The following is a 57,671-nucleotide window of genomic DNA, read 5'->3' as shown; positions in this document are numbered from 1 at the left end:
CGATCAGCTCAATTTCTTTGATACCCGGAATGCCAGTGGACGGTGAAATCTGAATCACCTGTTCAATTACAATACGCGCAGACTCTAAAAACGGATTAATTACTTCTGCTTTCATGAAAGTGTTGTCCCCCCTTTACCGGGCTTTAAGACTATATCAAAAGTCCCAAGCAATATTGATTCATTATACTTTATATATCGGCACAATTCACCAAAAATTAAGTGTCTTGTCGATTGAAATCCCAAGATAGTTTTTGCTTAACATTGCCCTACCGGGAGTAATCTCCTATAATTTAATCAAATGCCAACATTGAGCGTAAGATAAATAGATAATCGGCACTCACAATCGGTTGACCTAAGGGAGGTAGTCCATGAACATCAGCCAGCTGGAGACGCTGATCACGATCTCCAAAACAATGAGTTTTCGCAAAGCGGGAGAACTGCTTAACCTGACCCAACCCGCAGTCTCAGCACAAATCAAAAGCCTCGAAGAGGAGTTCAAAACGCAATTGGTTGACCGGAACCAGCCGGTAACGCTAACCGACAGAGGGACTGTCTTTCTCGAACATGCGGTACAAATTGTGAATATTGTCGATGAGCTTAAGCAGCGCCTTGCGGATCTTGATGACAATCCTCAAGGGCATATTATTCTGGGTACCACTACATCTATCGCTATTCAAATTTTACCGCGTATCCTTTCCTATTTTCAGGACCAGTTCCCTCACATCAAAACATCCATCTCATCGATGTCTTCATCCCAGATTTATCAGCAAGTGGAGAGCGGAATTGTAGATGTAGGGATAGGTTATTTGATCGGGCGCAGTCCCACTATGACCACCTCAACTCTGTATTACGACACGTTTGAGCTAGTAGTTTCTCCGCGGCATCCTCTCGCAATGGTTAAATCAGCCGGAATTGAAGCTTTGGGGAGAACCCCTCTAATCCTGCTATCACCTGATACGGTAGGCCGTAGATTTGCGGACGAGGTGTTTGCCAAACACGGCATCCAGCCGCAGGTTATCATGGAACTGACCAGCAGTGAGGAAGTGAAACGAATGGTAGAGCTGGATCTTGGCGCCGCCATCATCTCCAAATTATCGGTTACCGCTGAAGTCCGGGCAGGCTCCCTCAAAATCGTTCCCATCATGGAGCTTGAGGTTACTCATCCTGTAGGTGTCATTACGAAGTCTGGCAAATACGTCAACTCTGCTATGCGACAATTCCTGAGCGATCTTAAAGGCATGCCAGAAACACAGTTTATCGGTTCAGAGTAACAATAGATCATTAGGCCCAAAGGAGATGTTTATCCATGAAATTCGATCTGCATACACATCATTTCCGCTGCGGTCATGCAGACGGAAATATTCGGGATTATATTGAGGCCGGAATCGCTGTTGGACTGGACGCTATAGGTATTTCTGACCATACTCCGTATTTTGGAAGCCCGTCTGAGCAAGCTTTCCCCCTCATTGCCATGGGCAAATCAGAACTTACCCATTACGTAGATGAAGTGCTCTCTTTAAAAAAGGAGTATGAAGGCACTATCGATGTTCTGTTAGGCATCGAATCTGATTATTTTGCCGAGTATGCCGAAGTTTACCGGAAGATTCTCTCTGCTTATCCTTTTGATTATGTAATTGGCTCGGTACATAATGTTAAGGGGATCAGCATTTTTAACAAAAACCGCTGGAAAAACCTGACGCCTCAGGAACAGATCGCTGATAAAACTGAATATTACCGGATGATCGCAGAATCGGCTCGCAGTGGTATGTTTCAAATTCTCGGCCACATTGACGCTATGAAGGGCAATTACCCTCCTTTTTCAGACATTCCTACCCCCGGACCGATTGATGAGTGTCTCCGTGTTATCGGAGAATGTGGTGTTTCCATTGAGATTAATACATCTGGTGGCACTAAGCTATGTGGGGGCTGGTATCCTTCTGATGCCATTCTGGAGCGGGCGCTCTTTTGGGGAGTGGAAGTCACCTTCGGCTCTGATGCCCATAAGCCTTCACGAGTGGCAGATGACTGGGAATTGGTAGCATCACGCTTAAAGGAAATTGGCTATACCGAATGGGTATATTACAAACAACGCCAGAAGATAAACGTTCCGTTATAATACGGAGCTGTATAGACAAAAAAATGGACCCGAATCAACGGGTCCCAAAGTATATATATTTTTAAAAGGGGGTCATGGGTTTAGTATAGCCTAGGCCTGTTAGAGTTTGATAACGACATTATTTCATTTGTGTAACAATGTGAATACTTTCATTACATCAACTAGAGAACCCGCCCGCGGCAAGATTCGTTCCAGGGTCATTCCATTCTTCACCATCACCCGTTCCGACCTGAAGTTATCCCCCCGGCAGCGCCCCTCCACCTTCTTCACTCCAAGCTCTTGAACACTGTAATTCAGTAATAATCCGACCGCTTCAGTCGCAAAACCGTGTCCCCAGCACGCCGGGTCCAGTATATAGCCTAGTATTGCCGACCCATCACGGCGATTCCAATTCTGTAAAGAGACGGTTCCGATCAGCTCCCGCTGCCCCTTTATATAGATGCCTGTATGCAATGCACCAGGATCGAAGCAGGATAACATCTGCTGTACAAGTTTGTCCAGGTAGGCTTGCGTCCCAGCTCCACTGCGCATCACAATATGCGGCTGTACTTCCGGGCGGGAGAGCAGTGCTCGCAATAGATAGGTATCCTCGCGCAGCATTGGCCTCAGTTCAACCGCTATTCCTTGCTGTGGCTGGAACCATTCTACTCCGTAGGTACTCATCCTCTTGCTCCTTCCTGTAGCTTACTATCCATTATTTTATGCCTGCCGCAAAGTAATTACCGTCAATTCCGGCCTACATAGCAAGCGAAAGGGCAAATAAGTCTCGCCGAAACCTCTGTTCACATAAACAGGCATCGCCTTATGCTCCGTATAATACAGTCCTGCTATGTATTTAAGTGCTCCGTTTGGAGTGTACATTGGACCGGCAATGGGCAAGCGAATTTGTCCGCCATGACTGTGTCCTGATAGCTGCAGGTTAAATGGATAAGCCTCCGCTGTATCGGCATAATCCGGCTCATGCATCATCAGCAGTGTGAACGTTCCCGCCGGAACACCAGACAATGCAGCTTCTGGGTCTGGCATCCCTTTAAGCAGATCATCCAGTCCGGTAACAGCCATAACTTCTCCGCCGCGCTTAAGCAGATACGATTCGTTCCTTAGCACCTTAAAGCCCGCTGATTGCAGCATTCCGGTGACACTTGCGGTATTCTTGTAGTCATGGTTGCCCAGAATGGCAAATTTCCCTAAAGGAGCCGTTAACTCTGCAAGAATTGACACCGAATCTAGAAGATCCTCAGGGTTACTGTCTACAATATCACCGGTGAAGCAAATCAGATCCGGCTCAGCCTCTTTAATATGAGCAACCAGCTTAGCCAGATCATGGGCACCTTTGTTGAAGCCAAGATGAGTGTCACTGAAATGAACTACCTTGATTCCGGCAAATGCGGAGGGAAGCTCGCGCAGTGGCAATTCCATCCTTGTGACATCGAGCCAGCGTGGTTCTCCCTGCCAGGCATATCCGCTTGTGAACAAGCCGGCGCCAATCACGGTGACTGCTCCTCGGGCCAAGAACTGGCGACGCGTGATTTTGGGTTTATCACCTTTTCCAGGAGTACCGGAAGAATAAAGACTGCTGTTCGTAACTAATTGGGTATCGTTATTGGGAGAAGCCCCCGGGTTTCTTTTATTCATAGGGATTTCTCCTTTCTTATTTCAACTCCGTATCGAGTTTAACCTCGATTTCTGCCTCTACCGCTTCTTCCGAGTGTGGTCCCAGAATTTTACGAAATAAACCCAGCATGGACAACGCATAGGCAACAGTAATAAAACTAAAGCTAATCTGCATGATCACTACGAGCCGCGAAGTATTGTCTATCGGGGCAATATCGCCGTACCCAACCGTTGCAAAGGTAGCTACGCTAAAGTACAGAAATGTGATGAGCTGGCTAAGCAAATCTTCTCCTAACCCTTTTCCCTGAAACGAGGATTGTCCAAATAGCTTATATATAGATGTGTATACAATAGTAAAAAAAATAATGCAGGTGAAGGCAGCCACACTGATCCGGACCAGCGTCTGCTGCAGCTTAACTTCCTTACTGTTGGATTCCTTAATTTCATTAAAAATAAAAATAATATAAAACAAGACTGAGACCAGGCAGAAGATTAAGATCAGACCCCGCATGCCTCCGCTACCCGGCAAGAGAGTACCCAAATCAATCCAGTTCAGCAAATCCTCCACCGAAAAAAGTATATAGATCAGTATCGGAACCACCAACACTCCCTTGCCCAGCCACTTATACTTCATCCGGTAAGATAAAAATACCAGCAGTATCATTACTGATACATTCAGGGTCCACATCCACCAAGCCATGGCCTCCACATCCCTGTTCTTATTCTATGCTTCCTCCACGACGATCCGACACCCAGATTCTACATTCCTCTTCAGGCGTTTCGCTGTATGCTCGAGCAAGACCTTTTGCTGCAATTGCTGATTTGAGCACCTTGCGCAACATGAACGATACCTCGAAGGTCTCAGTAAATGGAAAAGGGTCCAGCATCAGTGTGGTATGATCCTTCCATTCAGCTGTAATCCGCCGCCCTGATGTAAAGCTGAAATCCTCGGTGCCGGAGAAACCATCTACCCACCACGGATGCTCCTCAGATTTCGGACTTCCCGGCTCATTTAATGCCATATATAAAGACAGGTCATCACTAAATTGCAGAAGCCTGGCATCATAATACAGCTCGTCTTCACCCAATGGTCTTGATTGTTCGAGATCAAGGCGGATATGGGCCCTGCGCTCTTCTTCCTGCTCCTGATATACCGTTAACTCTGGGTAATCCTCACCCGACATCTCAATCAGACGCTCGAAATGTAGACTACATAACAATGCTCCATATGGCGTATCCGCTTCAATCTCATCTAATCCTCGACGATAGAAAGTCAGCTTCGGCACAACCGGAAAATCGATAAAGCTGTAAGGTGCCTGCTCCGCATCGTTCCAGAAGGGGGTAGCATCCAGATCGATCCAGCCCCGGTCATGATTGCTCACCGCTCGCAGCACTTCATCCCTGCGGCCCTCTGCCGGCACATGCTCTACCTTGAACTTCACTGCAAGCTGCCCGGACAGCAGCCCGTGATCATGCTGCTTCACCATTATGAACGCTTTTGTCTGCTCCCGACAAATCACTGTAATTCCTCCCTGGATGTTACTTTGCCCGAATCTTACAATAACTATGGAGATTATATCATATTTGGGTCTTGTAATTCTTCTATGAGGAGCTCATGGTTTAATGTGAATTATAATGTTTATATATTCCAAGCAAAGAAAAAAACAAGATTTTTCTAGGAGATTCTTATCCATGGTAGGAGAAAAAATGAAGAAAAACACATCATCCGACACCAAGCATTCTTGCAGTAGAACAGGCTAGCAAAATCGCTGCCCTTTCAACTTTCTCCACTCTGGAATTTGATTACGGCTACACTCTTGAAACACGGGTACACGAAAAATTCGTTCATAATGAAAACTTTAAAGATATGGATCAAATTGAAAAGATAATCAGCGCTTTAGAAGAAGATCCTGCAAATAAACAGCTGCAACGTGAACTGGATTTACTGTTAGTAAAGTGAATATTGGTATATATGTAGCCTCCGCATAAACATATGCGGGGGGCGTCTTTTTGTTACGTCTACCCATGCGCAAAAAGAGCTTAGCCAACTGGTCGGCTAAGCTCTTGTTACGTAAATATAATTTCCGATCCTAATAATTAAACGCCCAACCAGCGCTTAAACATATGTTTCGTGGTCTGCTTGTTAATTTCAGCGATTGAGGTAGTCAATGGAATGCCCTTTGGACAGGCGCTTACACAGTTTTGCGAATTGCCACAGCCATCGATACCGCCATCCTCCATCAATGCTTCCAGCCGCTCATCAGCATTCATTTCTCCTGTTGGATGTGCATTGAACAGCCGCACCTGGGAAATAGCTGCCGGTCCGATGAAATTAGTCTTCTCGTTGACATTCGGACAAGCCTCCAGACAGACACCGCAGGTCATACATTTGGATAGTTCATAGGCCCACTGCCGTTTCTTCTCCGGCATCCGTGGTCCCGGTCCCAGATCATATGTGCCATCGATTGGAATCCAGGCTTTCACTTGTTTAAGCGCATTGAACATCCGGCTGCGATCAATAACGAGATCACGTACCACAGGGAAAGTCTTCATCGGCTCAATATGGACAGGCTGTTCGAGATTATCTATAAGAGCCGCACAGGCTTGACGGGGTTTACCATTAATCACCATGGAGCAGGCACCGCATACTTCCTCCAGACAGTTGGAATCCCAGCATACCGGTACCGTATGGTCGCCTTTGGCATTAACCGGATTACGCTGGATTTCCATTAAAGCGCTGATCACATTCATTCCCGGACGGTAAGCTAGATCAAATTCCTCCGCATACGGCGAGCCTTGCGGATCGTCCTGGCGGGTGATGATAAATTTTACGATTTTGGGAGTTGCAGCTGTTTCCGCCATATCAGTTACCTCCTAGTAAGGTGTGGTAAGAATTCTTATATTTTTCAAAAATTGCGTTGCACGGTAAACCTTAATCTTTCGAATAATCACGAATCCGTGGTGGAATCAATGAGACATCAACGGCCTCGTATGAAATTTGCGGACCCTCCGCACTCCAGGTAGCTTTAGTAGTCTTGAGGAATTCTGCGTCATTGCGCTCCGGGAACTCAGGCTTGTAATGAGCACCGCGGCTCTCGTTCCGTAATAGCGCACCTAGTGTCATCGCCTCGGACAATTCCAGCATGTTCCACAACTGACGGGTAAAGGCCACACCCTGATTGTTCCAGCGCGACGTATCGTTCATGTTAATGCCGCGGTAGCGTTCCTTAAGTTCTTTGATCTTACCGATAGTTGCCTCAAGCTTGACGTTGTTGCGCACCACGGTCATGTTAGCCGTCATCCACTCGCCCAGCTCCTTGTGGATCACGTAAGCATTCTCCGTACCGGCCATGGACAGCAGAGACTCGTATTTATCAACCTGCTTCTTATGAAAGCTGTCGAACACGGTAGAGGAGATATCCTGCACCGATTTCTTCAGACCTTTAATGTATTCTACGGCCTTCGGCCCGGAAATCATGCCACCATAAATGGCCGATACCAAGGAGTTGGCGCCGAGGCGGTTCGCCCCATGATATTGATATTCACACTCCCCGGCTGCGAAGAGGCCCGGGATGTTCGTCATCTGATTATAGTCCACCCACATGCCACCCATGGAATAATGAACGGCCGGGAAGATTTTCATCGGTATTTTACGGGGATCATCGCCCATAAATTTCTCATAGATCTCAATAATTCCGCCCAGCTTGACGTCAAGCTCCTTCGGGTCTTTGTGGGAAAGATCCAGATACACCATGTTCTCCCCGTTAATGCCTAATCCTTGTTCCACACAGACATTAAAAATCTCACGGGTAGCAATATCGCGCGGCACCAAGTTGCCGTAAGCCGGATATTTCTCTTCTAGGAAATACCATGGTTTGCCATCTTTATAGGTCCAAATACGTCCGCCTTCGCCGCGTGCCGATTCGGACATCAGCCGTAGCTTATCATCGCCAGGAATAGCCGTCGGATGAATCTGAATGAATTCTCCATTGGCGTAATGCACACCCTGTTGGTAGGCAGCGCTTGCTGCTGTACCTGTGTTGATAACGGAGTTGGTCGTTTTGCCAAAAATAATACCAGGTCCGCCGCTGGCCAGAATAACAGCATCTGCGGGAAATGTCTCGATCTCCATCGTCTTCAAATTCTGGGCGCTTATGCCGCGGCAGGCCCCTTCATCATCGATGATTAAGGCCAGGAACTCCCAATTCTCGCTTTTGGTCACGAGACCTTCGGATTCCCAGCGCCGTACCTGCTCATCAAGCGCATAAAGCAACTGCTGGCCGGTCGTCGCCCCGGCAAATGCCGTACGGTGGCGCTTCGTTCCGCCGAACCGGCGGAAGTCGAGCAGCCCTTCCGGCGTCCGGTTAAACATAACACCCATCCGGTCCATCAGATGGATGATCCCTGGCGCAGCTTCACACATCGCCTTCACCGGCGGCTGATTGGCCAGAAAGTCACCACCATAGACGGTGTCATCAAAATGCTCCCAAGGCGAGTCACCCTCGCCTTTGGTGTTAACGGCCCCGTTGATGCCACCTTGCGCACAGACCGAATGTGATCTTTTGACAGGGACTAACGAGAATAAATGAACATGCGCACCGGACTCTGCCGCTTTGATGGTAGCCATCAGACCGGCCAGGCCGCCGCCCACGATAATAATATCGGCTGTTGCCATGATAGTTCACTCCCTAAAGGTATCGTCAGCATAAGCTGCAACGAGAAGCTTCGTACCAAACTCGCTTCAAAAGCTCATGCTTATATTGCGGTGCTCAATGACTGTACAATGGATGCTGCGGATGCCACAGATTGGAATTCACTGTCACGGAAAGTGACCAGCGAGACAATAAACATTAAAGTAACAAGCACGAAAAGGCCAAGGCACAGAATGGAGGAAGCTTTCTGCGACCGCGGTCCCACTGTAATCCCCCAACTGATCAGGAATGACCAGAGACCATTAGAGAAGTGGAAGGAAGCCGATACTATACCGATGACATAGAACGCCAACAGCAAGGGCTGGGTAACAATATTATGCATAACGCCGCCTAGCTCTTCATGCTTCACATTGCCAAGCGTCACCTGGAACCGGGTTTCAAATACATGCCAGACGATAAAGATAAATGTAATAACTCCTGTATACCGTTGTAACGTATAACGCCAATTGCGCTCCAGGTTATACCGATTAAGGTTCGGCTTCGATTGATAGGCAATATACAGCCCATAAACCCCATGGTACAACAAGGGAAGCCATATACCGAACAATTCCAGGAAGAAGACAAGCGGCAGGCTGTTCAGCCACAACACACTGTCATTGAAACCGGAAGCGCCCCCCTCTACTGCCGAGAAATTCGTCAGCATATGCTCAAGGAAGAATCCCCCAAGCGGGATAACGCCAAGCAAGGAATGAATCTTTCTGGAATAAAATCCTCTCATACTGCGGTGTCCCCTTTCCAATTAAAACAGCGTTTTCATTATTGAGCATACACTGCCGGGGCTACAGTTGAAATAGCTAACTTCAGCTATTTTTAGATGGCTGGGTGTCCATTTTAACCGCTATTCCATGTTTTCCCGGACTTTGCTTTATTATTCACAATATGTGAATATCTTGTGTCACTTTTCATGTTACTCCTTTTTTGCTTATAAGGGAATTGCAATATAATTATTAATCGTTATACAATAAACGCATAAGAATAAATTTTATGTGATAATAATTCTCATTTACTTAGGGAAAAACGTCATTTAATACCCAGTTCCCTATATGTATCAAGAATAATCATCAGGCTTAGCTATGATCTCCATCACGTATTTAATGTTCAAAATACTGCAGAATACGATTAACCATCCAACAATGTATTTAAGCGAACGCTTTCAAAGTAGTTTTGTTCGAAGGAGGAATCTAATATGTTTGACGATTTGGATATTTTTGCAGCGGTTGTTGAGCATTCCAGTCTCAATCGGGCATCTCGCCAACTCAACCTGTCCCAGCCTGCCCTATCTCGCAAAATCTCCAAGCTGGAAGAACGGCTAGGCGTTGCTCTCTTCACCCGTCACGGCAAACGCCTGGAGCTAACCGAAGTTGGACGACTCACCTATACTTATGCGCTGGAACAACGGCAGCAGCGCTCCAAGTTTCTGGAGGCGCTTTCCATATTTAAGGAGGGTGAGCCGCTGCTTGTAACCCTTGGAGCCAGCCTCACTACCCTTCAGACCACTCTGCCGCCACTTGTGAACGCCTACATGGAGAAATTCCCTTTGGCTGAGCTGAAGCTAATCACTGGCAGAACGCATGAGATCGTCTCTTCGGTCAGCGAAGGGAAGTCCGATGTCGGAATTATCGCTTCCTCCATACAGGAGCCGGGACTGCGCTGCATCCCGCTGTTCGAAGACCAGCTGCGGCTGGTTGTCTCCGAGCACCATCCTTTGACACAGTTCCCAAAGCTGACTATGGAGCATCTCTCACACCTGCCGATGATTCTCTTCTCCAAAGGCACCTGGTACCGCCGTCTGACGGACGACCTGTTCCAGCGCTGCAATATCGATCCCGATGTGCGCCTCGAAATTGATTCTTTCGAAGCCATTGTCCGCCTGCTGCCTACGATCAAGGCTGCAGCGCTGCTGCCAAAGTCTTATTTGCGCCCCGAGCTGCTTAATGGTGGTGGGCTTGTCTCCTTGCATATTAAGGAGCTGGAGCAGACTCAGCGAACCACCTGCCTCATCTTCCGTGACGATGGTGGGTTAAGTACGGCAGCCCGCAGTCTCGTTCAGGTCACGGAAGAGGTGTTTCTGCCGGAACGGGAGTAAGGTTGTGCTACGCTCCATTACGAAATAAAAAAACCTCGCGTCCTTCATCGTAGAAGAACGCGAGGTTTTTGCCATAACACTAATCCAGATTCACTGCCTCATCTTCAAATCGTGCAATGCTCTCATTAGAGCCGATGACTACCATAATATCGCCATTATGCAAATAATCAAGTGCAGTTGGAGCGACAATCATTCCACTATCCCTATTGAGTGCAATAATGCTGCAGCCATATTTGGCTCGTGTATTGAGCTCCGCCAGGCTTTTCCCATCCATACAGGCAGGCACGGTCAGCTCAACAATTTTGAAGTCCTTGGAGATTTCAATATAATCCAGCAGATGAGGTCTGACCAATTGATGCGCCACACGAACCCCCATATCTCTTTCTGGAAAAATAACTCTATCCACACCCAGCTTGGACAATGCCCGCCCATGGAGTATCGTAATCGCCTTGGCGACTACTTTCTTCACGCCCAGTTCTTTGAGCGTAATGGCTGCCAGAATGCTGCGCTCCATATTGTCGCCGATGGCTACAATCCCACAGTCAAAGTTTCGTACACCCAGTGAGCGCATCGTTTCTTCATCCGTAGCATCCGCCATTACAGCATGTGTCAGATGATCGCTCATTTCCTCCACCCGATCCTCCTGGTGGTCAATGCCCAGCACCTCATAGCCCATTTCCATCAGCTCAAGCGCGAGACTAGAACCGAAACGGCCCAGTCCAATGACTACAAATTGCTGTGCTTTCATTTTTCGGTTAACTCCTTATCCAATAATGATTTTACCTTCAGGGTATTTATACAATGGTTTACCCTGTTTTGGCCCAAGTGCATATGCCAATGTCAATAAGCCAAGCCGTCCGGCAAACATCGTCAGACAAATCAGAATTTTACCGATAAGCGACAGCTCAGGTGTGAGTCCCATACTAAGCCCCACCGTTGCAAAGGCTGAAGTCGTCTCGAATAAGATCATGAGAAAATTGCGGTCCTCTGTGGTGGAAAGTACCATCGACACAGAGACGATCAGCAGCAAGGCAAGCAACGTTACGGTCAACGCCTTAAAGATACGCTCCTGTGCCAGCCGATAGCGGAACAATACAATATCTTCACGTCCACGCAGCATGGCGATAACAGCACCAATCATAATGGTAAAGGTAGTTGTTTTGATACCGCCGCCGGTCGAACCTGGCGAAGCACCAATAAACATAAGAATAACCATAAAGAACTGTGAAGCCTGACGCAGGCCAGCAATGTCCACCGTATTGGCCCCTGCGGTACGGGGAGTGACCGATTGGAAGAAGGACGCTAATATTTTGCTACCAAAATTCAATGGGCCGAGCGTTTGCGGATTGGTGAATTCGAATATAAATATAACCAATGTACCTATAAGGATAAGGGCCGCAGTCATAGATAATACAACCTTACTATGCAGGGAGAGTCTACGCTTTTCGCGATACTCTACTAGATCTACCATAACGATAAACCCAATCCCTCCAGTAATGATCAGGAACATCACGACTATATTCACGAGCGGGTCTGAGACATACCCAGTCAAGCTGCGATAATCGCCAAAGATATCAAAACCGGCATTATTGAACATGGAAACCGCATGGAACATCCCGAAAAAAACAGCTCTCCCGAGCGGCATATCAAAGGCCCAGCGGAACGACAGCAATGCTGCAGCAGTCCCCTCAATGACCAATGAATAAATCAGCACCCGCCGAATTAGCCTGACGATCCCCTCCATCGTGTTCTGGTTCATGGCTTCCTGCAGAATAAGTCTGTCCCGCAGTGAAATTCTGCGTTTCAACACCAAGGCAAATAAGGTTGCCATCGTCATAAAACCTAACCCGCCGATTTGAATGAGCACCATAATGACAATTTTACCGAAGATGGTAAACGATGTTCCCGTGTCCATCACCACTAATCCTGTTACACAGGTGGCCGAGGTTGAGGTAAACAGCGCATCAATAAAGGGTATGGATTGACCCGATGTACTGGAAATCGGCAGCATTAATAGTAAGGCACCGAGCAGAATAATAGAAGCAAAACCGAGCACTAGAATCTGGGGTGGGGAGAGCTTAAGAAACCTGAATTCAGAAATCTTGGGAAACTGTGAAGCCAAACTTCTCACCCTCTGACTATAATCATTTTTCCAATAAGCAATTGCATACAAATTATAAACGTTATTACCTGACTTCACAAAGACATTATTTAAGATTATTTGTTTATAAAAATGTATTATAAAGAGAATGCACAAAAAAAGCATAAGAACAGCCTGTTCCACGTAAAAGGATAATACAACAATTTTTGTAACTGCCAAGGCACTAGTATTATAATGGAGCATAACATTGCCAGTTCAGATCAATTCAAGGAGGCGTTTCATGAATTCCGTCGGCCAGCCCTTACAGCAGCGTGCTCTCTCCAGAGGGCTTCTGCTCTTTGGCATCATCGGTCTCATTGTATTTATTATGTTTCAAGTCTATCCATCCTTGCTGGCCAGCTCTGCAGAGGACAATACCACGGTAATCAGCAAGGCTGAGGCCCGTGAGAAGGCAGTGACGTTCGCAACACAAAAGCTCGGCTACACGGAGTCAGCTAATGAGAATTGGCAGGTTGTCTACAAGACAGACTCCTCCTTCTACGGCTACATGTCCCGGGAAAAACTTCTCGATGATTACACGAAGAATAAACTGGATCAACGTTATCCGTTTGACGTCTATCAAGCAGCGCTTTATTCTTCAGAAGCGAAGGACAGCAGCCTGTCCGTAGACCTCAATATGTATACAGGTGAGATAGTGGCCTTCGCACGTGGAACCGAAGTTGACTCCGGACAGGCAGCCGGAAGGGCTACAACAGCTGTTAAGGCCAGCAGCGATACTTCGCTGACTCTGGAGCAAAAGGAGAAGCTCGCCATACCGTGGCTAGAGGAGTGGGGAGTCAATCCGGCACAACTGCAGATTGAACCGAATGCGGAAGACTACGGACTGGTCTATACGGACAAATCCGTAAAGGTAGGGGAAGCACTGCTGCATTATGATTTCATGTTCTCCGAGGGGGACGTTTCATCCTTAAAGGCAGGTTTCTCTGCCCCCAGCTGGCATATTTCTTATGTGGAAGACCAGACTTCTCTTGCTACCAAGCTTACCCTGTTCGGGTACGGCATACCTACGCTAGCGCTAGGTCTTCTAGCGCTCATCTATAGCATATTGAGAAGAGGGAAGACCTCATTCACTCGTGGCATATTCTTAAGCTCGGCCCACTTTGTGATCATGATGGTCAGCACCTATAATATGCTGCCCGAAACCACCGGAGATAGTGTTGAAGCGCGGATCACCGCTGTCGTCATGTTTATCATTTACGCTCTATACAGTCTGCTGATGTCTTCACTGCTCTACTTCTCCTTGGTTGGCGGCAATGGACTGTGGCGTCAAGAGGAAGGTCTGAATCCATGGCCCCGCGCCAAAGAACCAGGTTACGCTAAATATGTGCTGGATAGCATCCGGGTTGGCTATGTCTGGGCGTTCATACTACTTGGAGTACAGACGATTATGTTCATCATTTTGTCTTACACTCTGAATAACTGGTCTACCACAGACGCCAGCCAGTCTCCCTACAATATGAGATATGCTTGGCTGCTGCCAATCGTGGCTTGGCTTGCCGGTCTGTCCGAGGAGGCCATCTATCGTTTGTTCGGCATTCGAATGCTCAAAAAAATCGTGCGCAGCACCTTAGCCGCCTCCCTGATTACCACACTCATCTGGGCGTTCGGCCATACGTTATACCCGATTTATCCTGTCAGCTCCCGCCCCATCGAGCTAACCGTAATCGGGTTATTATTCAGTTATATTTTTCTTCGTTATGGCTTTATAGCCGTTATGTTCAGCCATGTCGTGTTTGACAGCATCCTGATGGGCGCTACGCTGATCTTCATGAAAGAAAGTGTTAATATCGGTGCCGGAGTCTTCGCGATCGTCATGCCATTCCTAGTTGGCTACATCGTGTACCTGTTTAACCGTTCGCAGAAGCCGCCGGAAACCGAATTCGGATAACCGTTCCTTCCCCAAGTGAACTATGGATACACACGCCATACTCATTCCCGTATTGAAGCTTGATCCGTTGGTCGACATTTCGGATACCATAACCGATACCTTTATCCGTCGGATCAAGCACCCCTTCAATAATTTCATCCTTCATGCCTAACCCGTTGTCTTCCACTTCGAAGCAGATGATATCCACTTCACGGTAAGCGCGAATCGTAATCTTAATTTCATCGTCATACCAGGCATGCTCCAAGGCATTCTCCACAAAGGGCTGCAATATAAATTTCACAGTATCGTACACCAGCACCTGGGGATCATTCTCATAGGCTACGATAATGCGGTCTGCATTTTTGATCCGCTGAATATCGAGGTAGGATTCAGCAATCTGCAGCTCCTGTTCAATCGGAATAATCATTTCTCCTCGATGCAGGGTCAACCGGTAAAAACGGGCCAGCGCACGTATGACTTCATGCAGCTTATCAATTTCTCCCAGCTTCGCCATGCGGCTGATAGAGGAGAAAGTATTATACAGAAAGTGCGGATTCATCTGAGCATGAAGCATCTGCAGCTCCGTCTCTTTTTTCTCAAGATTGCTGATATAAACCTCATCAATCAACCTCTGGATCGTAGAGGCCATATCGTTAAAAGCACTGCCGATCTCCGTGAACTCATCCTTGCCTTGAACAAGCATACGCTTATGGAAATTCCCCTCTTTAAATGATTTCAGGGAAGTAATCAGCTTTTGGAAACGCCGCGAGAAATATTGGGACATCAGCAGGCTGATCAGGGACAGCACAATCAGGATCGTTACACAGAACCATATCGTTACAGTGCGAACCTGTTCGGAATTTTCCTGCAGCGTTGAATAAGGTACCCAAGCAACAATGCTTGCCGGCATATTGGCAATGGGTTGTTTAATTTGCATATAAGAGCCAGGTTGTTTGATACTGCCTGAAGAGGACCCTGCGAGCCTGGCCGGATCAGCCTCATTGCTCGCACTTGAGAAGACCAGTTGGTTCTGGTCATCCACAATGAATAATATGCTGTCGTCGCCCAGTTGGCCGGAATCCACATCAGAGAATATATATTTCATATTCGCTGAGATTTTAATCAGACCGTTTAACTGCAGCGTATCGTAGTTGATCAGCGGCCGTATGAAAGAAATACGCCCAGTAGCCATATCATTATCCACCTGCCGCCATACAGAAGAGCCATAATGAAGATTAAGCGATTTGTACCAGGACTGACCCTGAATTCGGGAGGAACGGAACAATGAATACTGGCGGCCACCACTGTTGTTTTCGATATCGTTATAATAGAATTCACTGACATTCGGGTTGTCCGCATAGAGGGAAAGCTTCACTTCCTGACTAGGCAAGTTAGCAGCATTCTCCAGCCTCGGCAGAATGTACTGGGACATGATGCTGTATTTCTCCCAGCCAGAATGATAACCTGTCAAATAACGTGAAAGGGTCTGGTCCGCATAGAGTTCATCGGAGCTGCGGATAATATCCTTTAGCCGGTAATCCACATTGTTGCCCATCTGCTTGATCGCAACCTCCAGATTGCTCCTTGTATGCGCCTCTATGGAATGTACTGAAGAGAAATAGGCATAGCTTCCTATTCCAATAATCGGAATAAACACTAGAAAAATATACGAAATCAATAACTTGTAGCCTAATGGAATGTAAAAGGAAGAAAAGTGTCTCTGCATTAAGATCAACTCTGCTTTCTGTAGTCGGCTGCGGTAATGTTGAAGTGCTCACGAAATTGTCGGCTGAAATAGGCGATATTCTTATAGCCAACCCTATCGGCAACTTCGTAGATCTTGTACTGATGCTGATCCAGCAGCATGATCGCTTTTTGCATACGAATTCTCGAGAGGTACTCATTGAAGCTTTCTCCGGTATACTCCTTAAACAGAACACCCAGATGATTGGGGGAATAGGCAAAGTGATTTGCTACCATACGCAGCGTGATATTTTCTGCAAGTCTATCCTGAATAAATGTTTCGATATGCTCCATAAAGCCACGGTTCTTATGCTGCTTCTTCATGTAAAGGGTCTCAGAAATCTGAAACAACGTATTGCGGAGCCAGCGCTTGATGTCCTCCACCGTTTCCAGATGTTGAATGACATCCATTTGCTGAATGCCCCAGCCGAGCAGACTTTCATAGGTCTCATTCAGTGTACCGAGAAAGGCTTCAAGCCTAGTGGCGATATGAATGGAGAAATGGTACACCTTAACCGAGTGCTCAAACTGTGCAGCCACCTCGAACAGTTCGTCGATACAATCGCAAATATGAATCAATCTATAGTTGGCCATCGCCCCGAACATGGCTTCGAGCACGCTGCTCAAATCCTTGATGCTTTTGGTCATCTCCGGCTTGCTCATCACGGTTGGAATGACCCTGTTCTTGCCCATAAACATTTTACCGTTCATACAGGACTTGGCCTGGGAAAAAGATATCGACAGCTCTTCCAAGGAAGCCACACCTGCCCCGTAACTGACGGTTATGGTGAAAGAGGTCTGCTCCCGGACAGCCTGCACCAACTTCTGCAGCCGCTCCTCCAGTAATTCAGAATGCGCTGAATACACCAGCCCCATTTGTGAACGGTTCAGCCTGCACCATTTCCCGCAAGCGGCTTCTTCGATATAGTTACCGATATAATCAAACAGCTTGTCCAGTTCAGCGTATACCGCTTCCGCATCTTCCCTTAACCGCAGCAGGACATCATCTGCCTCAATCAGCACGGCACAGACGCTTGAGAATACAAGATCCAGCGGATACCGGGCCAGAAAAGCGCTCAGGGTCTTCCGATCTAGGCTCCCCTCCAGCAAATGCTGCAAGACGTCGTTCTTAATAAAATCAAATGAAGAGATGACATTATGGTCCTCCGTCCTCTTCACACGATCATTCTCCAGCTCAGCTACAGCCGTGCGGAGAACGGCTACAATCTCCTCATCATCAACCGGCTTCAGAATATACGCATGAGCTTTTAAATCAAGAGCCTGCTTGGCGTAATGGAAATCCTGATAGCCGCTGATAAATATCGTTTTGAGACCAGGGTTCTGCTCCAGCGCTTTCCGTGAAAGCTCAATACCAGAAATAACCGGCATCTTAATGTCGGTTATCAGCAAATCTATTTCATGATTCTCAATGAACTCAAGCGCGGCAAGCGGTTTATTCTCACTGCAGACTACCTCTATGCCAAGTTCATTCCAGGGGATTAGACAGCGAAGTCCCTCCAGATCATACGTTTCATCATCCACTATGACAGCTCTAAACATCGGTATCAGCACTCCTTCATGAGGAAAGAGGGTACGATTGATTTCGTAGCCCTCTTTTTTTGCCCGACTTACGCTCAAGACTAGCCTTTGAGTTTTTTTAGATTATTTCGCCATACAGCGGTCTTCCATTTCAGCACCTTGTCATAGCCTATATGGACAGCCTCTTTATCCGCTTCCTCAATTAGCCGTTCTACTTCCTCATCACTTTGGGCGAAAATAACTTTTGGCACAACCTGTGCATACTGCTCTTTCAACCTTTGCAGGATAATCCCTTCCTCAGAACCGGGAGCCGGATCAAGATTCGAGAATTCTGTAATATTCTTTGAGGTTTTGAATGTAAAGTTCACTTGAGCATTCGTCGTCCAATCCTGAGCTTGGGAGGGTAGAAGCTTCTCACGCTGTGCTTTGACAGCATCGATGTAAGAAGTATTGCCATACCAGTTGAATTCCCCAATCTTCAAGAGATCATATTTCTTGAGATCACGATTGATATAAGCAGCATTGGGGATTGGAACACCTTTCTCAACTTCATCATAAAAGAGTCCTGGCGGTCCGAAGAATAGCACCCGCTGCCCTTCCGGGCTTGTAGCCCAGTTCATATAGGAGAATATCGCCTCAGGATCTTTGGCATTGGTTGTGATTACGTTTACATTCCACCCCAATGTACTATACCCTGTTGTAAAGACTTTGGTCTTGTCTACACCAGCCTTATGCACGGGCCAGATGACCTCGTAGCCATCTGCCGGATCTTTGGCTGACAACTGATTATTCGCTTCACGTCCAATCCCTTCGACAACGGCGTCATACGCGCCGAATACGGCAATTTTGCCGGTCTTCAGCTTCTCCAGAATCTGGTCCCGCGTCTGGGTAAGCAAATCCGGAGAAGTTAACTCTTCGCGAAACAACCGACTGGCATATAGAGCGGATTCCTTAAAGGCCGGATCTTTGTATATCGAAGTTAGTTCGAAACCGGTTGGGACGCCAAAGATCTGGCCCGAGCCCGGTGAAATAAAGCCCGGCATACGATCGTTTGCTGCCCCGCTGTACAGCAGGCCCATCATCTGCACATCTGCACCATCACGGGTTTCCCCAAAGTCGATGGGCACCAGCTCAGGGAAGTTCTCTTTTACCTGTTTGAGGTAAAGCTCCAGATCATCCCATGTCAGAAGCTTAGGAGAACCGAGTGCCTTATACGTCTTCTTCTCTACCAGATAACCGGCATTTCCGTTGCCACTATCTCCGTTAATATACCAGTTTGGAATCTGGTACAGCTTGCCGTCCTCGCTGCGCAGCATATTTATGGTTTCTTCGCCTACAGTTTGGATGAATTCAGGATATTTTTCAAGATAGGGATCAATAGCTACCAGCTTACCCGCCTTTTGCAGCCGCTCCACGTCTTTGCCACGGTCCATGACGAGCACATCGGGCAGTTCATTGGAGACGATCATCGCATTCAGCTTCTGGGCAGCAGCACCGTTGGATTGTAGCGGAATTAGCGTAACCCCTAAATGGTCGGTTATCCATTGGCTCTGCGGTCTCCCTTCCCAAGTCGGTGCCGTATACCAGTCATAGTTGACAAAAGTAGTGAAACTGACCGGTTTAACCTTTGCTGCCACACCTTCTAAGGACACGTTCTGACCTACATCCGCATCCGCAGTCGCAGCCTTCGCTACACTTCGGAAGTTAGCCAACGCATCTGAACTTTCTTCCGGCGTATAGGCTGCATTATTGCTTCCCTTCACACAAGCTGAAAGCAGACTTGTGGCGAGCACGCCAGTGAACAGCAATTGCCCTATCTTGTTTGACTGCATACCTTGACTCCTCTCACATTACACTATATGTGTCATAAGTGGATGATAGTTTATCTACCGTCAAGGATAACCGATTCTTATTCCTTAAGCGAGCCTACTAATAAACGGATAATGTCCACAACGAATAACCGTACTCCGTACCGCGCTGTGTACCATTCACCTTTACGTATCGTGCACTCACCGGAGTGAAAGCGAGGTCATCAATCCCGCCATTGCCGTCCGTCGTCGAGTACGCGATTGTCCAATTGCTGCCGTCTACAGAGGTTTCGACTGTATACGCTTTGGCGTACGCTCCCTCCCAATTCAGCACGACACGTCTGACGTTTTGGCTGGCACCAAGATCCACCTGAATAAACTGGGGATCGCTGAATGCTGACTCCCATCTAGTTCCGTCATCACCATCCACCGCATTCGTTGCTGGCGTTTTGGCATTCTCTGAGGCTGTGACAATTTTATTCAGTGCCAAGTCCACCAGATTAACGGCAGGCTCTGCAACCACCTGCTGAATGGAGGCATTAGGGTACCCGGTTGCTGATATCGCAATATCATATGTTTTTGCGGTAGCAAACAAGGCAGAATTTAGTGTAAGTTGACCTGCAGTCAACGTATATTGTGCCGCGTTTACAGTCGTACCCTCTACCTTAATCGTACTAATTGCACTTCTCCAAGCCGCATTGTCTGGGAAAGTAAGATCGATCGGCTGACCGACAACATTTTGGGTCGAATCTGCCACCAGAGTAGGTGCTACAAGTGGAGCCGTTCCGTCACCATATACTTCGAGCTCCCACAACGAATAACCATAAGGTGTACCACGCAGCGTGCCGTTTACTTTCACGAAACGTGCACTTACCGGTGTGAAGCTGAGGTTATCCACACCACCGTCACCAGTGGTAGTCGAATACGCTGGAGCCCAATTACTGCCATCCACGGAGGTTTCAACCGTATACGCTTTTGCGTACGCCCCCTCCCAGTTCAGAATGACGCGATTGATGCTTTGGTTCGATCCCAAATCCACCTGAATAAACTGGGGATCACTGAACTCCGATTCCCATCGGGTTCCTTTATCGCCATCCACCGCGTTTGTTGCTGGCGTTTTGGCATTTACTGAAGCCGTTACCGTCTTATTCAACGCCAGGTTAGTGCCTGTTTCTTCGTTTCCGCCCTCATCCTCACCTGTTGTCGTCTTCGTTGGGTCCACCTTCATAAGCTTTTTGGGAGCCACTACTGCTGAACCGGTTACACCCGCTGCATTTCGGAAGGTGACCGTTATTGGCGCGTCGGTAGGGTTCCATATGAGTGCGTGATAGGCTGAACCATTCTTATATACAGTCGCACTGTATCCATCTGTAGCCCAGATGTCTGTGCTGCGCTGACCCAAAGTTGCCATGTTGTGCACGAACCAGTAGGTATTGAACAATTCATTCTGCTGTACTGCTGACGGATTCCATTTATTCAAAACAGCCTGGGGATCGCTGAGCGCCTGAATTGGCCACACGATATGATACCAATCCTGCTCGGGTCCACCATTATCTGTCACGAAGCCGTTATACAATGCAGCGACCTTCGCCTTGTCAAAACCGTAGCTCGTTAAATACTCTGAGGTTGGCAGCCAATGGATACCGTATACATACACTGGGTTGCCATTAAAAAAGGTTCCAAAGAAGTTCGAGCTTCCGTATACCTGCCCTACGGACTTATGCGTATAGCCCGGCAGCCAGTTGTCCTGGTCGTAGTTGAACCAATACTGCTGAACCGCTCTAAGTTCAGTTGTGAAGCCCATGATAGACGTATCCCGGAAGGCTTTATTGCCAGTCAGTGTGCTCCACATATATTGGCCGACCCAGCCGAACAGCGATTCTCCCGCTGCTTCCTGATTATTGCCGCTGTCATTATCGGCATAACCACCAGCCCATGAATGACCTTCATAGGAGTCAAAGTTACGCAGGAATGGATATTGTGGATCTGTCTTCGACGGATTAGCATAGTCTCTGACCAGCTGATCGACCATTCCGCTGTATTTATTCTTGAAATCAGCATCGTAGGTAGCCAGAACCGCAGAAGCAAATACATAGTAGCCGTACGTAAAGTGATGATCCGTAATGCCGGAGTTTGCGCCAAATTCACTATTTTTGTAAATTAACGTTCCCCAGTCGGAGTTATAGTCGAAATAATAATTGGCTTCTCCTGGTGTGTAGGTATACCAATCTGTAAGGATCGTCTTCATGCGGGACAGGAACAGCGTTTTATAATTCTCACTACCGATCTGATCTGCGATCAGTACGCCCATAGCTAGCGGATGCAGCTTCTTGCCCTGCCAGTATGCATCAGCCTGCATTAGATTGGTCGCGGTATCTGTATCCAGCAGCGCCAAATAATCAAGCAGAGTTTGACGGGAATAGGAGGAATCACCCGGTTCAGTGAACTGAGGCACTACACCATAGAACTTGTCGACAGTAGTGAACGAGTTGCCCTCTGTCACTTTCATTGTGCCGCGAATGGACGGGAACGAAATCGTAGTCAGCGGAGAAGTCGTAACCTTCCACTGATGCGGCAGTTGCGCCATAAGCGTCGTATTCGGGAAGCCCGTGCGTTTAAGCTCTGTCGTTACATTAAAGTTAGTTGTGACATCCGAGGTGGTGTCATTAAAGGTATAAGCCACCTTCGTATCTGTGACAAAGGCATAACCATGCTGATAGAAATAACTCAGATTAGCGGCGGACGGAATGGCGGCCACTGACAAATAATTTTGTCCTCCACCTAACTGAATCTTGAGCTTGGAACCGACTTTCTTGAAGGTCGTGCCAGCTGGAGCAAACAGACCGTAGGTTCTCGTCACCATGGAAGGTGTAGGCGCACCGTTCGAGTTCGTAACTTCGATACCGATATGGTCTGCGGTAACTGTAGAACCGTCAGCTGTCAGAATAGCTTGATTACTGTCATTAAAGAATCTGGCCGTGGCTGGTAAATACACCTCGGGGCTGGCCGGATCGCTGAACTGCGAATAGAGATAAGGTGAGCCTTTGACAAAAGTCGTCTTCAGCTTCTCTGTCGCTCCGTCGCTTAATACAGCAGTGGCCGACCAGTCTCCGTAAGCGGTAATTCGGTTCGACATGTTAGAGGTATTAATATTGCTTGCCATCAGGAACAGGTCCGGACTTCCTCCCGCCTCCTGTGCCTTGCCGTCGGCACTTAAATAACCGGCGCCTGGATTCAGCACACCCAGTCCCTGCTTGGTATATTTCGATTTGAGCGGCAGCGTAATAATACCGTTGCCTAATTTATTAATCATGATCGATTGCCACCAGTCATTGGATGGCAGCGGCGCATTCAGCGAATCTGATTTATAGAGTGGATATTTAGGCTGGGGAATGGACGGATCATTCGCCGCATAGCTGCCTTGACCTACAGCTACCGTAGTACGTACAGGAAGTGCAGGAATCGTATAAGTCGGCTTCGAATCGCCTGTTACATAATCATAGGCCTGAAATTCAAAGATAGAATAGCCGAAGGAAGTCGCTCTACTGATGCCGTTCATCCGTAAATAACGGCCAGTGGCGTAAACAGGCAGATTCAACGTACCTCCGTCACCGTGAAGTTCCCGGTAAATGGTGGTCCAGGCTGTGCCGTTATTCGAAACTTGAATATCATAGGTTCGGCCGGCAGCAGCCTCCCAATTGATAATGACCCGACCCAGCGTCCGTACACTGCCAAGGTCAATACTGATCCACTCATTATCTGTTGGATTAGAAGACCAGCGTGTCGTCAGGCTACCGTCGACGACGAGCTGCGGCAAGGTGGAGCCGACCGGGAGATAATCGGATTGCTCATAGGACGAGGCCGTTACCGGCTTGTTCAAAGCCACATTCGGTCCCAGAGCAACAGGCGGTGGATTAACGCCCCCTGTGCCGTATACTTCAAATTCAAAGAGCGAAATCCCATATTGTGCCATGACCCGTTCCGTCGCTTGCAACCGGACATAACGTCCTGTACCACTAAGGGTGATGTCATCTACTCCGCCATCTCCTGTAGTCGTTGAGAAGGCGTCAGTCCAACTCAGCTCATCAGGAGACACCTGAATTTTATAAGACTTGGCATAAGCGTTCTCCCAACGGAGCACAACTCGGTCCAAGGTGGCAGAGGCGCCGAGGTCGATATAGATCCAGTTCGGGTCTGCCCCCCATGCGCTGCTCCAGCGAGATCCCATATTGCCGTCAACCGCCAAATCAGGAGTATTGTTTCCTTCGGAGCCAGATGCATAAGCAGGCCTGTCAGTCGAGAGCAGGTAGGAGCTCGCTGCATTCACCTGGCTAGGAGCCATAAGAATCAGGCTAAAGACCATGGATACAGCAAGGATAATCGCAGAAATCCGTGAACACTTTCTAACTTTTCTCACATTCATTTGTACCATTTGACATTAATCCTCCTTTGATAATATATAAGCGCTTTCATTAAGGCATGTATAAGATTACCTTTTTAAGGATTTAGATACAATTGTACAAATCAACGATTTCATGCACAATTAAAGGAACATATTACAAGAAAAGGCTAACCCACACGATTGGGTTAGCCTTGTATTATGAGAATAACAACTATAGAGAGGGTTCCTCATCCTTCAGTGCCTCAAGGATTTGTCCAGCGAGCTTGTCGCCAATGGATAGTGGACGAAAATCCTCAATAGATGCTTCCTTTATCTTCTTAAGTGAGCCAAAATGCTTAAGCAGCAGCTTCCGGCGCTTATCGCCAATTCCCGGAATGGAGTCCAGCTTCGACGTAACCATTGACTTGCCACGCTGCTCGCGGTGAAAGGTAATCGCAAAGCGGTGAACCTCATCTTGGATGCGCTGCAGCAAATAGAATTCCTGGCTATCCCGTGCCAGAACGATCGGCTCCGGCGGTTCACCGACCAGCAGTTGAGCCGTCTTATGCTTATCGTCCTTAACGAGTCCGCAGACCGGAATGAACAGACCCAGCTCATTCTCCAGAATATCGATAGCCGAAGAAATTTGCCCTTTACCACCATCTACCACAATAAGATCAGGCATCGGCAAATTCTCTTTCAGCACCCGTTCGTAGCGCCGCCGAATCACCTCGCGCATGGTTCCATAATCATCTGGCCCCACTACTGTACGGACTTTATACTTACGGTATTCCTTCCGAACAGGTTTGCCGTCAATGAAGACAACCATCGCCGATACCGGATTGGTGCCCTGAATATTCGAGTTATCGAACGCCTCAATCCGGCTTAAGTTATTAAGCCCCAAACTCTCGCCCAGGCTGGCAGCGGCCCCAGAGGTACGCTCCTCATCCCGTTCGATCAGGCGGAACTTCTCATCAAGGGCTACACGCCCATTCTGACAAGCCATGCCAACCATCTGCTTCTTGAGACCACGTTGGGGTACAAGTACCTTGGTACCCAGCCACTCCTGCAGGGCAGCGGCACCACCGAGCGCATCAACCGTTCCTGCTGCCAAGGCTTCCGCTGCCGCTGCTTCCCGTAATGCAGCATCCTCAGCAGATTCCGGTGTTTCTTCTTCGTTTGGTAATTCCACTTTGCCAGCCGCCATAGCCACGCTAATCCCCGGTTTTGCCTCCTTATCGGGGGCTACCTCTTCACCAAGAGCATCTGGAAGCAGAATTTCCTGCGGCAGCGCCGGATTTTCACTGTAATATTGCGTCACATACGACATAAAGTCACTGTAGGCTTCCCCGTAGAAAGGGAACACGGAAGAATGTCGTTGAATCATTTTCCCTTGTCTCATGTACAGAATCTGCACACACATCCAGCCCTTATCTACGGCATAACCAAATACATCACGGTTCTTGGTATCCGGGGTGTTGATGTTCTGCTTCTCCATCAAAGCATCAATATGAATAATCTGGTCCCGCAGTTCCTTGGCCCGCTCGAAATACAGCTCCTCAGCCGCTTCATGCATCTTCTTCTGCAGATCCTTTTTGATCACATCATGACCTCCGCCCAGAAAAGCAGCAATGTTTGACGTAATTTCCTCATATGCTGACTTCGGCACCTCTTTCTCACAGGGCGCCAGACACTGGCCCATGTGATAATAAAGGCAGACCTCCTTGGGCATCACACCACATTTGCGCAACGGGTACATGCGGTCAAGGAGCTTCTTGGTCTGATGAGCAGCATAAGCGTTCGGATAGGGACCGAAATATTTAGCTTTATCCTTAATCACCCGGCGCGTAACTTCCAGACGCGGGTGAGCTTCATTCGTTATTTTGATATATGGAAATGTCTTGTCGTCTTTCAGCAGCACGTTATAGCGTGGCATATGTTTCTTGATCAGGTTGCATTCAAGAATGAGTGCTTCCATATTACTAGCGGTAACAATATATTCAAAGTCTACAATATTAGCGACAAGCCGCTGGGTTTTGCCGTCGTGACTGCCTGTGAAATAAGAACGGACCCGATTCTTGAGCACTTTTGCTTTGCCCACATAAATAATAGTTCCCTCTTCATTCTTCATCAGGTAGCATCCGGGCAAGTCAGGCAACAACGCCAATTTATTGCGGATATTATCCATGTAGTCCATAATTTCTCCCCCAACTAAATCCTCTCCCTGGGGAGGACCCCGGGGCATCACCTCTTGTACACCTTTGAATGGGTTGACCAAGAGAAGAGCTGCGGATTGAATTAATTGTAACGGAACAGGTGTTCTAACACAAGGTTATAAGTTCAGTATTCAGCACACAAAACGCCTCCGGCATACACCGAAGGCGCTAAGTTGGCAGGGCCCAAGGCCTTGTCAGTAGCATTCACTATAGAAATTATTGATGTTTAGCTAGGATATTCTTCAGGGATTCCTTGGAGTTCAAGCCTACAACTTTATCAACGGGTTGACCGTCTTTGAAGAAGATTAGGGTTGGAATACTCATCACTCCAAAACGGGAAGCCGTTTCCGGGTTCTCATCCACGTTCAATTTCGCAATCTTCAAGCTGTCTCCAATCTCTGCAGACAATTCCTCGAGAATAGGAGCAATCATTTTACAAGGTCCGCACCAAGGTGCCCAGAAATCTACTACTACAGTACCTTGACCTTCTACTTCGTTGCCGAAGGATTGGTCAGACACGTTAACGATAGCCATGATATTGTTCCTCCTTTAAGTTTTGCGAAGCGACACCCGCTTCTCAAGCCTAATGACTTGAGTCTGGCGAAGCAACTTCGTAATTATAGAGAGATAAATTGTTTCATGTAATATGATAACCAAATTACCAATTACCGACACGCTGTTATTATAACATATTTAAAGTACATTTGTGAAACATATTGTGCGATTATATTGTGTAAAAGGCATTGTTTTATAAATAACTCTTATCTTTACAACGGCCCATGGCTTTCGTATACTTTAGGAAAGCGCATTATTTGTCAATGACTTATTTAACAATACAGAAATTCTACCTGCAAGGAGGCGGAACTATGGATGTCAACGCGCACGCACGGGACCCGCGGGATCATGTCAATGAAGAACCCCGCAACGATTTAGGCGATTTGATGAACGGTTTCTTTGGAATGACGGCTTTTATGACAATAGTGTTCTTTGGAATGGTCATCATCAAGTTTGTGTTCTCAGAGTAAGCATCGTTTCGCTTGTCTGCACCCTACCTTTTATGAATATACAGAAGCCCGGTCCTTCCTTAGGAAGAGCCCGGGCTTCTGTATTTGTCATCCCCGAAATTAGGATGCCCACTTATCTGTTCGTACCTCGCTGATTCTCACCATGCAAGGGGATCACATCAACAAATGGAGCGATCCGGTCCATCAAACGTTGGCCTTTATACATCTCTTCGCCATCCTTGCTCGTGAAGCTCAGATGCTTCTCCAGCCCATCCAGCGGATAATTCGAAGTATAGAAGGTTGGCTTGCGGTTCATACGGTAATTTAGAATAGCTCCCAACACATGATCGCGAGCCCATGGATTCAAATTCTCAGCACCGATATCGTCGAAAATAAGCAAATCACAGTTCTTCATAGCATCCACCGTTTCCTTCAGCTTCTGCCCATCCATCATGATCGACTTCAAATCCTCGATGAAATCCGGCATGTAGACGATAACGCCACTATGTCCGGCGACAGCAAGCTCATGAAGCAAATAGCACATCAGAAAGGTCTTGCCTGTTCCGAAGGTTCCATATAAATAAAGTCCACGGGAAGTAAGACCGTTCTCTTTAGTATTCTCTATATAACGGAACAGCTGATTGACCGCTGGCGCCCGGCGCGGGTCTTTACCCATAATATCAATCTCATCATAACCCTCATTTAGGACCCGCTCATCTACATAAAAACTGCGGATGCGTTTGCGGATGCTATCCTGATTGTCCTTGGCAACCTTCAAGTTGCAAGCCGTCTTGCGTTCATACAGATCCGTTGAACCGTTGACGGTTTCTACAGTAAGCTTGCTGTAATGGCCAGGGAAATCATTCGGACACTTCTCAAGGCCAGGACAATTCGCACAGTGGCGGCTTTCCTCGACATATTGATACAGACGGCTTAAATGAAGCCGCAGCCGCGATTCGTCCAATTCAGGATGCTCGGCCTGCAACTGCTTCACCAAAGGATTATTCAGCAGATTCTGCTCCAAATCCCGGGAGCGCTGGCGCAAAGCCGAATTATTCATCGAGCGCAGCACTTCGCCCATCGACTCCATTCTTACACCTTCTTTTCGTTACGTGGCGTCAGATACGCCCTTTTTTTTGCCTGCCTTAATATCAGCAGCCATCTTCATCATCGCCGCGAATTCTTCATCCGATACGGTTCCAGCGCTCCCATCATCCACTGCAATCGGAATCTCCTGCTTGCCGGAGCGCCCACCATTCTTGGCAGCGTAAGGACGCGGACGGGCCCCTGTCGTACTTGCAGCAGCTCCCTTGCCCTTAACCTTGGACTGATCGCGGATATAATGTACAGCCTTCTCGTACGTATTAATTTGTTTCACCAGCATATTAGAGGCAATCGCCTCCACGAAATTACGATTCATCCGCTGATCTCCACCGGAGGCTACCATGGTCATCAAATAATGAATAAGTACATTGATCACTTCTCCGGACAACTTGTAGTTCAGATCAATTCTTTCGAACATATCCATCAGTTGTGTTGGAACGGCCCCTGGAAAAAAGGTCTGCAGCAAACGTGTATAAGGCTCATTACGCAGCATCATATTATATTGATGAATATCACACTTGGTCATGAATTGCGGAGGTACCTCTACGTAATACTCCATCTCGACGGACTGCTCCACCGGTGCTGTTGAATCATCACTCTGTTCATTGGAACTGGGGCGAATGGCTACTACCTTGGCAGCGGCAACTTCCCGCTTCTCCTGACGTTTCATATCCTGACGGAAATGCTGGCTCGCCTTGTACTGCAGCGCATCCAGCATAACCTCGCCTTCTGGCGAGAAGACTCCATCCTCATCCAGCAAGCGGCACAAATCCTGCGGATTAAGCTCATACTTATGTGCTACATAATTGATGATCCCCATCTGGGCATGATCAAAGCGCAGCTTCTCTACGTGGCCCCGATTTGCCGATTCCCGGGGAAAACGCAAAATAATGTCACTATAGCCGATAGCCGGTTCACCCGTTTCACGCATGCCTGGTTGACGAACAGTAGCAACCTCTGCCAACGCCTGCTCCAGCTCATAGTCAATCACATGGGTGTTCAGCTGGAATATATCATAAAAAGGCAAGGATATATTCTCTTTGCCGATCGATCTGCGGCTCCATTCCTCCGGCTCTCGATTCCAGAACTGTTCCCGCAGTGACAGCACGGCGAATTTGCCGATTTTATCACGTAAGAGCAGGGTCAGATGCTGGGTTGCAAAAAAATCAGCCGGTGACAGCGGTGGCATCAGCTCGTACTCATACATATAGTCATCCGTTTCCGGCACATAGATGCGGCAGGTCTGCAATAGCCCCACCGCCTCCAGCCGTGAGGACTGATCAATTAAATATTTGCGGCCTTTCTCGTTGGGTTCAATCCCAAGCGTCATAAACAGCCTACGCTGCTGCTCCACTCCGGAGTAGCCAATACTCTCTGCTGGGACGTGCTCAAATAGCAGCCGATAAAGACTGATGGCGAAAGCTCCAACCATTGGCTGATACACAGAGCCCAACATACGACCATCCATAACACTAAGACCGAATTCGCGGGAAACGCAGTACCGATGATGTTCTGTAAAATGATGTAAATGACTCATACGCATCTGCTTAATAACTCCCCCTTTGTCTTCACGAATCCATATAGATTTCTATTCTATCACAAAAAACACAGCCCGAAATGTAAAAAAAGGTCCAAATTCGACTCTTTTTGCAGTAGATAAGAATTCTTTATGATCATACAAAAAACGGCTCACGCAGTTACGGGAGCCGCCTTAATTCATAACTTATGGATCAAAACATCTTATAGCCGCCAAGACGCAACTTCTGGATCGTCCAGCCGCTGAGCAACGCACCAATGAGTCCGGCAATACCTGTCAGATAGTCAACCACGTGAAAGGTAGAGAGATGTTCCCAGAGCGTCATAGCATTTCTGTCCCAGATGGAATAGACCACGACCGGTAAAATAACAATCACAAACAGATAAGCGGGAAACCAGGTTGTCTTCATTAACATGTTAAGGATAAAGCCAATACCGAACATCATTACAAAGAACAACACGGCAAGAACAAATACAGGAATAAATCCCACCTGCTTCTTCACCCCTCTCTATAAAGAACCGCACATCTATCAACAGATATTAGTAAGTTTACTAGAAAAAATGTAACGAAGCAATGAACTTATTACTGTTCGCAGCGCGGACGCTTTGAATTACAGTCTCTTCGTTTGCTCTTGGCAGGTTGCATGCGATACAATGCAAATATATAAAAAGGATCATACATACAGCGTATGCTTTCGTAGCAAGTTTTACGCGTTGTGGAATCTAACGGAGCTTATGCTTCGTAAAACTTTTAAGGAGTGAGATAATGAACGAAGCCGCTTTGACACTGGAAGGCTGGTACGCACTACATGACTTTCGCTCGCTGAACTGGACCGCCTGGACGGCTGCTGATGACGAAGAACGCGCCGTAGCTCTGGAAGAGTTGCATGCTTTTATACATGAATGGGACGCTGTTGAAGCCTCTAATACGGGAAGCTCCACAGTTTATGCCATTGTCGGCCAGAAAGCCGATTTCGTGCTGATGCATTTGCGTGAAAGTCTGGAAGCACTGAATCAATTGGAGACTGCCTTCAACAAAATCGCCTTTGCCCAATATACGACCAAAGCATATTCATATGTCAGTATTGTTGAATTAAGCAACTATGCGGCAGGCGGAGGCGACGGAAGTGATCCCATGTTGAATCCACACGTGATCTCGCGCCTAAAGCCCATTTTTCCACAAGCCAAGTATTTCTGCTTCTATCCCATGAGCAAGAAGCGTGATCTTGCCGACAACTGGTATATGCTTGAGATGGACAAACGCCGGGAGCTCATGCATTCGCACGGATTGATTGGGCGCAGCTACGCTGGTAAAGTAAAGCAGATCATCACTGGCTCCGTCGGCTTTGATGATTGGGAATGGGGCGTAACCTTGTTCGCTGAGGATGCACTTCAATTCAAGAAGCTGATCTACGAAATGCGCTTTGATGAAGTCACCGCCCGCTATGGAGAATTTGGTTCCTTTTATGTTGGTAATCTGCTAACACCAGTGACCTTCGAAGAAATGCTCAAGCTCTAATTACATGATATCCCATACAAAAAGGGTGCGCCTCCATTGTTTTGCGGAGGCACACCCTTTTGTATTTCTTCTTGAAAATCCCTATTTGATCCTGCTTCATACCGACGAAGGACCTTCTTCATCCTCTTCGTCCTTGATATCGTTGTCCTTCTGCAGACTTTCCAGATATTCGGCCGTAGCCCGGTCGCGCGCACGACCTTTATCCTTGAGCCGTTCTATAGCCGGAAGAATTAACAGATCAATTTCTTTCTGGATAATGTAAGCCAAATCGTACTGGCTCTGATCCTCCAGAAAGGAACCCACCTCTATGAGACTGTTATAACGGTCCAACTCTTCACGTGTCAGGAGTCCCCGTACTTGAACGCTGCAATGGCGCATCCTATAGGAATCTGCCTTTTTTGAGCACTAGTGGAATGCCCCCGATAATTAACAGATAGCGCATATCAACTATTTTCTTTAATTGAGCTGCTTTCCAACCCTTGTATGTCTTATCTCCTACTACAGCAATACCTTGTCCCTTGCCGAGTGAAGCTACTGTGCCTTTGTTGCTGAATGCAAACTTCTTCGGTTGCTGGCTGCGAATGGAAGCCACGAGATTATGCGCACAACACTCTCCCTGCTGCATGGCAATTTGAGCAGTTGGCGGGTAAGGGCGTCCTTCGGGATTAATCATCAGAGAGCCATCGCCAATAATGAAGATATTCTCATGTCCGGGTGCACGTAGATATTCGTCTACTTTCACACGTCCGCGCATAGCTTCAAAGCCTGCAGCCTCAATTAGATGATTGCCGCGAATACCACCTGTCCAGACGATGGTGGACGCCTTGATTTCTTCACCGGTTGCGAGGATAACTCCGTTCGGCAAACATTCCTTAATGGCGACGCCAATCTTAAAAGTAACACCCTTCTTCGTAAGGACAGTCATCGCGTGCTCGACGAGCTCAGGGGCAAAGCCCGGCAGTGCTGTAGGAGCAGCTTCAATATTGTAAATATTAACCATACTTGGATCAACATCATATTCTTTACACAGGCCTGGGATACGATCAGCTAATTCAGCTACAAATTCAATCCCGCTAAACCCGGCGCCACCGACTACGAAATTGATATGCTCTTGGGCATTATTCTCATTTTTATACTTAGCGAATTGATACTCAATATGCTCACGAATCAGGCGCACAGAATTGATGCTGCGAATCGTAAGTGCATATTTATCCAGTCCTGGAATACCAAACGTCTCGGGCTCGCCGCCCAGAGCGATTACAAGGTAATCATAGGAAAGCGTTCCGTCCTCTAGAATAACCTTCTTTTGCTGAGTTCGAATTTCCTGTACAGATGATTTAACAAGATCAATTTTGAATTCATCAATCAATTTAGAAATAGATACCCGTGTATGCTCAATACTGTCTGTTCCCGCTGCTGGCATATGCAGGTGGGTTGTAAAGTAATGGTACTCATGGCGGTTGACCAGTGTCACATCGGCCTCATTATAATTCAAAGCTTTTTGTAACCGCTGGGCGGTCAAAATACCTCCGTACCCCGCTCCTAGGATTACGATTTTGGGAATACTGCTCATGTTCCGGCTCCTTCCAACAGGCGAATCTGTCTATGTGTTATTTTTTGTGAATCTTTTTGTGAATTTATACACTTAAGTTTGGATGAATTTCCAATTAAACTTAAAGGATTTCTAAAATAATCATATCCATTGTAAACCTTAGTTTCATTTTAATCAAATATAATAAAACAAAAAAATGTCACACTTTTCTGGAACTTCTAAGCCTTTGCAGGTCACCGATACTATGTTTATAATGATAAGGTAACACAAGTATGGCAAATTGAAACTATCAACTCGGAGGTGTAATATCCTGTGACACTAGAGCAACCCGGCGTTCCTATTAGCGACCTATTAATCATAGGCGGCGGTCCGACCGGCATGTTTGCCGCATTTTACGGTGGAATGCGCCAGGCATCGGTAACACTTATTGAAAGCATGCCCCAACTGGGAGGACAGCTTGCTGCGCTTTATCCCGAAAAACAAATTTATGATGTGGCAGGTTTCCCAAAAATAACCGCTCAAGAGCTGGTTGACAATCTTTCCCGTCAAATGGATCTGTTCAAGTCGGATATCCGGTTGGATGAGAAAGTCGTTTCCGTCCAAAAACGGGACGAGCGCCATTTTGTCGTCACAACCGATAAAGCGGAATATCACAGCAAGGCAATCATCATCACCGCTGGTGTAGGTGCCTTTGAACCCCGGCGTTTGGAGCTGCCGGAAGCACAGCACTTTGAGAAAGCGAATCTGCATTATTTCATAAACGATTTAAATGCCTTTAAAGATAAAAAAGTACTGATTAGCGGCGGCGGTGATTCCGCAGTTGACTGGGCGTTGATGCTCGAACCGATCGCTGAGCAAGTGACGCTGATTCATCGCCGGGATAAATTCCGCGCACATGAACATAGTGTAGAGAACTTGATGGCCTCTAAGGTTAATGTGATCACGCCTTCAGAGATTACCGAGTTGCATGGTGAGGAATTTATTACTAAAGTCACCTTGTCCCATATCAAGACCAAGGAAACCCAGGAGATCGAAGTAGACAGCGTTATCATCAATTTTGGTTTCGTGTCTTCGCTAGGTCCGATTGCCGAATGGGGTATGGAGATTGATATCAACTCCATTGTGGTTGATTCCCGGATGGAATCGAGTATTCCCGGAATTTTTGCCGCTGGTGATATTACTACCTACCCTGGTAAACTGAAGCTTATCGCTGTAGGATTTGGGGAAGCTCCCACAGCAGTGAACAACGCCAAAGTTTACATCGATCCTGAAGCAAAGCTGTCCCCAGGACATAGCAGTAACCTCAAGCTCTAAAGCTGCTAATATACTACCAAATCTAGCATTAAATAAAAGGGTATCCCAACAGGCTGATGAAGTATCAACCTGTACGGATACCCTATTTCGTGTAGCTCGCGGTTTTATCTATGTAGCTTGCTGTAAAGTTTTACTTTGAGCCTTAGTGCAGGACCGCGTGTAATGGAGAGTGTAAGTTTCGTTTGCGAATTTCTACAAGTAAAAGAGCAATGAAATCGTGCTCTAATTGCAGCTCTATTGCTCTTTGGTATGAATCAAGCAGCATCTCATCAGACAATTCAACCATAACGTCCACCTACCTTTCCTTTTTCCGGATCTGAATCTATCATAGCAAACTATCATTTCTCGAACAAGTGTTCCCTTTATCCACAAGTACATGTGGAGATCCTGTGTATAATATGTGCGTAAGGGTTACGCAGGCTATAACCACGCAGTGGAAATTGGGGATAATAGTTATACACAGGATATTACCACCTAATATTTAGCAAAAAAATTTTGTAATTTGTCATATTCTTAGGGATTTATTACCATTATGGAGCGCACTAAACGCTATTTTAGCCTACTACTCTATTATCGTCAATTCTTAAAAATTGTTTAATTATTGAGGTCTTGTGTTCACTTCCAAAATCCATATCTTTCCTGATTGATCTACTGCATAATCAAAGCCCAATTCCCCTATTCCCGGAAAATGCCGTTCCATCAGTTCAATGCATACATGAGTAAGACGCCGCATCTCCGCTTGCTTAGCTGACGCCTTAATCCGAGGCAATGATTTTCCAAGACCCTTACGGCAGCTGAGCATGGTGCCTCCTTTACATAAGTTAGTAACAAACAGACCCGGCCGGGCAAGCCTTCCCACCATGGAACGATACTCCCAAGCCTCTCCATTCTTAACAACTTTGACGCGGTAATCGATCGGACGCCCTGCAATACGTGCTAAGGAAATACCCTGCTGGATTAAATATTTACGTCTAACTTTGACACTGTCCAGAGCACGCCTCATCGACCCGAAATCACCATACACACGGGTTCTGTCCATATACGTGAAGCCATAACCACGCTGATTCCGGAATACCTTAATGACGCCATAACCCCCACCACCTACAATGGGTTTAATCACGACGTTCCCGTATCTCCCTAGCATCGCCAGCAATCCTGCAGCACTATATTCCCTCGTTCTCGGAATGTAACCGGCAACCCGTGCATCGCTAAGCAGCGCTTCGGTTTTCAGCCACTTGCTGGCCAGTTGTCTTCCCGCCATCGTCCTCCCTCTCCTTTCGTTTTCGCAACCTACCTTATAGATTACTCAGAAGAGGTCCCGCCCTCTTGTATGATTGTCCGTGTAAGAAGGCGCTCACAGCAAAAAAGGGCATTTCACTCGGCGCCAAAATCCGACGAATCTTACCCATCGACAGCAGTTGCAGAATCGTAAACCAGCTGGAGCAGAATTTGTTGATTCTTCTTCCGAGGAATTCGACATTTTATGAGAATAGATAAAAAGGCATTTATCACATTATTGTAGAAAAATTATCAAAATCATTGTATATTACCTTTGTCACTGCTACTCTTACATTCCGTATTACATCCAACCGGGGAGGGATCACATTGGCACAGTTTTTCGAGGTATTGTATTGGGTAGCCATGGTGGGCATGTCCGTTGTATTAGCGGGAACCACTATACTTGTCTGCGCCCTTGGCTTCAAATTCATTAAAGACCGCCGCAAGGTGCTGGGCACAGGCTGTATCGCCTTCTCCCTTGGAGCCGCAGCTTTGATCGTGTTCATGATTAACTATAAGTTTATTATTCCGGCTTAACTGTATGCGGTTACAAATTACAAGGTAACGGGAAACTAATGATTATATTGCCTCAACATAAAAAAACTCCCGAACAGTGTATAAGGTTCATACACCTTCGGGAGGTAATTTATAATTGACTATTCTAATGTATCAATGGTTTAACAAGGCTCCTCATTTGGCTTTCCAGCAGCCGTAGCCGTTCTGAAGCTTGAACCACATCCGCAGGTAGCGGTAGCGTTCGGATTATTTATGGTGAACCCGCCGGTCATGCCGGATTCCTCGAAGTCGATTTCAAGACCATCAAGGTATTGAATATTCTCTTTCTCCACTACAATCTTCAAGCCTTCAACGTCCATGTAGACGTCCTGATCGCTTTCATTATCGTCGAAGCCCATGGCATACGAGAACCCACTGCAGCCACCAGGCGTTACTCCAAGGCGGAGGAACATGTTCGGCACTTCTTGTTCAGCCAGCATCGTCTTCAGTTGTCCTGCCGCTGTTTCACTGATATTAATCATGATCATAACCTCCTAAAAGTGTGTTGACTATCTATTGTTCTCCATTAGCAGTCAGGGGACTAGTTTAATTTTGCATCAAAGTTATTTCTATAGATAAAATTAAGTATACTCCACTATCTCTTCTCCCTCAAGTTATACCTGCTCCCTTATTGGTCATTTATTCCTGAATACAGTATTGATCTCAAGCGGTTGCTCCCCCTCTGAGAGAGGTTTATAATAGGAAAAGCACAGGCAATAAAAATTCGGAATTTTGTCACTTAATATATTCAGGAGGAAATTATATGTCTACTCTTATTACACCACACACGGATGCCCGCATGGCGAACATTATTGAAAAGGTTCGCGGCGGTGAAAGATTAAACTTGGAAGATGGCGTTTATTTATATGAAAGCAACGACCTGCTTACGGTTGGCCAACTAGCAAACGAGGTCAATCTGCGAAAGAACGGGAATAAGGTATATTTTATCGAAAACATGAGTCTATATTTCACCAATGTCTGCGAATCCTATTGCGCATTCTGCAATTTCCGCAAAGATGACGGGGAAGAAGGCGCATATACACTTTCTGGTCCGGAAATGGTGAAATATGTCGAACAGCATATTCATCCCGGGGTACGCGAGTTCCACATCGTCGGGGGACATAATGATAAGGTTCCCTTTCAGTACTATGTTGATTCTTTAAAAGCACTGAATGAACGTTTTCCAGAGGTTACTTTAAAGGCATATACAGCGGCGGAAATTGACTTTTTCACCCGGATCAGCGGACTGAGCATTACCGAAGTGCTGGAACAGCTGCGTGCAGCAGGGCTTAAGACACTTACTGGCGGCGGCGCAGAAATTTTGTCCGACCAATATCGCAAAAAGATGCGTGTAGATAAAGCAAATGTCGAAGAATATCTTGAGGTTCACCGGACCGCGCACAAGCTTGGTATGAAGACCCATACAACGATGTTATATGGGTCTATTGAATCGCGCGAAGACCGTATTAAACATATGCTGCAAATTCGCGATCTGCAGGACGAAACGAATGGCTTCATGGTATTCATTCCCTTGTCGATGCAGCCGAAGAATAAGAATGCAGGGATTATGCGCCGCAACTCCGCATTTGAGGATCTTAAGACGATTGCCGTCAGCCGACTCATGCTGGACAATTTCGATCATATTAAAGCTTACTTCATTAATATTGGCGCACAGCTGACCCAGGTTGCCCTCAGCTTCGGAGCCTCCGATGTGCATGGTACGATTCTGAAAGAGCGCATTAGCCACGCTGCAGGAGCATTGACGCCGGAAGGTCTGACCCGGGACGAGCTAATCTGGCTCGTAAAAGGTGCAGGACGGATTCCCGTTGAACGTGATACCTTCTACAATGAGATTAAGGTTTACGAATAAAAAAAGTCAGGAAATCCGTTAAGTCCATATTTGAAAGGAAGATCGGGAAGCATGAGAACACTATTAGTCCTGGGCGGCGGTTATGGCGGCCTAGCCCTCATACAAAAATTACTCGACAACCATCTCCCCCATGATGTGGAAATTATTTTGATTGACCGTATGCCTTATCAGGGAATAAAGACGGAATATTATGCACTTGCCGCCGGTACCGTTACCGATTATCATCTGCGTATTCAATTTCCAGTGCATCTCCGCTTAAGTGTACGTTATGGTGAGGTTGGCTCTATTGAACTGGAGAACAAAATTGTATTTATGGACAGCGGTGAACCGATTTCCTATGATATTCTAGCGATTGCTCTAGGCTCTACGGATAATTACCATAACATTCCTGGAGCAGAGCAACATACCTGCGGTATCCAGACCTTCTCAGGTACCCGAGAAACCTACCGTCGTCTGAATGATGTGAAGCCATATGGGACTGTTAATATCGTAGGAGGCGGTTTAAGCGGGGTGGAGTTAGCTGCAGAGTTGCGCGAAAGCCGGCCTGATCTAAACATCTCCATTCTGGATCGCGGAGAACGTGTGCTTTCTACTTTTCCGGCCAAGCTGTCCCAATTTGTAGAGGAATGGTTCGGCGAACATCAGGTGGAGACGGTAGGGCGTATCGCTGTATCCCGTGTGGAGAAGGATGCCATCTATAATGGGATGCAGGCTATTCCTTCTGACGTAACGGTCTGGACCGGGGGAATTCAGCCGGTAAAGGTTGTTCAAGATTTGAATCTGCCGAAGGATCGCGGAGGACGGATCATTCTGGGAGAATTCTATCATGTGCCTGATTACCCAGAGGTATATGTGATAGGGGATTGCGCCAGCCTGCCGTTCGCACCCAGTGCTCAGGCGGCAGGAGCTCAGGGAGAGCAAGTCGCGCATATTATACAAGCCCTATGGCGGAATGAGACACCCAAGCTCCAAACTATCCGCTTAAAGGGAACCCTAGGTTCCCTAGGTAAGAATACAGGTTTTGGACTTATGGGGCAGCGTTCCGTCATGGGACGGGTACCACGTCTCTTGAAGAGCGGTGTGCTCTGGATGTCCAAACGACACTTCGGTTAGGGCTAAGCCCTTAATCGATCTCCAGATTATCCCATGCTTCCAGTTCTTTAATCTTGGCGTCGATGGCTGCTTCCAGTTCTAGTGGGGATTCAGCCTCAATAATCTCTCCATTCACCATAGCGAATGGAGACAAGTAACATTGACCACAATTGTTCAGGCAGCCGTATTCCATAACATCATATTCGAGGTTCTGCTCGAGTTTATTCATTAGCTGTTCAGTGCCATGTCCGAGGTTACTGGCACAAAATTCAATAATTGGTCTCATGATGCTCTCCCTTTTCTGTGCTAACCATTTTATTTTTGAAGGATTTGTACTATAATAAACATACGAAAGGAGTGATTGAGAAATGAGTGAGAATGTACAAAGCCCTACCATGTATGATGAAGTGCTGGAAGTACTCGATAAACTTCGTCCGTTCCTGCAACGCGATGGCGGCGACGTAGAACTGATTGATGTTGAAGACGGCATCGTTAAACTGAAACTCATGGGTGCTTGCGGCAGCTGCCCTAGCTCCACGATCACCTTGAAAGCCGGGATCGAACGCGCTCTTCTTGAAGAAGTAGAAGGCGTCGAAGAAGTTATTCAAGTATTCTAATCCCGTTCTATAATTATCCCGGTTCTTCTGCTTGCAGAGGAACCGGGGTTTTTTCATTATAGAGGATTTATCCTCCTCCTACAACATACGCAACACAAAACCCGCAAGCCATAAGGCTGTGCGGGTTTTGTGTTTAAGAGAATTAATTAGCAGTGATCCTTCACCTTAAAATGCAGGAATGATGGAACCTTGGTATTTCTCTTCAATGAAAGCTTTCGCTTCTGGAGAATTCAGCGCGGCCGCCAACTTCTTGATCGCATCGGAATCTTTGTTGTCCGGACGTGCTACCAGAATGTTAGCATAAGGGGAATCTGTTCCTTCAATGAACAAAGCATCTTTAGTTGGAACAAGACCCGCTTCAAGTGCGTAGTTGGTGTTGATCAGAGCAAGGTCAACTTCATCCAGTTGGCGTGGCAGCATAGCTGCATCCAGCTCGATGATATCAAGGTTTTTCTTGTTCTCTGTAATATCAGCTTTGGTGGAGGTAATGTTCGTATCATCTTTCAGTGTGATTAGCCCATTCTTGGCAAGCAGGATCAGTGCGCGTCCACCATTAGTGGCATCATTCGGAATGGCAACCTTTGCACCATCAGCAAGTTCGGCGATGGCTTTGATTTTTTTGGAATAGGCACCAAAGGGTTCAACGTGTACTGCAGTAACGGAGACTAGATCGGAACCGTTGTCTTTATTCTGTTGATCCAGGTAAGGCTGGTGTTGGAAAAAGTTAGCATCAAGCTGTTTCTCGGCAAGTTGTACGTTGGGTTGAATATAGTCAGTGAATTCTTTGATTTCGAGTTTAATGCCCTGTGCTTCAAGCAGTGGAGCAATAGCCTTCAATATTTCTGCATGCGGTACAGGCGAAGCCCCAATTACCAACGTTACAGGTTCTGCTGCCGGTTCGGTTGTGGCCTCTGCTGCTGGAGCATTTGTTGCAGCTGAGTTAGCTGCGTTATTGGTTGTATTATTATTGCCGCAAGCCGCCAGCACCAACACCAGTGTCAGGCTAAAAAAGGTTAGTAATACTTTCTTCATTTGTAAATCCCCCTCAGTTCAGTATGATTGTTGTATGAATAAGGCTCTATATGGATGTACCTTATTTCCGGGTAAAATGTCTTACGAGCCGATCACCGGCCATTTGTAATAACTGTACTAACAATACCATCAGAGCTACAGAGATAATCATAACTTCCTTCTGATAGCGGTAATACCCATAACGGATCGCTAGATCACCCAGTCCGCCGCCGCCCACCATACCCGACATAGCTGTATAGGAGACTAAAGTTACTAGTGTAATTGTCGCTGCTGCAAACAGACCTGGACGAGCCTCCGGCAGTAGCACGCGTGTTACGATCTGACTTGTCGATGCTCCCATACCTTGTGCTGCCTCAATGACACCACGATCCACTTCGCGCAGTGCCGTCTCTACCAGACGGGCTAAGAAAGGCGAAGCACCAATCACAAGTGCTGGGATCGTACCCAGAACACCAATGGATGTTCCTACGATCGACTTGCTAAAGGGAATCAAAGCTACCATCAGAATGATAAATGGTACTGATCGGAGGATGTTTACTACAAAAGATAATACCGAGTAAATTACTCTGATAACTATACTATTTGATCTGCCCCATAAATATAACACAATTCCGAGTGGTAAACCAAGAATAATTGTGAACAATCCGGAATAAGCTAACATTTTTATTGTTGCCAGCGTGGCTTCCAGCATTTCTTGCCAATTCAGATCCGCAAAGTTTAAGCTGCCCATTAAGAAATCACCTCCACATCAAGACCTTGGGCCGTTAATTCTGCAATCGTTATCTCGATGGCTGCAGCGGGTCCCTCGAATCGCACAATCAGCTGACCATAGGGTACATCTTTGAGTGTCGAGATGGTTCCTTGCAGAATCGCAAAATTAACCCCTGTCTCACGAGCTACCTGTGATAAGGTAGAGTCATATGTTTTTTGCCCAAGGAATGTAATCTTCACTGCTTTAGAATACTCCCCTTGCTTGGCCTCAATGGCTGCCCGTAGCGGCCCTTCATTTTGCGTTTCACTCCGGATGAAATCACGTGTAATCTCATGCTGCGGCTTCAGAAATACCTCTGTCACTTCACCCTCTTCAACAATTCCACCGCCATGAATTACTGCTACCCGATCACAAATACTCTGGATGACATGCATTTCGTGCGTAATCAGCACAATCGTCAGATGGAACCTTTTATTGATGTCGAGCAGCAGTCGCAAAATGGAATCTGTCGTCTGTGGATCAAGCGCCGAGGTGGCTTCATCGCAGAGCAGCACATCCGGGTCACTGGCTAACGCCCGGGCTACACCTACCCGCTGCTTTTGCCCACCCGATAATTGAGCAGGATATTTATCACTGTGTTCTTCAAGCCCTACCAAGGCTAGCAGATCCTTAACCTTAAGATCAATATCTGGCCTTGTAGATCCGGTAAGCCGCAGTGGGAAGGCAATATTATCATAAACGGTCGCTGAAGACAGCAGATTAAAGTGTTGAAAGATCATCCCAATCTTACGCCGCTGCTCCTGCAGCTGTCCGCGGTTAAGCTTGGTTAATTCCACGCCATCAACCCAGATTTCTCCTTCCGTTGGACGCTCCAGCAGATTGATGCAGCGGATCAGTGTACTTTTTCCTGCGCCAGAATGACCTATCACTCCGAATATTTCACCTTTTTTGATCGACAGGTTCAGTCCGGAAAGTGCCGTGGCAGCCTTATCACCTTTTCCATATACCTTTGTTAGACCTCTGATCTCTATCAATCTGTTACCCTCCTAAAAGTTTGTAGCTGCACAGAAAAAGACCTCGTACGATCGGATGCAGATCGCAAGAGGCCCTGTGCGTGTATAGACAATGCCTTCTCATCTGCCAATGACCGCAAAAGTAGCGGCTATTGTAGGAATTAGCACCATGACATTTATATAGAGCCGCTTAAACAGACTGAATATAAATCGGTTGCCGGGCTTCATCGGGCCTATCCCTCCGCCGCTCTCGATAAGATATAGATATGAAATTAATGTCATGGAATGTGAAGTTACAATGCAACCATAAGTATAGTAAGTTTAAGGATTTTTGTCAAAGAGAACTTGCTGTACGTAACTGGACATGATCTTAGATTTTACTGATTCTTATGCCATTGCTCATTGCTGTACCTGAAAGCCACACTTAAAGATTTACAGACCATCTCCAGCCCTTGCCGCAAATCCTCAAGATGGCTGTCCAGATCCTCAAGATGTATTTTGTCATGCAATCCTTGGTGCCGCTGCCATAGATCATCCTGCATTTCGGAATTCATATAGTGAATTTCCGCATTCCGGCGCTTGCGCAGGTTCTCCAGTGGTTCTCGATAGGCATTCTTAATATTCTCGAGCTGATCAGCAAGCACTGTGTGCTCTTTCTGGGAATGAAATTGCCGTAAGACCGTGAAATAGGAGAAGTGCGCTTTAACTTTGGAGGTATTGAGATCATACAAACTATTCAGCACCGTCCCGAACTTGTCCAGCAGAGAGAATATACGTATAAACCCATTTTTATAAAAATAAACATACCGTGCATATTCGCCCTGCTCCATAGTCGACATATCGTCCATATATCCGGCAATTACTAATTTCCGATAAAAAGCCGCTGCGAACCAGCTTTGCTCCAGTTCATCCAAAGAAGAGATTAGCCCTCGTGTCCAAACCTCGAGCTTGCGGAACTCATGGTCACGATCCTCATGCGTGCTCATTTCCTTACGCAGCAGTGCCGCGATTTTGGCCATGTTGTCCATAGCTTCAGCAAGCACACCACTGTTCTTGCGGGGCGGCTCCCCGAGTAATATTCGCAGCATAGCCATCCTCCTAAAGTTATATAGAGATTATACTTCCCTGAAGTAGTGTTTCCAATTACGGTCGACCCGCTCTATGATATCCTCGCTCGCGAACAGCTCGTCTGGATATCCCGGCTTCATCCGGGCATCGATTACAATTGGCAGTTTATAGCCGATATGGTGATTCTTCACCTCAGATTCGGCATAAATGTCTGTAGCCGGATTGAAACGAGTGAACACGCTCCAGAGAAAGGTGGTCTGCGTGCGAACCGTTTCTGCAGCATTGTCCACCAGAATGACCAGGGGCCAAGCGGTATCCGCCTCGTGCAGTGAAGCTACAAGCCGCGAAGGCAGTTCCGGGTCCTCTACATAGGATGCTCCAGAAACAGTTAAACAACCACCGCAATAAGGAATTGCATCCTGGATACCGGAAAGGAGCCCTTCTTCATAGCTGCGGGGTAAATCCCGAATCGGACTGCCGATTCCCATCATTACGCCTTTGCTGCCGCGATTCATCTGCTGACCTGTATAATCAAGTGTATCCTGCGAGGTCTGATTGAATACAAACAGATCGACTGCAGGGTTAAACCGCTCCAGCACCTTCTCCAATAATTTAGGGAAATCCGTAAGATCGACTGGTTCATTGGTTAATAACAGGAATTTGGTTAACGAGAGCTGGCCTTCCCCAAGAATACGGAAGGCCGATACCAGCGCTTCGCGTGAATAACTTTCGCGCACAACTGCCGAGGCCAACGTATGCGAGCCTGATTCCGAGTAGGCCCACAAGGAGCGGACGGATGGCATTACCAAAGGAAACGCGGGGGCGAGCAGTCGTTGCAAGAAATCACCTAAATAATAATCCTCCTGGCGCGGCTTGCCAACAATAGTCGCTGGATAGATCGCATCCTTGCGATGCCACATTCGTTGCACATGCATCACAGGAAAATCATGCTTTAATGAATAATAGCCGTAATGATCACCGAAAGGTCCTTCCATGCGCCGCTCATGCGGGGGAACCAATCCGCGAATGGCAAATTCAACCTCAGCGGGAATGTGATGCCCACCCATCGGGTCCTTGACCATCGGCAGCTTGCCGCCCAGTAGTATGGAGGCCAACAGCAGTTCAGACATATGCTCAGGTACGGGGGCGATAGCTGACGCAATCAAAGCTGGAGGACCGCCGATAAAGACAGAAACCGGCAACGGCTCTTCGCGCAATTCAGCTTCATGATGGTGGAATCCGCCCCCCTTATGTATTTGCCAATGAATACCGGTGGTACTGTCATCATAAATTTGAATCCGGTACATACCCAGATTATTATCCTTCGGATTGGAGGGACTCTCCGAGTATACAAGCGGAAGCGTAATGAACGGTCCGCCGTCCTCCTGCCAACTCGTTACTCGCGGCAGCTCCTTCAGTGGGTCTGCACTCCGACATATGCCCAGCACAGGCGCTTCACCCTGTGGAACCTGTTTGATCCCAATCTTCAGCAGATCAAACAGCATTCCTTTTTCTTTCCAGACACCACTGAATGTAGGCGGCAGTAGTGTTTCTACCGCGCCCATCATCGATTTTATCAACTGTTCTGGACGGGACCCGAACGCTTGATCTACTCTACGAGCCGTTCCGAATAAATTAGTCACAACGGGAAAGGGGGTCCCTTTTACATTGGTGAACAATAGGGCAGGTCCTTCTTCCTGGATCACACGCCGATGAATCTCTGCCAGCTCCAGATAAGGATCAACTGGTGTGTCGATCACAGCAAGATCTTTATCCTTCCGTAGTTGTTCTATCCATTGACGTAAATTACCGTATCCCAAACTATTGTTCCTCCTCCAACCGACTCTATCCATGTCCTATCCAAAATGGCCTGTCAGCATATCTTGATCAATAAGATTACTTCTCACTTCTACCTAATTGCCATACACGGACACTCATATAACATAGAACTCCGAATAATCCGGCAATGAGCAAAATATGAGCCAAGGCCGCAAAAATATACAATCGCTCGTTATATAAGGTATAGACAACAGCAGCACCGCTAAGTACCTGCATCAGACATAACAGCACAGCACAGACGCCTAAAGTTCTCAGTTCCGGATGATCTTTATGTTTCCAAAAGGCCAAATGTCCAAGCACCGCAGTCATAACGAATAACAGCATGGCAGCAATACGGTGCATAAATACAATACCCACTCCACCAGAAAGCTCCGGTACCCATTCTCCGTTGCATAGAGGCCAACCAAAGCACCCGCCCTGTGAACTCGTGTGGCTTACATAAGCCCCGATATAGACAACGATATAAGAATATAACGCCGTAATCCACGTTAAGTTGCGGAAAACAGGACTTACTGGCACTCTGGTGACACGATTATCGTGTTCTCCAGCGTCCTGCATTCTTTTCGTTCCAAGCGCCAGCATCAGCGCACTCGCAAAAGCAATCAAAGAAAACCCCATATGCAACGCCATTACAGCAGCTGATTGGGATTTGACCACTGCAAGCGCTCCCATACCTGCCTGGACTACTACAAATAACAATGTCAGGATGGAATAAACCCGTAAATCGCGCCGCTTACGCGCATAACGCCAAAAGGCTACCGCCGAAGCAAGAGACAATAAACCTGCCAGCCCGCTGAACAAGCGGTGTGTGTATTCAATCATTGAACCTAAGGTATAAGCCGGAACCAGCTTTCCGTGACAAAGTGGCCATTCATTTCCACATTCTAATCCTGAGCCCGTCTTGGTTACAATCGCTCCTCCCAGCAAAGCCAGGAACATGATGAGACAGGTCGCGTAGCTAAGCCATTTCAACTGATTCATTGTCATTGTTATCACCCGCTGTAACATGATTTGTTCCTATTATAACCGAAACAGGCACGAGCTGTGGTTCAAGATGAAACGGCTTCGCCGTCCTTTATATGGACGGTACCCGTTTCTTCGAGAAATATAAGGATAAATTATTGCGTGAAGCATATACATTCTTATATTTCAAAAAAAACACCGCTTTTGCTCTAACGGGCGAAAGCGGTGTAATTCAATTTATTTGTGAATGCTCTGGTAAACATCAAGCGCGGTGTTCAGGAAATTCTCAATCTCTTCACGGGATTTACGCAGCTTGTTGACGAATCTGACAAGCTCCCGCCCGTCTGTATAGGCTACAAAACTGGGAATACCTAGAATATTCTGTTCCTGACTGACATCTCCAACAGCGTCAATATCAACTTCAACCAAGGTAAGACGGCCTGTGTAATTCTGCTCAAGCTCAGGCATAAAGGGATCCATAAATTTACAATCAGAGCACCAATCCGCTTTAAATACCGCCACCGTTAGACGGGGGGATTGAGTAGCTACCTGAAATTCAGCGGGAGAACTAATCTTATCCATGCATTATCCAGTCCCTTCTTCTTTAGCAGTCTATTTCCTGTCCTCTTAAGTGAAGCAAAATGTATAACGGAAGTCAACTTATTCTCGTGCCCGAACACGTTCAGGCTGCAGCTTCATAAGGGGTTTCAACAGCTTTTGCAGCGCACGTGGATAACTAGCAACCTCTTGTTTACTAAGTACACCCAACACAATAAGCAGCACCAGATAGATAACCACGACCGCCACTCCCACCACAAGACAAGTGATGAGAAACGCTACGCGCGCAGGCATCAGATGTGTCATCATAATGCCAGCTTCGTTAAGGCCATAACCAATCCCGGCAGATGCTAATACCGCAACAGCGAAGCCACCCCAGCGTTTACCCATGATCTCAAAAGGCACGATCGATTTCAGCATACGTAGATTAAGCAAGGTAATAACTACGAAGCACAGAGCCGTCGCTCCAATAATTCCGTAAATACCAAACACCTTACTTAAGAAGAAACTCGCTATAAGTTTAACAATAATACCGGCTAGCACATAATACATGGAAATGCGTGACTTCCCCATACCCAATAGGATCGAGTTGGTCGTCATCATTGTTATTTGAAATATAGTTCCAATAGTCAACATGGCTACGATTCCGCTGCCTCCCAATCCGCTAAACAGGAGACCATTGACAGAGTATGCAGCCACAGACAGTGCAATTACAATCGGCATTCCTGTCAAAATAGAAATGCGTAAGGCCAGTGTAATTTGTCGTTTGAGATGAACCTCGTCACGACGGGCAAAGGCAGCTGATATTATCGGAATCAGCGAAGTGCCAAGCGCAATAGCCAGGACAGGAGGTATACCCGCCACACTCTGAGCCCGCGTGGTTAGAATACCAAGCGCTGCCGTTGCATCAGCCCGCCCAATCTGGTCGATTAACAGCGGAACTGCCAGCGAGGTATCAATAACATTCACTACAGGAATCGTAAGAGATGAGAGTACGATCGGAATAGATAATGTGAAAATATCTTTGTAAATAGACCACATAGGCATTTTTTGTGCAGAATCATAATTCAACCCTTGTTCCTTATCTTGCCGACGCAGTTTTACTGCAAAATAAATCATTATACCAAACGCGGCAATACTGCCTAATACACTACCAAAGGATGCACCAGCTGCAAGAGTCGTATTACTGTAGCCTTGCTGCAGCAAAATAAAAGCAATAAGAATGGCAGTAAATACGCGGGCAACTTGTTCCACGATCTGCGATATACCACCAGCCATCATATTATTGCGACCCTGAAAATAGCCGCGCATCATCGCAATGGCAGGAAACAGCAGCAGTGCAGGTGCAATGGCTCTGACTGCCATCGCCGCTTCAGGAACATCTGCGATATGGGTTGCGTAGAATGGAGCCCCAAAGTACAGTAGAGCGGTCATGAAAATACCAGCAGCTACCGAAAACAGTAGCGCAGCATGATACACCTGTCTTGCCTCTTCGGGACGGTCCAAGGCATAACGCTCAGATACCATTTTACTGAGGGTGCTGGGTATGCCTGCTGTCGCTACAGTTAGCAGCATCAAATAAATATTGTTGGAGACCCCGAACGAGGCTCTTCCGATATCATCGAAGATATGATCCAGCGGAACGCGCTGGGCAAGCCCGAGTACGCGTGCTACTAAAGCTGCGGCAGCCAGAATAAGCGTACCTTTTACAAAAGACTCTTTCTTGGACAAGCTATTTCGCCTTCTTCACTGTAAATTTAATACCGGCCGATCCAGATAAAGAAGAGGACGACCATCACTACTTGCAGTACGATTTTGACCACAGTACTGCTAAACAAGCCCAGCAATGAGCCCACACTCACCTTGGCAGCTTTACCTGGATTAGAACCCGCTATTAATTCGCCCACAAAAGCGCCTATGAACGGACCGAGGATCAGACCAAACGCCGGAATGACGAACGGACCGAAGATTAAGCCAATTGTACTGCCAATGACGGAAGCACGCGAGCCACCGAACTTCTTGATGCCCCATGCTCCTACGACATAATCAGATACAAAGAGCGCTACAACAATGAGTGTCTGAATGATCCAGAATACGGCCCCAAAGGAGTGAAAGGAAAAGAACCAACCATATACAAAAAAAGCCAGATAAATCGCCAATGCGCCCGGTAATATCGGATATACTGCTCCGACCAGACCTACAGCAAATAAAGCGATAATCAGAACCCAACCCAGGATCATCAATTCCTTCAACTCCTAAAGTTTTGATAGCACATTTCACAGCAAAACTGGCTCCACGAACATAAGCCAGTTTTGCATACCCGTAATTGCTAAGTTACTATTTCACTGCAACAGTAGCCGCAGTGATTATCTTTGCTTCCGCCAAAATATACTTTTGGATCACTTCGGCAATTCCGTCTTTATTGTTGGAGGCCACCACAACATCAGCCTCTTGCTTTACGGTCTTCTGAGCATTGCCCATGGCAACGCCTAATCCCGCCTGCTGAATCACTGAGAGATCATTTAGGCTATCTCCGACAGCGACGACCTGCGACATGTCTATTCCTAGCAATTTGCAAACTTCCCGTATTCCAGCCGCTTTGTTCACACCCAGTGGATTAATCTCCAGATTATAAGGGGAGGAGTTGGTAATTTCCAACCCCCCCATATCCTGAAGCTGCAGTAGCAGCTTATGACGAATGTCGTCGTCCTCCGTCTGATAACCAAACTTCAGCCATTCCCTGCCTTCCACATTTCCATCCCAATTATCCCTTTTATGAACCTCATCCAAAGAATAAGCCCAGAACCAGATACCATATTGCTGAGCAATCTCATACATCTGAGTTACCAGCACCGGGTCCATCAGGGAACGGCGGTATAACTCGTGCGGCGCCCGCCACACTTCACTGCCGTTTACGGTAACCATTGGTGTTTGCAAGCCAAGCTGCTCTGCATAAGGTAAAGCACTTCTAAAGGCCCTTCCTGTAGACAGACACACATGAACGCCTGCCTCTACTGCCTTTTTGATCCATTTTTCCGTTTCGGGGGTAATCAGCTGTTCATCATTCAGTAATGTTCCATCCATATCCAATGCAAGCAGGCGGTATTTGGCAATCATTTGCCACCCCTCCATTCTTGTATGCTCTCCATTATGAGTAGCTATTTATTTTTTAATGAGTACTAGTAGTATCGGCAGTATTTGTAGTCGCGCTATCTCCCTTCTTAGTAGTAGCCTCGCCATTTGCGTCATTTGCAGACTGAACATTCTTCTTGGGCACACCATCCAGCCCATATTCCCAATCATAAGCATCAAATATTTTACGCGCTACTGGCGCAGCACTGTTGGAACCGAAACCACCCTCAGGAATAACTACAGCTACAGCCAGTTTAGGATTATTACGCGGAGCAAAGGCGATGAAGACACCGTTATCGCGTAATTGACCTTTCGCTAGCTGTTGTGAAGTCCCTGTTTTACGGGCAAAGTCATAAGGGAAATCGGCAAATGCAGTCACATCACTGTTCATGCCCTGCTTGATCTCTTTCCAAAAAGATTGATCAAAGGTTGTTACTTCGTCGAGTACTTCGCGTTTGAACTCCTTGACTACATTCCCATTCGCGTCCGTAATCTTGCTAACCAACTGCGGTTTGATCCGTTGTCCTTCATTGGCAAGTGTAGAAGCATATTGAGCAAGCTGCATTGCCGTATAACTGCCTTGTTGACCAAAAGAAGCATAGACTAGTGCAGCCTGTGAACTACCGGCGGCCTTAATATTGGTATAGTTAATCTGTCCCAAAAATTCATTGGGCAGACCACTTTGTGTAGATACGCCAAGGCCGAATTCCTTCATATATTTATCCCAGACATCAATACCTTTATCCTGATAGTGTTCATAAAGCTTCTTGCCAACCATATCGACCATAAACACATTTGAAGACTTCTCAATGGCTTTAGCCGGATCCAGATATCCATATACATGCCCTGAAGAATTTCTCACCTTCGTCTCATGTCCCGCTTTACCGAAAGTGGCAAATCCTTTATCTGAATACCCGCTGGTGGTCGTAAAGAATCCTTCATTTAATCCGACAAGCACGCTAAGCGGTTTAATTGTTGAACCCATCAACAGTACGGATCTCAAGCCATTTCCTGAAGTTCCCGAAGAAATAGGATTAATGGTTCCGTTCTGGTAATTGTTAATAATATCGTTCCAGACGTCTGTCGGCAATGAACCCGTGGTCCAAATATTTGTATCATAGTCTGGCATACTTGCCATAGCAACTATATTACCTGTATCCACTTCCATAGCTACTGCATAGCCAGTCAAAGCATCCGGATGAGTCTTGCCCTGTACAGCATGAGAATGGAGCCAACTAATCTGCTCCGTTATCGCCTGCTCCGTCTTGAGCTGAATACTTTTATTAATCGTCGTCCAGATATCATTACCCTTTACAGGGGGAACTACCTTCTCGATCTTCTCCGCCATGTTCTGTGGATTAACTGAGATTTCCTGATAACCATTTTGCCCACGAAGATCTCTTTGATATTGCAGTTCCAGACCGTCAAACCCAACAAATTCATCATCTTTATAAGTTAGACCTGGGTCCTGATTGTTCTTCATCGCACTAATAATATTCTGATAAATATCCAAACTACTTGAGGATTTAAAAGGCTTGATATAACCAACAGTCTGTACAGCAACCGTACCTTTATCATAATGGCGTGTGCTTTCTTCCACAATTTCAAGTCCAGGATAGTCATCCTTATGCTCCATGAAATAGGCCACTTCTTTGGAGGTCAGACCCGCCTTAATCCGTCGTGCCATATAACCCAGAGATTTGCGGAAATCCAAATCCATTGTCTCGATGATATCTTCTTTGGTCAACTTCTTCGCGTTTGGATCGCCATACTTATTAAAGTCGGCTACCAGACTGGCTGCCAGTGCCTCAGACTTAGCTTTGGCTTCCGGCGAAAGGGTAGTTACTCCCGTCTTCTTATCGGTAACCTTTGCTGTATACTCTTTGGTTAAGGTAATGTATAACGACTGAACAGGTGTCGAATACGCTAATTTCTCACCACCCGCTGCATAAATCACACCACGCATGGAGGCAAGCGGTACATTTTTCGTGTCACGGCTAGTCTCAACATCAGTTAGCGTTGGCCCTTCTACGAATTGCAGCACAGCAAGGCGAATGATGATGACACAGAATATAACAAATGTACTGAAGAAAAACACGTTGATCCGCAGGCCTAGGGAACTCTTGTTATCAGACTCGTCTGGAGGTGAGGCCTGCTTTCGGAAAACACTCACAGTTTTTCTCTCCTTTAACTCTAAAATAATATATTTATTATTCCTTAATTACGTTTACTGCAGGTTGAAGACTTTTCTTAGGCACACCGTCTAGTCCATATTCCCAGTCATAGGCATCAAATATTTTACGGGCTACGGGGGCTGCGCTGTTAGAGCCGAAGCCTCCCTCCGGTATTATAACCGCAACGGCCAGCTTAGGCTTATCACGTGGAGCATATGCAATAAAGACTCCATTGTCACGGAGCTCACGATCCGCCATCTGTTGTGAAGTACCCGTCTTACGGGCAAAATCATACGAAAAATCATCAAAGGCACTGACTTTACTGTTCATGCCTTGTTTAATCTCTTTCCAATAGGATGGGGCAAATGTAACTCTATTCAGCACCTCACGTTGGAACTCTTTCACTACATTGCCTTGCGCATCTGTTATCTTACTAACGAGCTGCGGCTTAATACGTATTCCTTCATTGGCAAGTGTGGAAGCATATTGAGCCAGCTGCAGCGTTGTATATCCAGCTTGTTGGCCAAAGGAGGCATAGACTAGTGCAGCCTGTGAACTGCCTGCAGCCGTTATATCTTTATAGCCAATTATACCTGCTGCTTCCTTAGGCAGACCGCTTTGTGTGGATACACCCAAACCAAAATCCTTCATATACTTGTCCCAGACATCGACACCCTTATCCTGATATTTCAAGTACAGCTGTTTGCCAACCATATCCACCATAAAAACATTAGATGAGTTCTCAATCGCTTTGGCTGGGTCCATGGGGCCATAGACGTGACCGGATGAATTCCTTACAGATGATTTGTCATCTTTTCCGAAATAAGCAATCCCCTTATCCGTGTACGTAGCCGATGTTGTAAAAAATCCCTCATTCAAACCAATCAACACACTTAATGGCTTGATGGTGGAGCCAAGAAACGGCACGGATCGGATATCATGGCCTGAACTGCCGGATTGGATTGAGGTTATTGTACCATTCTGGTAATTATTCATAATTTTGTTCCAGATCTCCGTCGGAAAAGAGTCTGCGATCCATACATTCGTATCATAATCAGGCATACTGGCCATGGTGATAACATTCCCCGTATCGACTTCCATGGCTACGGCATACCCTGTCAAGGCATCTGGGTGGGTCTTCCCTTGAACTGCATTAGTATGCAGCCATTTAATCTGATCGGTAATCGCCTGCTCTGTCTTCAGTTGTATATTCTTGTTAATGGTCATCCAGATGTCGTGGCCCTTTACAGGGGCAACCACCTTCTCTACCTTCTCCACCATGTTCTGTGGAGTAACGGAAACGACCTGATAGCCATTTTCTCCCCGCAGTTCTCTTTGATACTGCAGTTCAAGACCATCGAACCCAACGAATTCATCAACTTTATAGGATAAGCCGGGAGAAGAATTGGTTTTCTTCATAGCACTGCGAATATTCTGATAAATATCTAAATCCTCAGTTGATTTAAAGGGCTTAATAAAACCCACAGTCTGCACGGCTACAGTATTCTTATCGTAATGGCGTAAGCTTTCTTCAACAATAGAAAGACCTGGATATTGATTCTTATGTTCCATGAAATAGGCTACTTCCTGAGAAGTCAAACCTGCCTTTATTCGGCGAGGGATATAACCAAGATATTTCTTGAACTCCAAATCCAGTGATGCTAAAATTTCCTGCCGGGTAAGTTTCGGTGCATTAGGGTCACCATATTCAGAAAAATCAGTTACCAGACTATCTGCCAGTGTATTAGCTTTGATTATAGCTGCCTCGGTAAATGCAACCTTGCCTGTTTCTTTATCGGTAGCCTTCGCTGTATATTCATTAGTTAGCGTAATATAAAGCGATTGAACAGGAGTAGAATAAGCAATCTTCTCTCCTCCGGCAGCGTAAATGATCCCTCGCATAGCAGCAAGTGGAGCATTCTTGGTCTCCCGGTTGGTCTCTACCTCCGTCAGTGTAGGGCCTTCAACGAACTGCAGTCCCGCCAAACGTACAATAATAACGCAAAATATAAAAAATGTACTGAAGAAAAATAGATTAATCCGCAGATCTAGGGTTGTTGTAAGAGTTCTGCCGGGTTGCGAGCCCAATTTACCGAACCTCTTCACAGCTGTTCTCTCCTCGGTTATTCATAGGATGAAACTAGGCTGACAACCACCCTCAGCCTTATCTTTAAATATGTTGATATTGTACCATACATCTTATATCCTCCGCGCCTTTGGTCAGAGCACGCTTTCCGTGATATGTGTGTCAGTAAAATCCTTGGAGTCGAACCAATCACCGCTGCTGGCCCACGTAGAATCAAGTGGAATCCAGGCTTGCCGATCACTAATATAGACTTCATTCCAGGCATGAGGTCCATGTCCTCCTTGACCATCATACCCTTGACCAGTAACTACTCGCACTTGCAGCCCCTGTGAACGGGCCATTACCGCATAGAGACGGGCATAATCGATACAGACACCCAAGCGGGTATCGAATGTGTTCTGAGGGGTCTGCTCATGCCAAATTCTATTCTGCTCATAGTTATCCGCCTTGGCATAATCATAGGCTATTCGCGAGCCTACCCAATCGTATAACAGTCTGGCCTTCTGCTCGTCATCCTTTGCTTGTCCAGCAATATCTGAGGCAGCTCCAACAATATCCGGCGAAATATCATGATCAATGACCTCATATTTCCGGCGAAGGATATCATTCATTTCCGCAGCGACAGCCTTAGTCAGAATCGGCAGCTTGTTCTGCATTGCCTCACCGGCAAAGGGTTCAATTACTGCGGCAGCACTCTGGCTATAGACAGGGGATGACTCCACATAGCGACTAAAATTGCTATCCGGGTTCAGTCCAATGGCAATAAAGAGAGCAATTACAAGTACTAGGCCCCGCACTAAGCCAATCACACATCCTATAACGGCTCCGCCTAAGCGGCTTATCTGCGTAAGCTTTCTATCCGCAAATCTCGCTGTATGCCTTGGGAGACGAAAAGGAAGTAGAAAAGTTAATAGACCCAACAATATACGAATCAAGCTATACGTAAACAACAACAGCAGCAGAAATCGCACTAAAGGTGAGCTTCCCAGCACCGATACTGCAGTATAATAAATTTGTTGCCACTGCTTGAGCTCTGAAACGGGAAGAACAACCCCCAAAGCCCAGTCCCTAACATATGGTGAGAGATACACAGTGGCTGGAATCGCCAATACCAATGCTGCAATAGTAAATAATCCAGTACCCAAAAGCCCAAATAATCTTCCAGTCGAGCGTGAGAATCCTCTGCTCCAACCTTGCAGCAGTGAGAAGACTACAACCAGCAGAAGGGTGATTGAGATGACATTCGCATCACTCAGACTTTCGATCCACCCGTTCAGCATATCAGCCCTCTCCTTTCCTGTTCATGAATTCTCCGCAGTGTTCTAATTGTTTTTAGCTTCTTCAATAAATGTTTTTGTCGTATCTGTAACACTCCATTTCCCAAGACTAACACCGCGGAAAGTAACCTCTACTTTATCCTCGCCAGCCTTGCCCTTCATTTCAATGTTTGGGGTTGTGATCGTAAACGTCCCATCTTCTCCAGAAGTATACTTGGCGTCCTGCGCCTCTTTAAGCATGACTTCCTGTGCTTCACTCTTCAGTGTGCTCACTGTACCATCCGCCACTTTATTCACAGCGTTACCAATTTGATCCATAGTAACCCCACCATAAATGAATAAACCTACAACAATAACAATAACAATCGCCCATTTCAGCACAGTTTTAACCAGATTAATTACCGCAAATAGTATAACAAGCGCAATAACAATCACTAACCAATTCTCTCTTATGAACTGTGACCATACCTCTGGATCCATCAACCCACAACACCCCAATCGCTAATTTCGTCCTACAGGATGATTATTCCCGTAGGCATTATCTCAATATTAATTATTATACATGATAGAACCTCATAATTCATGATTGCGCAGCTGGGTTGGTAGAAGGCTATCTATTGATGTTTTTAAAATAAACGGTATAAGCCCTTCCCGTCCTACGTAAAGTACAAGTAGCTACTTCTCCTGTATTACTGAATACGCAATTCATATAACAGCCCTGTGCCTTTCTTACCTTGCCGGGGCTAGCTTACGGAGGTGTTCCCTGTAAAAACCGCACTGTGGCTGTATCTGTTTCTTTTTCTGGCATTCTTCGATTTACATGCCCAATATCCCATTCTGACCCCCTTTGCTCTCTCTCTTGGCGCGGGCCCTGCTTTTATCGGCTGGATGATGGGCATGTACTCCTTGACTCACCTTCCCGGAAATCTGCTCGCAGGTGTGCTGGTCGATCGCAATGGTAGCCGTCGTTACATTGTCTTCAGCCTGATTACAGCAGGCCTAATTCTGCTGCTGCAGGCTCATGCACAGCTGCCGTGGCATCTGCTGATTTTGCGGGCGGCCAGCGGCTTTGCCTTGGCCTTCCTCTCTCCGGCTTGCATGACGTTGCTTGCTTCACTATCGTCTGATGCCGCAGTTCAGGGCAAATACATGTCCGGCCACGGCATCGTCCATACACTAGCTTCCGTTGTTTCTCCGGCTGCCGGTGCATTTATCGTAGCAGAGGCCGGATTTTCTGTCACTTTCCGAAGTTTAGGCTATCTTCTGATATTCACAGGGGTAATGGCTTACTTCAGTGTACCTAAGCATAGCAAAGTTGCTGCAGCTTCTATAACTCCAATGCCACTGTCGCCAAAGGAGAACTCCATCTCCAATAATCCAATAACTACCTCTGTTCCCGTGTCCAGACGATATTATCTTCTGCCCTTCTTCGTTTCCTGTTCACAAGGAGTGCTCTTCTTCGAGCTTCCTCTGACACAGACCGGGAGCAGAAGTATGGTTTCAACAGGCATACTGCTATCGCTTCTAAGTCTGGGTGCTCTGCTAACGCTCAGCATGTTTTTTCTGAATCGCCTAACGCCAGCTGGAAGAATAGCCGCTGCCCTGCTGGGCATGGCACTCTGTTTCTTCGTGCTCGCCTCATTTCACAGCGTTCCCACAGCAGCTATCCTCTTTCTGCTCGGTGCAGCCAAAGGAGTGTTGTTCCCGGCGATGGCCTCATTGTTTATCAGTCTTGGTGGTCCCAGCCGGATGGGCAGAACCTTCTCGCTGCAGTCGATTGCCATGTCACTTGGTGCTTTTGCGGGACCAGTAGCAGCTGGTCAGTTGCGAACAGTTGTCTCACCGTACTTTATTGCTTTTCTGTTGCTTATGACAGCTCTCTTGCTGCTCCCGCCCAGAAATGCTGGCAAACAATCTGCATTACAGCCCGATTGGAATGGACGGCCCGCCTAAACCTGTAAGAAATAATCACCCGAGCCTCGGGTGATTATTTCTTTTTACGACATTTCCCGGGGAATGAATACATAATGGACGAACCTCTGTTAAAAATGGCGAACCTTAGGTAGAATAAAACAACAAACCTGTACTAAGCCTATTACCTCCGGAGGTGACTGTCCGATAATGTCCATTATA

The 57,671-nt window shown here is 46.8% G+C and carries 52 protein-coding genes and 1 riboswitch (2 of these 53 running past the window's edge); of the genes, 13 read left to right on the top strand and 39 right to left on the bottom strand.

The features are described from left to right. A protein-coding gene (locus tag GJB61_RS26560; protein WP_154122052.1) for a chemotaxis protein CheX crosses the window boundary here: on the bottom strand, positions 1-115 show its 5' end (the start). It extends 341 nt beyond the left edge of the window; the window shows 115 of its 456 coding nt (coding positions 1-115); the start codon lies at positions 113-115; its stop codon lies off the left edge, out of view. 253 nt (positions 116-368) lie between these two features. Between GJB61_RS26560 and GJB61_RS26555 the strand changes: the two genes are divergently transcribed. Continuing rightward, positions 369-1,271: a LysR family transcriptional regulator gene (locus tag GJB61_RS26555; protein WP_154122051.1), complete on the top strand. Its 903-nt coding sequence runs from the start codon at positions 369-371 to the stop codon at positions 1,269-1,271. A 35-nt stretch (positions 1,272-1,306) separates the two neighbouring features. Next, positions 1,307-2,116, top strand: coding sequence for a histidinol-phosphatase (locus GJB61_RS26550; RefSeq protein ID WP_154122050.1), 810 nt, complete (start codon positions 1,307-1,309; stop codon positions 2,114-2,116). Positions 2,117-2,239: 123 nt separating this feature from the next. Here the strand turns inward: GJB61_RS26550 and GJB61_RS26545 are convergent, their stop codons facing one another. The 7 genes from GJB61_RS26545 to GJB61_RS26515 form a co-directional block, all read right to left on the bottom strand. Further along, on the bottom strand, positions 2,240-2,779 hold the full coding sequence (locus GJB61_RS26545) for a GNAT family N-acetyltransferase (protein WP_154122049.1): 540 nt from the start codon (positions 2,777-2,779) through the stop codon (positions 2,240-2,242). A gap of 36 nt (positions 2,780-2,815) precedes the next feature. After that, entirely contained in the window at positions 2,816-3,751 is a 936-nt protein-coding gene (locus GJB61_RS26540; RefSeq protein WP_154122048.1) for a metallophosphoesterase, read from the bottom strand. 16 nt (positions 3,752-3,767) lie between these two features. Further along, entirely contained in the window at positions 3,768-4,430 is a 663-nt protein-coding gene (locus tag GJB61_RS26535; RefSeq protein WP_154122047.1) for an ion channel, read from the bottom strand. 19 nt (positions 4,431-4,449) lie between these two features. Beyond that, positions 4,450-5,250, bottom strand: a complete 801-nt coding sequence (locus GJB61_RS26530; RefSeq protein ID WP_154122046.1) for a DUF3891 family protein — start codon at positions 5,248-5,250, stop codon at positions 4,450-4,452. Between the two features lie 577 nt (positions 5,251-5,827). Beyond that, positions 5,828-6,592 carry a succinate dehydrogenase iron-sulfur subunit gene (gene sdhB / locus GJB61_RS26525; RefSeq protein ID WP_154122045.1) on the bottom strand — a complete coding sequence of 255 codons (765 nt, stop codon included), beginning with the start codon at positions 6,590-6,592 and terminating at the stop codon, positions 5,828-5,830. 70 nt (positions 6,593-6,662) lie between these two features. Beyond that, positions 6,663-8,405, bottom strand: coding sequence for a succinate dehydrogenase flavoprotein subunit (sdhA, locus tag GJB61_RS26520; protein ID WP_154122044.1), 1,743 nt, complete (start codon positions 8,403-8,405; stop codon positions 6,663-6,665). Positions 8,406-8,485: 80 nt separating this feature from the next. Continuing rightward, positions 8,486-9,160, bottom strand: coding sequence for a succinate dehydrogenase cytochrome b558 subunit (locus GJB61_RS26515; RefSeq protein ID WP_154122043.1), 675 nt, complete (start codon positions 9,158-9,160; stop codon positions 8,486-8,488). A 468-nt stretch (positions 9,161-9,628) separates the two neighbouring features. Here GJB61_RS26515 and GJB61_RS26510 point away from each other — a divergent pair, with 468 nt between their 5' ends. Next, the gene (locus tag GJB61_RS26510; RefSeq protein WP_154122042.1) at positions 9,629-10,528 is read left to right on the top strand and encodes a LysR family transcriptional regulator; all 900 of its coding nucleotides are present in this window, start codon (positions 9,629-9,631) and stop codon (positions 10,526-10,528) included. 79 nt (positions 10,529-10,607) lie between these two features. Here GJB61_RS26510 and GJB61_RS26505 read toward each other — a convergent pair whose 3' ends face one another. Further along, positions 10,608-11,276 (bottom strand): potassium channel family protein, encoded by a 669-nt coding sequence (locus GJB61_RS26505; RefSeq protein ID WP_154122041.1) that lies wholly within the window; start codon positions 11,274-11,276, stop codon positions 10,608-10,610. Positions 11,277-11,291: 15 nt separating this feature from the next. Further along, positions 11,292-12,650 carry a TrkH family potassium uptake protein gene (locus GJB61_RS26500; RefSeq protein ID WP_229522456.1) on the bottom strand — a complete coding sequence of 453 codons (1,359 nt, stop codon included), beginning with the start codon at positions 12,648-12,650 and terminating at the stop codon, positions 11,292-11,294. A gap of 259 nt (positions 12,651-12,909) precedes the next feature. Between GJB61_RS26500 and GJB61_RS26495 the strand changes: the two genes are divergently transcribed. After that, the gene (locus GJB61_RS26495; protein WP_154122039.1) at positions 12,910-14,577 is read left to right on the top strand and encodes a CPBP family intramembrane glutamic endopeptidase; all 1,668 of its coding nucleotides are present in this window, start codon (positions 12,910-12,912) and stop codon (positions 14,575-14,577) included. On the opposite strand, the gene GJB61_RS26490 is transcribed toward GJB61_RS26495, so the two are convergent. From GJB61_RS26490 to trxA, 6 genes are all read right to left on the bottom strand, one after another. Then, a complete protein-coding gene (locus tag GJB61_RS26490; RefSeq protein WP_154122038.1) occupies positions 14,537-16,282 on the bottom strand; it encodes a cache domain-containing sensor histidine kinase in 1,746 nt (581 codons plus the stop codon). The genes GJB61_RS26495 and GJB61_RS26490 overlap by 41 nt on opposite strands. Positions 16,283-16,287: 5 nt before the next feature. Further along, positions 16,288-17,859 carry a response regulator gene (locus GJB61_RS26485; protein WP_154122037.1) on the bottom strand — a complete coding sequence of 524 codons (1,572 nt, stop codon included), beginning with the start codon at positions 17,857-17,859 and terminating at the stop codon, positions 16,288-16,290. 80 nt (positions 17,860-17,939) lie between these two features. Then, positions 17,940-19,670 (bottom strand): extracellular solute-binding protein, encoded by a 1,731-nt coding sequence (locus GJB61_RS26480; protein ID WP_154122036.1) that lies wholly within the window; start codon positions 19,668-19,670, stop codon positions 17,940-17,942. 97 nt (positions 19,671-19,767) lie between these two features. Next, a complete protein-coding gene (locus GJB61_RS26475) occupies positions 19,768-24,078 on the bottom strand; it encodes a galactose-binding domain-containing protein (RefSeq protein ID WP_195724485.1) in 4,311 nt (1,436 codons plus the stop codon). A 181-nt stretch (positions 24,079-24,259) separates the two neighbouring features. Further along, positions 24,260-26,224: an excinuclease ABC subunit UvrC gene (gene uvrC, locus GJB61_RS26470; RefSeq protein WP_154122035.1), complete on the bottom strand. Its 1,965-nt coding sequence runs from the start codon at positions 26,222-26,224 to the stop codon at positions 24,260-24,262. 235 nt (positions 26,225-26,459) lie between these two features. Next, on the bottom strand, positions 26,460-26,777 hold the full coding sequence (gene trxA, locus GJB61_RS26465) for a thioredoxin (RefSeq protein WP_154122034.1): 318 nt from the start codon (positions 26,775-26,777) through the stop codon (positions 26,460-26,462). A 332-nt stretch (positions 26,778-27,109) separates the two neighbouring features. On the opposite strand from trxA, the gene GJB61_RS26460 reads away from it, so the two are divergent. After that, entirely contained in the window at positions 27,110-27,268 is a 159-nt protein-coding gene (locus GJB61_RS26460; RefSeq protein WP_154122033.1) for a YqzM family protein, read from the top strand. A gap of 112 nt (positions 27,269-27,380) precedes the next feature. Here GJB61_RS26460 and dnaI read toward each other — a convergent pair whose 3' ends face one another. The 3 genes from dnaI to GJB61_RS26445 all read right to left on the bottom strand — a co-directional run bounded on the left by dnaI (position 27,381) and on the right by GJB61_RS26445 (position 30,378). After that, positions 27,381-28,337 carry a primosomal protein DnaI gene (gene dnaI / locus GJB61_RS26455; protein ID WP_154122032.1) on the bottom strand — a complete coding sequence of 319 codons (957 nt, stop codon included), beginning with the start codon at positions 28,335-28,337 and terminating at the stop codon, positions 27,381-27,383. An 18-nt stretch (positions 28,338-28,355) separates the two neighbouring features. Continuing rightward, positions 28,356-29,894, bottom strand: a complete 1,539-nt coding sequence (locus GJB61_RS26450; RefSeq protein WP_154122031.1) for a replication initiation and membrane attachment family protein — start codon at positions 29,892-29,894, stop codon at positions 28,356-28,358. A gap of 187 nt (positions 29,895-30,081) precedes the next feature. Continuing rightward, complete coding sequence (locus GJB61_RS26445; protein ID WP_338116147.1) at positions 30,082-30,378, bottom strand: YuiB family protein; 297 nt, start codon at positions 30,376-30,378, stop codon at positions 30,082-30,084. Positions 30,379-30,653: 275 nt separating this feature from the next. Between GJB61_RS26445 and hemQ the strand changes: the two genes are divergently transcribed. Next, positions 30,654-31,406, top strand: a complete 753-nt coding sequence (gene hemQ, locus GJB61_RS26440) for a hydrogen peroxide-dependent heme synthase (RefSeq protein WP_154122030.1) — start codon at positions 30,654-30,656, stop codon at positions 31,404-31,406. Between the two features lie 96 nt (positions 31,407-31,502). Here the strand turns inward: hemQ and GJB61_RS26435 are convergent, their stop codons facing one another. Next, positions 31,503-31,784, bottom strand: a complete 282-nt coding sequence (locus GJB61_RS26435) for a hypothetical protein (protein WP_154122029.1) — start codon at positions 31,782-31,784, stop codon at positions 31,503-31,505. 1 nt (position 31,785) lies between these two features. Next, positions 31,786-32,979, bottom strand: a complete 1,194-nt coding sequence (locus tag GJB61_RS26430) for an NAD(P)/FAD-dependent oxidoreductase (RefSeq protein WP_154122028.1) — start codon at positions 32,977-32,979, stop codon at positions 31,786-31,788. Positions 32,980-33,270: 291 nt separating this feature from the next. Here GJB61_RS26430 and GJB61_RS26425 point away from each other — a divergent pair, with 291 nt between their 5' ends. Then, positions 33,271-34,272 carry an NAD(P)/FAD-dependent oxidoreductase gene (locus tag GJB61_RS26425; protein ID WP_338116141.1) on the top strand — a complete coding sequence of 334 codons (1,002 nt, stop codon included), beginning with the start codon at positions 33,271-33,273 and terminating at the stop codon, positions 34,270-34,272. Positions 34,273-34,414: 142 nt separating this feature from the next. On the opposite strand, the gene sda is transcribed toward GJB61_RS26425, so the two are convergent. Together sda and GJB61_RS26415 are read right to left on the bottom strand one after the other, a co-directional pair. Further along, a complete protein-coding gene (sda, locus tag GJB61_RS26420; protein ID WP_154122027.1) occupies positions 34,415-34,558 on the bottom strand; it encodes a sporulation histidine kinase inhibitor Sda in 144 nt (47 codons plus the stop codon). A 312-nt stretch (positions 34,559-34,870) separates the two neighbouring features. Next, the gene (locus GJB61_RS26415) at positions 34,871-35,533 is read right to left on the bottom strand and encodes a YheC/YheD family protein (RefSeq protein WP_154122026.1); all 663 of its coding nucleotides are present in this window, start codon (positions 35,531-35,533) and stop codon (positions 34,871-34,873) included. 344 nt (positions 35,534-35,877) lie between these two features. On the opposite strand from GJB61_RS26415, the gene GJB61_RS26410 reads away from it, so the two are divergent. Beyond that, positions 35,878-36,087 carry a hypothetical protein gene (locus GJB61_RS26410; RefSeq protein WP_154122025.1) on the top strand — a complete coding sequence of 70 codons (210 nt, stop codon included), beginning with the start codon at positions 35,878-35,880 and terminating at the stop codon, positions 36,085-36,087. Between the two features lie 140 nt (positions 36,088-36,227). On the opposite strand, the gene GJB61_RS26405 is transcribed toward GJB61_RS26410, so the two are convergent. Then, the gene (locus GJB61_RS26405) at positions 36,228-36,587 is read right to left on the bottom strand and encodes a HesB/IscA family protein (RefSeq protein ID WP_154122024.1); all 360 of its coding nucleotides are present in this window, start codon (positions 36,585-36,587) and stop codon (positions 36,228-36,230) included. 281 nt (positions 36,588-36,868) lie between these two features. Between GJB61_RS26405 and mqnE the strand changes: the two genes are divergently transcribed. Both mqnE and GJB61_RS26395 read left to right on the top strand, forming a co-directional pair. Continuing rightward, on the top strand, positions 36,869-37,975 hold the full coding sequence (mqnE, locus tag GJB61_RS26400; protein WP_154122023.1) for an aminofutalosine synthase MqnE: 1,107 nt from the start codon (positions 36,869-36,871) through the stop codon (positions 37,973-37,975). A gap of 51 nt (positions 37,976-38,026) precedes the next feature. Beyond that, positions 38,027-39,088, top strand: a complete 1,062-nt coding sequence (locus tag GJB61_RS26395; RefSeq protein WP_154122022.1) for an NAD(P)/FAD-dependent oxidoreductase — start codon at positions 38,027-38,029, stop codon at positions 39,086-39,088. Positions 39,089-39,098: 10 nt separating this feature from the next. On the opposite strand, the gene GJB61_RS26390 is transcribed toward GJB61_RS26395, so the two are convergent. After that, the gene (locus GJB61_RS26390) at positions 39,099-39,353 is read right to left on the bottom strand and encodes a YuzB family protein (protein WP_154122021.1); all 255 of its coding nucleotides are present in this window, start codon (positions 39,351-39,353) and stop codon (positions 39,099-39,101) included. An 82-nt stretch (positions 39,354-39,435) separates the two neighbouring features. Here GJB61_RS26390 and GJB61_RS26385 point away from each other — a divergent pair, with 82 nt between their 5' ends. Further along, positions 39,436-39,684, top strand: coding sequence for a NifU family protein (locus GJB61_RS26385; RefSeq protein WP_154122020.1), 249 nt, complete (start codon positions 39,436-39,438; stop codon positions 39,682-39,684). A 165-nt stretch (positions 39,685-39,849) separates the two neighbouring features. On the opposite strand, the gene GJB61_RS26380 is transcribed toward GJB61_RS26385, so the two are convergent. The 14 genes from GJB61_RS26380 to GJB61_RS26315 all read right to left on the bottom strand — a co-directional run bounded on the left by GJB61_RS26380 (position 39,850) and on the right by GJB61_RS26315 (position 56,018). Further along, positions 39,850-40,716, bottom strand: coding sequence for a MetQ/NlpA family ABC transporter substrate-binding protein (locus tag GJB61_RS26380; RefSeq protein ID WP_154122019.1), 867 nt, complete (start codon positions 40,714-40,716; stop codon positions 39,850-39,852). A gap of 61 nt (positions 40,717-40,777) precedes the next feature. Beyond that, complete coding sequence (locus GJB61_RS26375) at positions 40,778-41,446, bottom strand: methionine ABC transporter permease (protein ID WP_154122018.1); 669 nt, start codon at positions 41,444-41,446, stop codon at positions 40,778-40,780. Beyond that, the gene (locus GJB61_RS26370; RefSeq protein WP_154122017.1) at positions 41,446-42,462 is read right to left on the bottom strand and encodes a methionine ABC transporter ATP-binding protein; all 1,017 of its coding nucleotides are present in this window, start codon (positions 42,460-42,462) and stop codon (positions 41,446-41,448) included. Before GJB61_RS26370 ends, GJB61_RS26375 begins: the two co-directional genes overlap by 1 nt. Positions 42,463-42,558: 96 nt before the next feature. After that, positions 42,559-42,701: riboswitch (SAM riboswitch) on the bottom strand. A gap of 117 nt (positions 42,702-42,818) precedes the next feature. Then, on the bottom strand, positions 42,819-43,529 hold the full coding sequence (locus GJB61_RS26365; protein WP_154122016.1) for a Cthe_2314 family HEPN domain-containing protein: 711 nt from the start codon (positions 43,527-43,529) through the stop codon (positions 42,819-42,821). Between the two features lie 27 nt (positions 43,530-43,556). Beyond that, on the bottom strand, positions 43,557-45,329 hold the full coding sequence (locus tag GJB61_RS26360) for a UbiD family decarboxylase (protein ID WP_154122015.1): 1,773 nt from the start codon (positions 45,327-45,329) through the stop codon (positions 43,557-43,559). A gap of 76 nt (positions 45,330-45,405) precedes the next feature. Further along, positions 45,406-46,335 carry a COX15/CtaA family protein gene (locus GJB61_RS26355; protein ID WP_154122014.1) on the bottom strand — a complete coding sequence of 310 codons (930 nt, stop codon included), beginning with the start codon at positions 46,333-46,335 and terminating at the stop codon, positions 45,406-45,408. A 213-nt stretch (positions 46,336-46,548) separates the two neighbouring features. Then, entirely contained in the window at positions 46,549-46,893 is a 345-nt protein-coding gene (locus GJB61_RS26350) for a thioredoxin family protein (protein ID WP_154122013.1), read from the bottom strand. Between the two features lie 78 nt (positions 46,894-46,971). Continuing rightward, entirely contained in the window at positions 46,972-48,600 is a 1,629-nt protein-coding gene (locus tag GJB61_RS26345; protein ID WP_154122012.1) for a putative polysaccharide biosynthesis protein, read from the bottom strand. A 26-nt stretch (positions 48,601-48,626) separates the two neighbouring features. Beyond that, a complete protein-coding gene (locus GJB61_RS26340; protein ID WP_420819773.1) occupies positions 48,627-49,109 on the bottom strand; it encodes a DUF456 domain-containing protein in 483 nt (160 codons plus the stop codon). 97 nt (positions 49,110-49,206) lie between these two features. After that, entirely contained in the window at positions 49,207-49,986 is a 780-nt protein-coding gene (locus GJB61_RS26335) for a Cof-type HAD-IIB family hydrolase (protein ID WP_154122079.1), read from the bottom strand. Between the two features lie 52 nt (positions 49,987-50,038). After that, complete coding sequence (locus tag GJB61_RS26330; protein WP_338116140.1) at positions 50,039-52,174, bottom strand: peptidoglycan D,D-transpeptidase FtsI family protein; 2,136 nt, start codon at positions 52,172-52,174, stop codon at positions 50,039-50,041. Positions 52,175-52,211: 37 nt separating this feature from the next. Continuing rightward, positions 52,212-54,281 (bottom strand): peptidoglycan D,D-transpeptidase FtsI family protein, encoded by a 2,070-nt coding sequence (locus tag GJB61_RS26325; RefSeq protein ID WP_338116139.1) that lies wholly within the window; start codon positions 54,279-54,281, stop codon positions 52,212-52,214. Between the two features lie 114 nt (positions 54,282-54,395). Beyond that, the gene (locus GJB61_RS26320) at positions 54,396-55,541 is read right to left on the bottom strand and encodes a transglutaminase domain-containing protein (RefSeq protein WP_154122010.1); all 1,146 of its coding nucleotides are present in this window, start codon (positions 55,539-55,541) and stop codon (positions 54,396-54,398) included. A 42-nt stretch (positions 55,542-55,583) separates the two neighbouring features. Continuing rightward, on the bottom strand, positions 55,584-56,018 hold the full coding sequence (locus GJB61_RS26315) for a hypothetical protein (RefSeq protein ID WP_154122009.1): 435 nt from the start codon (positions 56,016-56,018) through the stop codon (positions 55,584-55,586). A 276-nt stretch (positions 56,019-56,294) separates the two neighbouring features. On the opposite strand from GJB61_RS26315, the gene GJB61_RS26310 reads away from it, so the two are divergent. Together GJB61_RS26310 and GJB61_RS26305 are read left to right on the top strand one after the other, a co-directional pair. After that, a complete protein-coding gene (locus GJB61_RS26310; RefSeq protein WP_338116138.1) occupies positions 56,295-57,491 on the top strand; it encodes an MFS transporter in 1,197 nt (398 codons plus the stop codon). A gap of 168 nt (positions 57,492-57,659) precedes the next feature. Then, positions 57,660-57,671: the 5' end (the start) of a DNA primase gene (locus GJB61_RS26305; RefSeq protein ID WP_154122008.1), read on the top strand. It continues 336 nt past the right edge of the window; 12 of the gene's 348 nt are visible here — the first part of the coding sequence; it begins with the start codon at positions 57,660-57,662; its stop codon lies beyond the right edge, outside the window.

Source organism: Paenibacillus monticola (assembly GCF_009664975.1).
GTDB lineage: Bacteria > Bacillota > Bacilli > Paenibacillales > Paenibacillaceae > Paenibacillus_AQ > Paenibacillus_AQ monticola.
Note: the sequence above shows the minus strand (reverse complement) of the source record. Positions and strands in the feature narration are given on the sequence as shown.

Excerpts from the sequence above, each read along its gene's own strand:
- GJB61_RS26555 (WP_154122051.1), top strand. The coding sequence starts at position 369 with ATGAACATCAGCCAGCTGGAGACGCTGATCACGATCTCCAAAACAATG.
- GJB61_RS26550 (WP_154122050.1), top strand. The coding sequence starts at position 1,307 with ATGAAATTCGATCTGCATACACATCATTTCCGCTGCGGTCATGCAGAC.
- GJB61_RS26545 (WP_154122049.1), bottom strand. The coding sequence starts at position 2,779 with ATGAGTACCTACGGAGTAGAATGGTTCCAGCCACAGCAAGGAATAGCG.
- GJB61_RS26540 (WP_154122048.1), bottom strand. The coding sequence starts at position 3,751 with ATGAATAAAAGAAACCCGGGGGCTTCTCCCAATAACGATACCCAATTA.
- GJB61_RS26535 (WP_154122047.1), bottom strand. The coding sequence starts at position 4,430 with ATGGCTTGGTGGATGTGGACCCTGAATGTATCAGTAATGATACTGCTG.
- sdhB (WP_154122045.1), bottom strand. The coding sequence starts at position 6,592 with ATGGCGGAAACAGCTGCAACTCCCAAAATCGTAAAATTTATCATCACC.
- sdhA (WP_154122044.1), bottom strand. The coding sequence starts at position 8,405 with ATGGCAACAGCCGATATTATTATCGTGGGCGGCGGCCTGGCCGGTCTG.
- GJB61_RS26515 (WP_154122043.1), bottom strand. The coding sequence starts at position 9,160 with ATGAGAGGATTTTATTCCAGAAAGATTCATTCCTTGCTTGGCGTTATC.
- GJB61_RS26510 (WP_154122042.1), top strand. The coding sequence starts at position 9,629 with ATGTTTGACGATTTGGATATTTTTGCAGCGGTTGTTGAGCATTCCAGT.
- GJB61_RS26505 (WP_154122041.1), bottom strand. The coding sequence starts at position 11,276 with ATGAAAGCACAGCAATTTGTAGTCATTGGACTGGGCCGTTTCGGTTCT.
- GJB61_RS26495 (WP_154122039.1), top strand. The coding sequence starts at position 12,910 with ATGAATTCCGTCGGCCAGCCCTTACAGCAGCGTGCTCTCTCCAGAGGG.
- GJB61_RS26490 (WP_154122038.1), bottom strand. The coding sequence starts at position 16,282 with ATGCAGAGACACTTTTCTTCCTTTTACATTCCATTAGGCTACAAGTTA.
- GJB61_RS26485 (WP_154122037.1), bottom strand. The coding sequence starts at position 17,859 with ATGTTTAGAGCTGTCATAGTGGATGATGAAACGTATGATCTGGAGGGA.
- GJB61_RS26480 (WP_154122036.1), bottom strand. The coding sequence starts at position 19,670 with ATGCAGTCAAACAAGATAGGGCAATTGCTGTTCACTGGCGTGCTCGCC.
- GJB61_RS26475 (WP_195724485.1), bottom strand. The coding sequence starts at position 24,078 with ATGGTACAAATGAATGTGAGAAAAGTTAGAAAGTGTTCACGGATTTCT.
- uvrC (WP_154122035.1), bottom strand. The coding sequence starts at position 26,224 with ATGGACTACATGGATAATATCCGCAATAAATTGGCGTTGTTGCCTGAC.
- trxA (WP_154122034.1), bottom strand. The coding sequence starts at position 26,777 with ATGGCTATCGTTAACGTGTCTGACCAATCCTTCGGCAACGAAGTAGAA.
- GJB61_RS26460 (WP_154122033.1), top strand. The coding sequence starts at position 27,110 with ATGGATGTCAACGCGCACGCACGGGACCCGCGGGATCATGTCAATGAA.
- dnaI (WP_154122032.1), bottom strand. The coding sequence starts at position 28,337 with ATGGAGTCGATGGGCGAAGTGCTGCGCTCGATGAATAATTCGGCTTTG.
- GJB61_RS26450 (WP_154122031.1), bottom strand. The coding sequence starts at position 29,894 with ATGCGTATGAGTCATTTACATCATTTTACAGAACATCATCGGTACTGC.
- hemQ (WP_154122030.1), top strand. The coding sequence starts at position 30,654 with ATGAACGAAGCCGCTTTGACACTGGAAGGCTGGTACGCACTACATGAC.
- GJB61_RS26435 (WP_154122029.1), bottom strand. The coding sequence starts at position 31,784 with ATGCGCCATTGCAGCGTTCAAGTACGGGGACTCCTGACACGTGAAGAG.
- GJB61_RS26430 (WP_154122028.1), bottom strand. The coding sequence starts at position 32,979 with ATGAGCAGTATTCCCAAAATCGTAATCCTAGGAGCGGGGTACGGAGGT.
- sda (WP_154122027.1), bottom strand. The coding sequence starts at position 34,558 with ATGGTTGAATTGTCTGATGAGATGCTGCTTGATTCATACCAAAGAGCA.
- GJB61_RS26415 (WP_154122026.1), bottom strand. The coding sequence starts at position 35,533 with ATGGCGGGAAGACAACTGGCCAGCAAGTGGCTGAAAACCGAAGCGCTG.
- GJB61_RS26405 (WP_154122024.1), bottom strand. The coding sequence starts at position 36,587 with ATGATTAATATCAGTGAAACAGCGGCAGGACAACTGAAGACGATGCTG.
- mqnE (WP_154122023.1), top strand. The coding sequence starts at position 36,869 with ATGTCTACTCTTATTACACCACACACGGATGCCCGCATGGCGAACATT.
- GJB61_RS26395 (WP_154122022.1), top strand. The coding sequence starts at position 38,027 with ATGAGAACACTATTAGTCCTGGGCGGCGGTTATGGCGGCCTAGCCCTC.
- GJB61_RS26390 (WP_154122021.1), bottom strand. The coding sequence starts at position 39,353 with ATGAGACCAATTATTGAATTTTGTGCCAGTAACCTCGGACATGGCACT.
- GJB61_RS26385 (WP_154122020.1), top strand. The coding sequence starts at position 39,436 with ATGAGTGAGAATGTACAAAGCCCTACCATGTATGATGAAGTGCTGGAA.
- GJB61_RS26380 (WP_154122019.1), bottom strand. The coding sequence starts at position 40,716 with ATGAAGAAAGTATTACTAACCTTTTTTAGCCTGACACTGGTGTTGGTG.
- GJB61_RS26375 (WP_154122018.1), bottom strand. The coding sequence starts at position 41,446 with ATGGGCAGCTTAAACTTTGCGGATCTGAATTGGCAAGAAATGCTGGAA.
- GJB61_RS26365 (WP_154122016.1), bottom strand. The coding sequence starts at position 43,529 with ATGCTGCGAATATTACTCGGGGAGCCGCCCCGCAAGAACAGTGGTGTG.
- GJB61_RS26355 (WP_154122014.1), bottom strand. The coding sequence starts at position 46,335 with ATGACAATGAATCAGTTGAAATGGCTTAGCTACGCGACCTGTCTCATC.
- GJB61_RS26350 (WP_154122013.1), bottom strand. The coding sequence starts at position 46,893 with ATGGATAAGATTAGTTCTCCCGCTGAATTTCAGGTAGCTACTCAATCC.
- GJB61_RS26340 (WP_420819773.1), bottom strand. The coding sequence starts at position 49,109 with ATGATCCTGGGTTGGGTTCTGATTATCGCTTTATTTGCTGTAGGTCTG.
- GJB61_RS26335 (WP_154122079.1), bottom strand. The coding sequence starts at position 49,986 with ATGATTGCCAAATACCGCCTGCTTGCATTGGATATGGATGGAACATTA.
- GJB61_RS26320 (WP_154122010.1), bottom strand. The coding sequence starts at position 55,541 with ATGCTGAACGGGTGGATCGAAAGTCTGAGTGATGCGAATGTCATCTCA.
- GJB61_RS26315 (WP_154122009.1), bottom strand. The coding sequence starts at position 56,018 with ATGGATCCAGAGGTATGGTCACAGTTCATAAGAGAGAATTGGTTAGTG.